The sequence below is a fragment of the Sphaerotilus sulfidivorans genome, assembly GCF_013426975.1.
In the GTDB taxonomy this organism is placed as follows: Bacteria; Pseudomonadota; Gammaproteobacteria; order Burkholderiales; family Burkholderiaceae_C; genus Sphaerotilus; species Sphaerotilus sulfidivorans.
On record NZ_JACCPY010000010.1, the window covers coordinates 1 to 55,197 of the forward strand.

Below are 55,197 nucleotides of genomic sequence, written 5' to 3' on the forward strand. Positions count from 1 at the left end.
CGACTTGCATGTGTAAGGCATACCGCCAGCGTTCAATCTGAGCCAGGATCAAACTCTTCAGTTCGATCTTGTTTTGCTCAAGGAATTGAAGTGAACTTCACTTCTCTATCCATGAGCGTTTAAGGTCGCAAGGACCCGGACCCGAAGATCCGAGACACTCGCCTCAAACGCCCACGCTTATCGGCTGTTGATTTTTAAAGAGCTTATCACTGTCTTTTGCAGCGAAGAATCGAACTTTACCGAATCTTTTTTCGTCAAGACTTTTTGTTCTTTATTTTTGAACTTGTCTTGCGAAAGGGCTGCCTGCGTCAGCGAGGGGCGAAATTTAGCACCGCCTGATGGAAAACGCAAGCACAGGATTTCAGACAGCCTGCGGGATCGCCGTCAAGGCACGCAAGCGTCCGCTCGCCCAGACCGCACGGGGATCTTCTGCCTCCAGGGCAAGGGTGGCGTGAGACGCCAAGGGGGCAATCTCCGTACGCAGGATGCGCTGCTTGATGGCGGGCAGCTGGCTGGGGTGCATGCTGAAGCTGCGCAGGCCAACAGCCAACAGCATCTCGGTGAACTCGGCGTCACCGGCCATCTCGCCGCAGATGCAGACCTCCTTGCCGGCCGCATGCGTGGTCTGGATCGTCGAAGCCACCAGACCGAGAACCGCGGGATGCCAGGGATCGTAGAGGTGGGCAACGCTCTCGTCGGCACGGTCGATCGCCAGCGTGTACTGGATGAGATCGTTGGTGCCGATCGAGATGAAGTCGAAGTGCTTCAGGAAGATCGGCAGCATCAGCGCTGCTGCGGGCACCTCGATCATCGCGCCGACAGCGACATCGCCAAAGGCCGTGCCGTCACGCCGCAGCGACTCGCGGGCACGCTCGATCATGTCGAGCGCGGCACGAATCTCGCCGGGGTGGCTGATCATCGGCACCAGCAGCCGCACCGACCCGTGCTGCGCCGCACGCAGGATGGCGCGCAGCTGCACCATGAACATGCCCGGATCGGCCAGGCTCCAGCGGATCGCCCGCAGGCCCATCGCCGGATTGAGCGAATGCTCATGGCGCAGCTCGCTCAGGCTCATCCGGTCGAGCGGCTTGTCGGCGCCGATGTCGATCGTGCGGATGGTGACCGGCAGGCCGCGCAGCGCGATGACGACATCCCGGTAGGCCTCGTACTGCTCCTGCTCGTCGGGCAGCCGCCCGCCACGGTTCATGAACAGGAACTCGCTGCGGAACAGGCCCACGCCTTCGGCACCGGCCTCGACCGCCGCGGCTGCATCCGACGGCAGCTCGATGTTGGCCAGCAGCTGGATGCGCTGCCCGTCCAGCGACACGGCGGGGCGATGGCGCAGCCGGGCCAGCCGATCGCGCTCGAGCTGTCCCTGACGCTGCCGGAAGCGGTATTCCTCGAGGATCATCGGCGACGGATCGACGATGACCAGGCCGGCGTCGCCATCGATGATGATCCAGTCGTCCTGGCGGATGATGCGGCTGGCATCGCGCGCGCCGACCACCGCAGGAATGTCCAGGCTGCGCGCGACGATCGCGGTGTGCGAGGTGCGTCCACCGACATCGGTGACGAAACCGCGAAAGACGCCGCCCTTGAACTGCATCATGTCGGCGGGAGAGATGTCGTTGGCCACCAGGACGACCGGCACATCGCCCTCGCACGACACCGGACCCAGCGCAGACCCGCCCCCCCGGCCCGAGTGCGCCGACAGCGTGCGGATCAGCCGCTCGGCGACCTGCTCGAGATCGGCCTTGCGCTCGCGCAGGTACTCGTCCTCCATCTCGTCGAACTGGCGAGACAGCATCTCGAGCTGGGCAGCCACCGCCCATTCGGCGTTGTAGTGCCGCTCCTCGATCCACTGGCGCGTCGCGCTGGCCAGCACCTCGTCGTGGAGCAGCATCAGGTGCACGTCCAGCAGCGCAACCAGTTCGGCAGGCGTGTCGCCCTGGACATCGAGCTTGAGCGCCTCGAACTCCCGGCAGACCTGATCGCGGGCCGCCTTCAGCCGGCGGATCTCGGCACCGACCTGATCCGCCTCGATGAAATAGTGGGCCACATCGACCCAGCTGGAAGCCACCAGCACCGCGCGCCCGATGGCCACGCCCCGGGAAACCGGCAATCCGAATACCTGAACGCTCATGGGGCCATGCTATCAGCGCCCCCCGCCCGCCCGCACCGGGATCGGCCCTCATCCGCAGGCCGACCCGTCATCGCGGCGTCATCGCCACGACATGCTCAGGTCACCGCACGGACCGAGCATCACGCCCATGACGAGGAGCGATCGATGAGGGAACTTCCGCTGCCCACGATGCCGCTGGCCGAGCTGCCAGCCGGCCGCCGCCGGGGACTTCTGCCGAGCCGGCCATCCACGCCGTCGCCGGCGGGCGCGGCCACTGCGGCGGCTGCGCCGGAACGGCTCAGCGTCGGCTGGGCACGGCACCAGGACGAGGTGCGCGAAGCCCAGCGGCTGCGCCATCAGGTGTTCGCGGTCGAGATGGGCGCCCGGCTGTCGCCGGTGAACGGCACGCCCGAAGGCCATGATGCCGACCTGTTCGACCCCTACTGCGAACACCTGATCGTGCGCTGCCTGGACGAGCGCTCGCCCCAGGCGGGCGAGGTCATCGGCACCTATCGGGTGCTGACGCCGCAGGCCGCGCGGCGCGTGGGCGGCTTCTACAGCGAGACCGAGTTCGACCTGACCCGGCTGCGCCCGCTGCGCGACCGCATGGCCGAACTGGGCCGCTCCTGCGTGCACGAGGACCATCGCCAGGGCGGCGTGATCCTGGGCCTGTGGGGCGCACTCGGCAGCTTCCTGGTGCGCAACGGCCTGGATTCGGTGATCGGCTGCGCGAGCATGTCGATGCGCGACGGCGGTCATGCGGCCGCCTCGCTGTGGGACCGTCTCTCGCGCACCCACCTGGCGCCGATCGAGCTGCAGGTGCGTCCACGCCTGGCGCTGCCGGTGGACGATCTGCGGCGCGACCTGCCGGTCGAGGCGCCGCCGCTGATCAAGGGCTATCTGCGCTGCGGCGCGACCGTGCTGGGCGCACCGGCCTGGGATCCGGACTTCCACACCGCCGATCTGCCGATGCTGCTGCAGCTGCGCGACCTGCCGGAAAAGTACCGCCGGCATTTTCTCGGCCACTGAACGGGCCGAGCCGCGGCTGTCAGCCGCCCTCGCCGAACTTGTCGTCGATCAGGGCGCGCAGAGCATCCATGGCTTCCTGCTCGCGCTCTCCGCTGGTCTCGATCTCGATCTCGCTGCCGACACCGGCGGCGAGCATCATCACGCCCATGATGCTCTTGGCATTGATGCGGCGACCGTTGCGGTTGCTGATGAAGACATCGCAGGGGAAGCTGCCAGCCAGCTTGGACAGCTTGGCCGAAGGCCGGGCATGCAGCCCCAGCCTATTGCTGATGGTGATGGTGGTCTTGATCATGGGCACCGGGAAGAAAAGCCTGGTTCTGCGGCCGGGTCGAGGCGATCGGAAGCACGCCCTGTGCACCGCCCTGGACCGCACGGGCGAACAGCTCGTCCAGTCGTGCTCGGCCGGCATAGTTCAGCGTGCGCCACAGCATCGGCACGTTGACGCCGGCGAGCGCGCGCACCCGATTGCCGTCGACCAGCCTCTGCGCGATGTTGGAAGGCGTCGCGCCGAAGACATCGGTCATCACCAGCACCTCGGGATCATCGTCGAGCTCATCCGGCAGCAGGCTGCGCGCCTCGGCCTCGAGCGCCTCGGGGCTCATGTCGGGCAGCACGTCGAGCACGCGCAGCTGCTGCGCCTCGTCGGGAAAGGTGTGCGCCGCGATGGCCTTCAGCGCGGAAGCCAGCGGGGCGTGGGCGATGATCAGCAGACAGGCCATGGAACGATTGCTGCATTGCAAGGGTGCGGCATCATGCCATGCACGGCCGGTTCGTCACGCGCCCTGATCAAGGCGCCGGCCGCAGCGAGCCGATGAACTCCTGGGCACGGTCGCGCCAGCGCGACACCGGCTCGCCGCGGGTGATCGCGACCACCTGCAGCACCTGCAGGCCGCGCGCGGCGATCAGCACCTCGGCCTCGACCGCACGGGCATCGGCACCGCGCCCGCTCAGCAGCAGGCGCCGGGCCTCCTGCTGCGGGGTCAGGCCGGGGCCGGTCGCCTCCTGCGCCAGGGACTCCTCGGCCTGGAGATTGGCCGCCAGCCGGCTGCGCAGATGCCTCAGCGTCTCGGACACCCGCGCCGGCTCGTCGATCTCGAAGAGGGTGACCGACCAGCCCAGGCCGCCGGCATCGCAGCTGGACATGCGTGCCGGCACGCTGCGCTCGAGCAGCCGCACCGCACGCTCGGCACGCTCGGGCCGGCAGGGAAACTGGATCACCAGGCCATCGGCCACCGCCACGTCGCGCCAGTCGAGCGCCGGCGCGCATCCGCCGCAGAGCAGGCCGGCTCCGGCCAGCAACAGGACAGCACGGCAGCGGCGCAGTCGCGACAGGCAGGACACAGGCGGGAACATGCGCCGATTGTCGGCGGCCACATGCCCGGGCCGGCACCGGCCTTTCCCGCATCAGGGCTGGAACAGCCCGAGCAGCCGCTCGAGCACGGCCAGCATCGGGCGCTGCAGCAGCGGCAGCGTCAGCAGCAGCCCGAGCAGGCCGACCGAGATCGTCACCACGAAGCCGATCGAGAAGATCTGCAGCTGCTGAGCCACCCGGGAAATCACGCCCAGCACCAGGTTGACGAACAGCAGCATGGCCACCGTGGGCAGCGCGATCCACAGCCCGTAGCGGAACAGCTCCGCCCCCCAGACCTGGGGCTGGATGCTGAGCAGCAGATCGAAGGGATGGTCGGTGACCGGGAACTGGTGGAAGCTGGCCACCACCACCTCGACCAGCAGCAGATGCCCGTTGATCACCACGAAGAGCCAGGCGGCCATGGTGTTGAACAGCCGCGCCGACACGGTGCTCTGCCCGCTGGTGGTGGGATCGAAGAAGGTCGCGAAGTTCAGGCCCATCTGCAGGCCGATGACCTCGCCGGCGAACTCGATCGCGGTGAACACCACCTTGGCCGCGAAGCCGATGGTCACGCCGATGAAGACCTGCTGGACCACCATCGCCAGCGCGGTCGGGGTGTCGAGCGGCAGCACCGGCATCGGCGGCAGCACCGGCTGGGCGCACAGCGCCGTCAGCAGGGCCAGGCCGATGCGCGCGCGCACCGGAATCACCCGCATCGACAGCACCGGCGCGGCCGCGAACAGGCCCAGAATGCGCAGCAGCGGCCACAGCAGCGGCACGATCCACTGCAGCAGCTGTGCCTCGCTGAAGCCGATCACCGCAGGCGCGCCCGGGCCGGGCCTCAGCCGACCATCGAGGGAATGGCCTGCAGCATGCGCCGCAGGTACTCGACCAGCGTGGTGATCATCCACGGCCCGGCCACCAGCAGCACCACCACCCCGGCGACGATCTTCGGCACGAAGGACAGCGTCGACTCATGCAGCTGGGTGGCGGCCTGCAGCACGCTGATCGTCAGGCCGACGGCCAGGATGACCAGCAGCATCGGAGCGGCCACCATCAGCAGGATGGTCAGCGCCTCCTGGCCGATGGTGAAGACGAGGGAGGAATCCATCAGGGCGGTCCTGGAGCAGCGCGGCGGGGCCGGTCAGGTGGCGAAGCTCGCCGCCAGCGAACCCAGCAGCAGGTTCCAGCCGTCGGCCAGCACGAAGAGCATCAGCTTGAAGGGCAGCGCCACCAGCACCGGCGACAGCATCATCATGCCCAGGCTCATCAGCACGCTGGCCACCACCATGTCGATGACCAGGAAGGGAATGAAGATCAGGAAGCCGATCTGGAAGGCCGACTTCAGCTCGCTGGTGACGAAGGCCGGCACCAGCACCCGCAGCGGCACCTGCTCGGCCTTGACCGAGGCATCGATGCGGCCGAGCTTCATGAACAGCGCCATGTCGGACTGGCGGGTCTGCTTGAGCATGAACTGGCGCATCGGCACCTCGGCGCGAGAGGCCGCCTCCTCGAAGGTGATCTGCGCGGCGGCGTAGGGCTTGTAGGCCTCGGTGTAGACCCGGTCGAGCGTCGGCCCCATGACAAAGAGCGTCAGGAACATCGACATGCCGATGATGACCTGGTTCGGCGGGGAGGACTGGGTGCCCAGCGCCTGGCGCATCAGGCTCAGCACGATGACGATGCGGGTGAAGCCGGTCATCATCATCAGCATCGCCGGCAGGAAGGACAGCGAGGTGAGGATCAGCAGTGTCTGCACCGGCACCGAGTAGGTGCTGCCGCCACTGCCCTGCCCCACCACGATCGGCAGGCCGCCCGGCGTGGCCGGCGTGTTGGCCAGCACCGGCGCGGCGGCCAGCAGCGCGGGCAGCACGGGCAGCGCCAGCCGGGTCATCCGGACCAGAAGCGGCTTCGGCGATTCAGCGCGCATGATCGTTCTCGCGGACGGGCTGCACCGGCCCGGAGCGGCGCCAGCCCTCGAGCAGGCGCCGGAAGGCCGCATCGACCGGCAGCGCATCGGCGGCAGGAGCGGCATCGGCCGGCCCGGCCGGCAGCTGGTGCAGCACCGAGACCTGCTGCGCGGTCACGCCCAGCAGCAGCCGGCAGCGTGCCTCGCCCTCGCCGACCTCGATCAGCACCAGCCGCTGCTGCGGCCCCAGCGGGGTCTGCGACAGCACCCGCATCAGCGGTGCGGCCGCCGCCCCCGACCGGAGGCCGCCCCAGCCGCTGCGGCGCAGCAGCCACAGCGCCGCGGGAATCGACAGCAGCACCAGCGCCAGCCAGAGCAGCGACATCAGCGACGGCCCCACGGCCACGCCCCCGTCAGCCACCGCGGGAGAGCCGGCGCATGCGCTCGCTCGGCGTCACGATGTCGGTCAGGCGCACGCCGAACTTCTCGTTGACGACCACCACCTCGCCCTGGGCGATCAGGTAGCCGTTGACCAGCACATCCATCGGCTCGCCGGCGACGGTGTCGAGCTCGACCACCGAGCCCTGCGCCAGATGCAGGATGTTCTTGATCGGAATGCGGGTGCGGCCCAGCTCGACGGTGAGCTGCACCGGGATGTCGAGGATCAGGTTCAGATCCTTGCCCCCGGCCATGCCGGCGGCGCCGCCACCGCGCGGACCGCTGTCGAAGTCGGCGAACGGTGCCGGCGTGCCGTAGGCACCCGGATCGGACGGTTTTTCCTCGAGCGCGGCCGCCCACTCGGCGGCCATCGCGTCCTGTTCTGACAGGTCAGTGAGGTCGACCGAGGGATTTTCAGGCATTTTGATCTCCTATCCAGCTGACCTGCTGGTTGGTCAGCACACGCTCGATACGGATGGCGTAGTGGCCGCCGGAGGTGCCGTAGCCCGCCTCCAGCACCGGCACGCCGTCGACATGGGCCTTGATGGTCTTGCCCAGATCGAGCTCGATGAAGTCGCCGACCTTCATCGCCAGCAGCTGCTCGACGGTGGCGGGCGCCTTGGCCAGCTCGGCGACCAGCTCGACCTCGGCCGACTGGATCTGGTCGGACAGCAGGCTGATCCAGCGCTTGTCGGCGCCGGGCGCCTCGCCCTGGTTGTTGCTGCGCAGCACATCGCGGATCGGCTCGACGTTGGCGTAGGGAATGCACACCCGCACCGAGCCCACCGACTCGCCGATCTCGATGGTGAACACCGTGGACACCACCACATCGCCGGCGGCGGCGATGTTGACGAACTGCGGCTGCATCTCCGAGCGCTGGTAGGTCAGCTCCAGAGGATAGATGCCCTGCCAGGCCTTGTTGTATTCGCGCAGCAGGATCTCGACCATGCGCATGATGACGCGCTGCTCGGTGCCGGAGAACTCGCGGCCCTCGATGCGCGCCGGGAACTTGCCCACGCCGCCGAACAGCGCATCGATGAAGGCGAAGATCAGCGTGGGGTCGCAGACGAACAGCGCCGAGCCGCGCAGCGGCCGCATCGAGACGACATTGAAGTTCGTCGGCACCATCGTCTCGCGCAGGAAGGCGCTGTACTTCTGCACCTTCACCTCGCCGACCGAGATCTCCAGATTGCGCTGGGCGAACTCGGTCAGCGCCGGCATGACGTTGCGGGAGAAGCGCTCGTTGATCACCTCGAGCATCGGCATGCGTCCGCGGACGATGCGATCCTCGCTGGCAAGGTTGTACTCGCGCACCGACCCCTTGGGCGGACGCACGCCCTCGGTCTCGGCGACGGGAACATCACCGGTCATACCCTGCAGGAGGGCGTCGACCTCATCCTGGGACAGGTTCTGCTGGCTCATGGGGTGCTCGCTGCGAAACCGGGCGCCGAGCCACGCTCACTGGACGATGAAGCTGGAGAAATGGACCTGCTGGACGGGGTTGTAGACCGGCGCACGCTTGCGCTTCTTCTTGCCGTCGTCCTCGCTCTCGTCGTCGATGTTGATGCCCATCGGGCGCACCACCTCGCGGGCGATCTCGGCGGCGAGCTGCTCCTTGCCCTCGCGGCCCTGCAGCTCGGCGGCGGTCTTGTGCGACAGGATCATCAGCACCGCGTTGCGGATCGCCGGCATGTAGGGCTTCATCTCCTCGGCGAACTTCGGGTCGTCGATCTCGAGGGTCACGCCGATCTGCGCATAGCGGTCGGCATCGCGGTCGGCCAGGTTGACGACGAACGGGTCCAGCGGCATGTAGGCCGGCGGCAGCTTCGGGTCGCGCTTGGCCGGCTTGGGCTTGGCGGCGGCCTGGGCTTCCTCGCCACCTTCCTCGGCCGCGGCAGCCTCGGCCTCGGCAGCCTTCTTCTTCCAGATCATGAAGCCGGCACCGCCGCCGCCCAGCAGCAGGACCACGACCACGCCGATGATGATGAAGAGCTTCTTGGAATTCTTCTTGGGAGCGGGTTGTTCCGCGCTCGCTGCCGCAGCCGACATGTCCTTCTCCTGCTAGTTGAGCCCCCGCACGAGGGGCATCCGGATAGGGACGATTATTTGAAAACGGGGCGGATGGCGAAGATCGGAAAAGCGCAGCAAAACCGGCGATTGATCCGACCCGCCCCGAAGGCTCATGCGAACAGATCGAGGCCGCCGGCGCGTGTCGGCGAGCGGCGCACCGGTGCGGGCTCGACCGGATCCGCAGGTCGCGCCCGCCCTTCGGGCAGGTCGACGACAAAGCCGCTGCCCTGGCGGGACGCGGCCTGCTGGCCGCCGGCATCACGCGCCCGGCCCTCCTGGAAGGCGCCCGAGCCGCCGGATCCGCCCGAACCGCCGGCCAGCGAATCGGAGCTGGCGCCCGACGAGGCCACCGGCGCAGTCTCGCCCACCGAGCTGCTGCCCAGCGACAGTCCGTCCTCGCCCAGCGCCGCCGCCAGTGCCGGCAGCGACTGTTCGAGCTGCTGACGGGTGGCCGCCTGGGTGGCGGCGAAGTCGACCGAAGCCACCGACCCCTCGATGGCGATGCGCACCGACACCGGCCCCATCTCGACCGGATTCAGGTGCAGCGTGACCTCGCGCAGCCCGTGGCGCGACAGGCTGGCGTGCTGTGCGACATGCGCCACCATCTCGTCGGCGAAATCAGGATGGCCGAAAGGCGTCTCGACACGCGACTCGGCCACGACCGCCGGAGCCGCCGACGCCGCGCCCTGGGCCGGCACCGTCGCCTGGGCCTGCGCCAGCGCGCCCGCCCAGCCCTCGGCCGATCCGGCAGGCTCGAGGCGCGCGGCCAGCTCGGTCCGGTCGTTCGGCGCGGTGGCGCCTGCACGCAGGGCCTCCAGGCCGGCGCCGGGGCTCGAGCCGATCGGCATGCGGTTGTCGGTCGCACTGGCCGCACTGCCCTTGGGCGTGGCTCGGGCCAGGTCTGCCACCGCCGGCATGGGCGATCCGGCAGCGACCACGGCGGCGGTGGCGGCCTGGGTCTCCGCGGCACTTCCGGCCGAAGCCCGAGACACGCCCATCTGTGCGGCCGCCTGCAGCCGCAGCGAGGCCTGCAGGGCACGATCGGCCGCAAGAGCAGCTTCGGAGGACAGCCTGTCGGATGAAAGAATCGGGCGATCGCCGCGCGTCTGCGGCCCGTCCACCGTGCGAGCGGAACGACCGGACTGCCGCGAGAAAGCCGCTTCACCCCAGGCCGCCAGGGCTGGACGGGCTTCGGAGGCGGCAACCGCGCCGGCTGCTGCGGCGCGGGCGGCCTCCGCGACAGGCGCGCTGTCCTGCACACGCCGCTCCGGCGCGCTGCCGGCCGGCGGCAAGGCCTCGCTGAAATCCGTGACAGGAGCGGCTCCGGGCATGGAGGCCTCATGGACGGCGGTCGCGCCCGGCATCGCACCGGCCCCGCGCTGCAGACGAGCCGGTTCACTGGTGGCCACCGGCGAGAACACCGGATCAGCAGATTCCACAGTCGTCGTCTGCGGCGGAGCCATCTCGGACACCGGCTGCGGCATGGAGCCCGGTGCGGGCACCACAGCCGGATCCGGCATCATCGGCAACTGCAGATCGGGCGCGGGCGGCAGCAGTCCGTGCTCCATCCGCCAAGGCGCGTCGGCCTCGTCGGCGACCGGCTCCGGCTCGGCGGCGACGTCGCCCGACGTCTCGATCCCGGCCTCCCCCCCTGAAGACGCCAGCAGCGCGGCAAGCCGATCAGCCGAGAGCCCTTCAGCGCCGGAGCCGGCATCCGCCAGCGTCGCGCGTGCAGAAGCCGTCTCGCGCCCGGCAGCGGCATTCATGCGCAGCCGCAGCAGCGCACTCAGGCTCAGCCCCCCCAGCGAAGTGCCGCCGCCCTCGCCTGCCGCCAGCGGCGATCGGTCCGCGGCTTCGGGATCTCCAGGCACTGCGGTCGGCGCCGTGGCGGCACCGGTCATCGACGATGACAGCAGACCGGCGAAGGTCGTGCCTGCGCCCGAGCCCCCCTCGGCAGAGGATGCGGCCCCCGATGGGGCTCCACCACGACCGGCACGGGCCGGCAGCGGGGACAGATTGAGCAGGGATGGATCCATCGCGTCATCCGCCGTGGCCGGCGGCCTCCTGAAGTCGGTTCCAGGCCATGCGCGAGGCGCGCTCGTCGATCTGGCGCTGCTCCTGGCGGTCCTGGTGGTGGCGGACCGCATCGGTGCGGCGCTTGATCAGCTTGTTGATCGCGGCGACCCGGCGTTCGGCCTCCAGCGTCTCGGACTGGCGATGCGTCAGCACCTGCCGGGCCCGGTCGACCTGGGCGGACTGCATCGACACCGCCTGGTGCAGCCGGTCGGTGAAGGCGTGGTGGCACTGCACCAGCGGCATGGTGACCGACTGGCGCATCGCGCTGCTCCAGCGCGACTGGTGATCGCGGCTGTAGGTGGAGAGCTGTTCATGCTGGCGCAGCGCCGCGTCCAGCGCCGCATCGGCGCGACGCTGCTGGGCCAGCGCGGCATCGCGCTGGCGTTCGGCATGTTCGAGCAGGGTGACGAGGGACTGGGTCATCGATGGACTTCGGTCGGGGTTCAGACGCGGGTGATCTGGCGCAGCATCGCGACGCTGTCGCGCAGCTGCGCCCGGGCATGGGTGTCCTGCTGCAGCAGCGCCATCATCGCGGGCTGCGACTTGACGGCGGCATCGAGCTCGGCATCGTGGCCCGGCACATAGGCGCCGAGCTGGATCAGGTCGCGCGCCTTGCTGAGCTTGGACAGCAGCTTGCGCATCTGCCGCGCCGCGGCGATGTGCTCGCGCGGCACGACGTTGTTCATCACCCGCGAGATCGAGCGCTCGATGTCGATGGCCGGATAGTGGCCCGACTCGGCCAGCTCGCGCGACAGCACGATGTGGCCGTCGAGAATGCCGCGCGCGGCGTCGGCGATCGGATCCTGCTGGTCGTCGCCCTCGCTCAGCACGGTGTAGAAGGCGGTGATCGAGCCCTGGCCGGGGCGGCCGTTGCCGCTGCGCTCGACCAGCTGCGGCAGCTTGGCGAAGCAGCTCGGCGGGTAGCCCTTGGTGGCCGGCGGCTCGCCGATGGCCAGCGCGATCTCGCGCTGCGCCATCGCGTAGCGGGTCAGCGAGTCCATCAGCAGCAGCACGTCCAGGCCCTGGTCGCGGAAATGCTCGGCCACCGCGGTGGCATAGGCCGCGCCCTGCAGCCGGCTCAGCGGCGGCGCGTCCGCCGGCGCGGCCACCACCACCGAGCGCGCCCGGCCGTCCTCGCCCAGGATGTCCTCGATGAATTCCTTGACCTCGCGGCCGCGCTCGCCGATCAGGCCGACGACGATGACGTCGGCCGCGGTGTAGCGCGCCATCATGCCCAGCAGCACCGACTTGCCCACGCCGGTGCCGGCGAACAGGCCGATGCGCTGGCCCTTGCCGACGGTCAGCATCGCGTTGATCGAGCGCACGCCGGTGTCAAGCGGCGTGCGCACCGGATCGCGGTCCATCGCGTTGATCGGCCGGCGCACCAGCGGCATCGGCTGCACGCCCGTCAGCGGCCCGCCGCCGTCCATCGGCCGCCCGCCCGCGTCGACCACCCGGCCGAGCAGGCCGTTGCCGATCGGCAGATGGCAGGAGCGGTCCTCGGTGCGGCGCCACATGTGGCGGCTCTCGCCCAGCTCGAGCGCAGGCACCGGCACCTCCATCGGCACCACCCGCGCGCCGCTGGCCAGACCGTGGATCTCGCCGGCCGGCATCAGGAAGGCGCGGTCGCCGGTGAAGCCCACCACCTCGGCCTGCACCGGCGGCTGGCCCGGCATCAGCACCTCGCACAGCGAGCCCACCGGCACGCGAATGCCGACCACCTCGAGCACCAGACCGGTCACCCGCACCAGCGTGCCCTGCACCAGCAGCGGCGCATCCAGGCTGGCGCGCTCGTGCATTTCCTCGAGGAATCGCACCCAGCGTCCGGGAATCTCGCCGGGTGCCGGACGGGCGCCATCGCGCATCGCCGTCATGAATGCGCTCCGTCACTCGAGGGATCGGCCAGCGACAGCGGACCGAGTGCGGCCATCGCACGCGCCCAGCGGGTGGCCACCCGCGCGTCGACCGTGCCCAGGTCGGACTCGACCAGGCAGCCGCCGCGCTCGATGTTCGGATCGGCCACCAGCCGGGCATGGCGGGTGCTGAACAGATCGCCGCAGCCCTGCTCCACCGCCACCAGATCGGACGGATTGAGCCGCACGCGGATGTGGCGCGCCGACAGCAGCACCTCGCCCAGCGCCTCCTGGGTGACACGCACCACCGCTGCGGCCGGCGTCTGCAGCTCGGTGCGCAGCACCTGGCGAGCCACCTGCAGCGCGATGCCGGCCACCCGGCGCGCGATCGCCTGGTCGAGCCCGTCGAGCTGGCGCTGGAACTGCTCCAGCGCCGCGGCGATCGGCGCGCCGACCTCGGCCTCATGCTGCTGGCGATAGTCCTCGAGCGCGTTCAGGCCCTCCTCGCGGCCGATCCGCAGCCCCTCGTCGCGACCGAGCGCACGACCCTTCTCGAACGCCTCCTCGGCCAGATGGCGCGCCCGGGCCTGCTCGGCCTGGCGCGTCTCCTGGACCGCACGCAGCACCTCGGGCGGCGGCGCCGGCGGCTCGGCCGGCGGCGTCGGCTCGCCGCTGCGGCGGGCACGGGTCGCGGCCGGCACATCGAGCCGCCCCGGACTCCAGCGCACCACGTCGCCGAGTTCCTCGCGCGGAATGAAGCGGGTGAGCGAAGGCGGCACCGCCGCCGGAAGCGCCTGCAGGTCGATCGGCGCGAAGCCGGGATCGCGCGCCTGGCGCTGCACCCGCTCGGCGAAGGACTCAGAGGAACTGGCCATCGCTGCCTCCGCCCAGCATCAGCTGACCTTCGTCCGACAGGCGCCGGGCGATCTGCAGGATCTCCTTCTGCTCGGCCTCGACCTCGGCGACCCGCACCGGGCCGCGCGAGGCCAGATCCTCGCGCAGCATCTCGGCGGCGCGGCTGGACATGTTGCGGAAGATCTTCTCGCGCAGATCGTCGGTGGCGCCCTTGAGCGCGACCAGCAGCGACTCGCTCTGCACTTCCTTGAGCAGCGCCTGGATGCCGCGGTCGTCCACGCGCATCAGGTCGTCGAAGGTGAACATGCTGTCGGTGATCTTCTGCGCCAGCTCGGAGTCGGTCTCGCGGATGTAGTCCAGCACCGAGGCCTCGATCGCGGTGCCCAGCAGGTTGAGCACCTCGGCCGCGCTCTTGACGCCGCCCATGTTGGCCTTGCGCATGCGATCGCCGCCGGCCAGCACCTTCGACAGCACGTCGCTGAGCTCCTTGAGCGCCGCCGGCTGCACGCCGTCGAGCGTGGCCAGGCGGATCATCACCTCGTTGCGGTGCCCCTCGGGGAAGCGGCGCAGCACCTCGCTGACCTGCTCCGGCTCGAGGTGGACCAGGATGACCGCGACGATCTGCGGATGCTCGCGGCGCAGCAGATCGGCCACCGCGGCCGGATCCATCCACTTGAGGTTGTCGATGCCCGGTGCGTCATTGACCCGCACGATGCGGTCGATCAGCAGATTGGCCTTGTCGTCGCCCAGCGCGCGGCGCATCACCCGGCGCACATACTCGTCGGTGTCGAGCTCGAGCAGGCCGGCGTCATGCACCTGCTCCTCGAAGCGCAGCAGCACCCGCTCGTAGCGGTCGCGCTGGATCGTCTTGGTGCGGGCCATCTTCTCGCCGAGCTTCTGCGCCTCCTTGGGCGTGAGGTGGCGGAAGACCTCTGCGGCCTCCTCCTCGCCCATCGAGATCAGCAGGATCGCCGCGTCCTCGAGTCCCTGGTCATCCATGGATCGACATCCTCGTGTTCATCATTCGGCTTCGGTGCCATTGACCCAGCCGCGCAGGATGCGCGCCACTGCGGCCGGATTCTTGCGGGTCAGGTCGCGCACCTCGTTGAGGCGGCGATCCGACGGGCTGAGTTCCTCCGGTGCGGCCAGGGCCGGCGTCGTGCCTGCGGCGCCACCGGTGCCGGCGTCGGTCAGCGCCGGCAGCTCCTCGACATCGTCGACCACCGCATCGAGGCGGTTCTTCTCGCGCTCGAGCTCCTCGGCCTTGCGCATGTCGCGCAGCACCGGCCGGATCACGCCGAACACCACCGCCAGGCCGAGCGCCACCAGCGCCAGCGGCACCGCCAGCGTGCGCACCATCTCGAGCAGCTGCGGCTGCTTCCACAGCGGCAGCTCCGAGGTGTCGACCTCGACCGGCCGGAACGGCGCGTTGACCACCTTCACCGTGTCGCCGCGCTCCTTGACGAAGCCGACGCTCTCCTGGACCAGCGCGGTCAGCTTGTCGAGTTCCTCCTGCGACAGCGGCTGCGAGGTCGGCTGACCCTTCTTGTCGGTGCCGGCCCGGTGGTTCACCACCACCGCCACCGCCAGGCGCTTGACCGTGCCCGTGGCGGCGCGCACCACCCTCACCGTCTTGTCGACCTCGAAATTGGTCACCGCATCACGCCGGCCGCTGGAAGTGACCGCTCCGGCAGCGCCCCCCATCGGCTGCATGGTCTGGGCGGTGCCATTGACCGGTGCGCTGGCACCGGCCACCGGCTGGTTCGAGGCCGCACCGGGCACCCCCCCGACCATCTGGCCGCTGCCGGCACCGCCGATGTTCTCCGAGGTCTGCGAGCTGCGCACCGCCGCGGGCTGGCCGCCCTGGTTCGGCCGGAATTCCTCGGTGGTCGACTCGGTCTGCGAGAAATCGATGTCGGCCGACACCTGGGCGCGCAGGTTGTCGCGCCCGATCACCGGCTCGAGAATGTCGAGAATGCGCTTCACATAGGCCTGCTCGACCCGGCTGACATGCTGCACCTGGGTGGCGTCGAGCATGTTGGTCACGCCGCTGCCGTCCTGAGCCTCCGACAGCAGCGCGCCGGTCTGGTCGAGCACGCTGACCGCCCGCGGGCTCATCTCCGGCACGCTGGCCGACACCAGATGCACGATGCCGGCGATCTGGGCCCGGTCGAGCGTCTGCCCCGGATACAGCGTCAGCAGCACCGAGGCGCTGGGCTTCTGCTGGTCGCGGAAGAAGCCGTTCTGGTTCGGGATGGCCAGATGGACACGCGCGGCCTCGACCGCCGACAGCGCGGTGATCGAGCGCACCAGCTCGCCCTCGAGGCCGCGCTGGAAGTTGAGCCGCTCCTGGAACTGCGTCGTGCCGAAGCGGGCGCCATCCATCAGCTCGAAGCCGACCGCCGAGCCCTTGGGCAGCCCGGCCTGGGCCAGCTTCAGCCGCACGTCATGCACCTGGTCGGCCGGCACCAGCACCGCGCCGCCGCCTTCGCTGAAGCGGTAGGGCACATTCATCTTCGACAGCTGCGCGACGATCGCGCCACCGTCCTTGTCGGAGAGGTTCGAGAACAGCACCCGGTACTCGGGACGGCTGCTCCAGAGAACCGAGGCGACGATCAGGGCCAGCATCGCCGCGACGCCGCCGGCCAGCATCGCCTTGCGGCGCGGGGGCAAGGCTCCAAAGCGCTCCGTCAGCCGGGTCGGCCCGACCGCGAGGGTCGACGACTGGGGCGCAGTCAGTGTGGTCGGGCTGCTGGAGAGGTCCATGTCCATGTGTCAGTGGTCGCATGCCAGGACGGTCATGCCTGAACTGGATTATTCGGAGACCTGAGCCTCACGATGGTCCGAACAGCTTCGCGAACCCCGGGTTCTTCATACCATGTCGGCAGGAGCCGGCGCGTAGGATGCCCAAGCTGTGGAGGTACACCTCATGGACGTCAGACTCAAGCCCTTCGACTTCTCCCAGGCCCTGGCCCGCACCGGTGCGCTGACCGATGCGGCAGGCGCGACGAATGCCGCCCGCCGCACCGCAGGCAGCGAACGCCGCGAGGACTTCTCAGACGTGTTCAGCCATGCGCTGAAATCCGTCAGCGCCGCACAGAACGAGGCCGGCCGACTGCAGCGCGAGGTCTCGCTCGACAGCTCGACCGTCTCGATCGAGGAGACGATGATCGCGATGCAGCGCTCCAACATCGGCTTCCAGATGGCGCTGCAGGTGCGCAACCGCGTGGTGCAGGCCTACAGCGAAGTGATGAGCATGCAGGTCTGAGCGCAGCCGCCATCCAGAAGCGATGCAAAAGGCCCTGGCAGCCGCCAAGCTGCCAGGGCCTTCTTCATGAAGCGTCCGGATCAGTCCAGTCCGGGTCAGAGCGTCAGCAGGCGCGAGCGGCGCTGGGTCTGGTCGATGTAGCGCTGCAGCTCACGCTCGGTCACCAGATCGAGTCCGGCCAGCTCGCAGCCGATGCGCCAGTAGGCGCCGCCGATCGCCTCGACACGCGACACATGCGAGATCACCAGGCCGGTGTTGATGCGGGTGCCGGCATCGAGCTCGAGCAGCACGTTGGGCAGGCGCTGCCCGCGCTGGAACAGATCCAGCGGCTCGGCCAGCATCAGCGCCACGCCGGTGTAGCTCAGGTCGATGATGCGCAGCTCGAGCTGGCGACCGGCCAGCTCCGGATGCGCCATGCAGGCCTGGGCCCGGCCGCGTCCGATCGGCTGCACCCGGAAACTGCTGCGGCGCTGGAAGCGGAAGACCTCGCGCGGATAGGAGGCATTGAGCACGCTGCCGACGCGGCCGTTCACCAGCACCAGATCATCGACATCGAACTGGATCTTCACATTGTCCAGATAGGCGGTGGCGGTGAGATCGCCCGCACAGACCAGCCGCTGGACCGCCTCGGCCTTGGGATCGACGGAGAACACCAGCACCTGGTGCTCGCTGTCCTCGGCCCACAGCGAGGTGGAATAGGTCGGCAGGTCGGCCCCGCCCAGCGACACCGGAATGTCGTTCTGCACCATCTGCCGCAGCAGCGCACGAATCTCCACCTGCGAGCGCACCCGCAGATCGGCACTGGCCGCCGGCATCGCGCAATCGCGCCTTCGGATCGAACCGTCTCGTGACATCGCGCCTCCCTGCGCTCAGTGCAGCACGTTGTGCCCGGGATGAACGAGCATGCTGTCGAGATCCTCCAGCCACGGCTCGGCCAGGATGCGGATCTCGGCGTCGTTGCGCAGGATGCGCTGCATGATCCGGGACTTGACCTGGACCTCGTCGCAGGCCAGCCGGTTCTGGTGATCGGCCGCATGCTTGAGCTGGGAGATCAGCACGGCGCAGGCCCCTTCGAGCTTGACGACCCGATCCCAGTTGCCGACGCGGGCCGCCTCCAGCATGTCGGCGCTGGCCTGCTCGATGGCTTCGTAGTACTGCAGCAGCGGGCTCTTGCGGACCGGATCCGGCATCGGGTGTCGGGCAGTGGCGGCTTTGGACATGGTGGACCTATGGGAACACGTGGTGCGGCGGACGCAGCGAGCGTCCGGGTCAGGCCCTCGCCCCGCGTGCCACCTGCGGACCGATCTCGACCCAGGCCTCGCGGATCGGCCGGATCAGCCGGTCCGCTTCCTCGAGGATCGAGACGTCGTTGCGCAGGTTGGCCAGCGTCAGGCGCGAAATCACGTAGCTGTAGAGCGCGTGAAGGTTGTGGGCCACGTCGCCACCGGCCTCCAGGTCGAGGGCGGCCCGCAGGCCCTCGTCGAGGATGCGCACCGCCCTGCCGATCTGCTGGCATTTCACTTCGATCAGCTTCGCCTGCATGGCCAGCCGCGCTCGTCCGACGGATTCCAGGAAACCATCGAACAGCATCAGCACAAGCTGATGCGGCGAGGCCGCTTCCACCTCGGTCTCGAGACCGACCTGGGCGTACATGCGGGCGAACTGCTGCGCGCGACCGAAGGGAGATGACACCATGGCAGGAGAGAATGCGCTGTGATACATGGCTGGGTTCTTCTCGGGAACTGGGGCGATGGCGAACAGTTGTCACTGGCTTATCGTCGCGCCCGCGCCCCGACTTGAAGCATTGGCAGGGGTGGATTCAGGACAGTTCTGCGGCCAGCGGGGCCGCAGGCAGGCCGGCGTCCTGGCGCTCGACCATGCGCAGCAGCAGCCGCTCCAGGTCGCGCGCGAAGCGCCGGCCATCGAACAGAGGGGACGCGGTGCGAGCCTGCTCGAGCCGCAGGCGAAGTGCCGCGCAGGCCCCGGGCTCGGTCGCCAGCCGGATCGCCTCGGCGATGTAGCGGTCGATGTCGTCGCAGGCCAGCTCGGACAGGCCCAGCGTGCCCAGCAGGCTGCCAGCGACCCGGGAAGCAAAGCTGCGGCCCGTCAACGCCAGCACCGGCACGCCGGCCCACAGGGCATCGCTGGCGGTGGTGTGGCCGCCGCAAGGGTAGGTATCCAGGCACAGATCAGCCAGCGGCAGGCGGGCGCGGTGCAGATCGGCACGCAGGAAGGGCGCGAAGACCAGCCGCGCCGGGTCCAGACCGCGAGCCTGCGCCTCGGCGCGCAGACGCTGACGGGCCGGCTCGTGCTCGACCAGCAGCCACAGCACCGAGCCCGGCACCGCCTGAAGGATCCGGCACCAGGCCTCGAAGACCTCCGGCACGATCTTGTAGGGCATGTTGAAGCTGGCGAACACGAAGCTCGCCTCGGCCGGCAGTCCGCACTGCGCGCGGGTCGGCGGCTCGGGCCGGCTTCGCGTGCTGTCGTTGGGCTGGTAGCAGTGCGGCATCTGGGCGATCCGCTCGGTGAAGTCAGGCTGGGCCTCCAGCGGCGTCACCACCGGATCGCCGATGAAATAGTCGATGAACGGCGCGCCCGTGGTGCCCGGATAGCCCAGCCAGGACACCTGCACCGGCGCCGGCCGGTGGGCCATCACGTCCATGCGTGCACCCAGCGTGTAGCCCTTCATCTCGATCAGCACGCCGATGCGGTCGTCGCGGATGCGCCGCGCCAGATCGCCCGAGGTCAGATCGGCCGTCTCGCACCAGGCGGTCGCGGCGGCACGGATGCGCGCGCGCAAGGCAGAGCCGTCGTCCGGACCGCCCGAGTACAGCCACAGCTCGAAGCGCTCCCGGTCGATCGCCTCGAGGCATTCGGCGACCAGGATGGCGGTGGCATGGTTGTGGAAATCGCTCGACACCAGGCCGATGCGCACCCGGCCCTGCGGGCGCGGCACCTTCATTTCCGCCCGACGCGGCACCGCCGCCATGCGGCCGGTCTGCTGGCGGCAGGTCAGGCGCGAGGCCCAGTGCAGCACCTCGGGGTCGTCGGTAAGCGTGATCAGCGGAAAGCCGTTGACGACCCCCGGCAGGGTCTGGCCCTCGGTGGCCTCGACACGCTGGATGCACTGAGCAAGGCGATCGAAGTCCTCGGCCAGACCGGCCCAGTCGCAGGCCCAGGAACTGGCATGGGCCGCTCCCACCGCCGCACCGAGATCCCGCGGCTCGTCATCGAGCAGCATGCGATGGCACAGCGCCGCCTCGGCATGGCTGCCGTGCTTCATGAAGCCATGCGCCATGCCGAGCAGGGCCTGCCGGCGGATCGACCGGTCCGGACCGGCCAGCGCCAGCGCCATCGAGCAGGCCTTGACCGTGCCCTCGAAGTCGAACAGCTTGATGCGGGCCTTGGCCAGCGCCAGATGCCAGCGGGCATCCCGGGGCGCCGCCGGGTCCAGGGCCTCGAGCACCTGGATCACTTCGGCATGGCGGTGGCGCTCGAGCAGCAGGTCGGCCAGCAGCTGGCAGACACCGGCACTGGCCGGGTCCAGACGGAACGCCCGCTCCAGGTGCCGGATGCTGTCATCGATCTGGCCCAGCGCATGCTGGCACTGGGCCAGGCGCGCCCAGTGGACGGCCGATTCCGGTGCAAGACGGGTGGCAGCGAGAAACTGGTCGCGCGCCGCCTTGAGCTGACCGCGCGACTGGAGATCCTGCCCGCGGCGGGAAGCGGCGGCACCCGGATCACGTCGCGCCGCGACGGGTCGCGCCTGCTGCGGTGCGGCCGGGCGCTCCTCGACGGATGGAAGGCTCATGACTCAGACCCCTGGAAGTCGACTGGATCGACCGAGTCTGCATGGCCTTCAGCATGAACATCGCCGGATAAGCCGCCCTGTCGACGCCAGTTCAGTGCGACCCCGGGTCCATCCCGGGTCAGTAGTAGTAAGCGCGGTTCAGCAAGCTCAGGTTCGACACCGCCGAACTCAGCGAGCCGATCTTCGACATCTGGGTGTCGAGCGACTGGTACTGCTTGTTCAGCCGCGCCTCGATGCCGGTCATGCGCAGTTCCAGCGCCTCCTGCTTGGTCTGGTTGCGCTTGAGTTCGCTGCGCAGGCCGTCGGTGCGCGTCTGCAAGGCACCGTCGGTACCCAGCACGCTGTCGGCGTACTTGCGGAAGCGCTTCATCACGCCGGTCAGCGCGGTGGTGCTGCTGTCGCCGCCGTTGAGCAGCTCCTTGACCTGGGTCGGATTTTCCAGCGCAGCATCCAGCTTGGAGGACTTCAGCTCGAGCTTGCCGGAAGCATTGATCGAGACACCGATGTCGGACAGGCGCTTGAGATCGCCGCTGCCGGAGCCCGAGAAGGCCTCGAACACCATCTGGCGCATCTGGCTCTGGATACCGACGGCGGTGCGGTCCGCCTGCAGCTTGCCGGCGCTCTTGGTGGCCGCGTCGTACTTGGTCTCGCTCTTGATCGTGTCGGACAGGCTGTTGAAGGCAGAGATGAAGTCATTGAGCTTGGTCTTGAGCTCGGAATGGTCCGAGGCGACCGTCAGCTCGACCGGCGAGCCGCTGGTCTTGCCGAGCTTGATCGACAGCCCCTCGATCGCATTGTCGATCGTGTTGGAGGCCGAGCTGATCGACAGGCCGTTGATCAGCACCTGCGCATTGCCGGCCACCTGGTTGCGCGACATCGGCGAGGTCGTGGTGGCATCGTAGGCCAGAGCGGACAGGCCAGTGGCCGCGTTGCCATCGTCGCTGGTCTCGGTGGCGGTGATGCGGAAGGCGTTTTCCTCGCCCGTCTTGGTCGAGCGCAGCGTCAGCCGCGAGCCCGAGGAGTCGGTCACGATGCCTGCGGTCACGCCGGCGTTGGCCTTGTTGATCTTGTCGCGGATCGCGCTCAGCGAGGTCTCGCCGTCGGCGATGTCGATGGTGACCGGCGTGGCGCCGGACTTGGCGCTGAAGCCGGTCGGCGGCGAGCCGCCCGCCCAGCTGCCAAGCTCGATCGTCAGCGAGCCTGCCGACAGCGTGGCGCTGCTGCTGGCGAACACGGCACTGCTGAGCGTCTGCGTCGTCGCCAGAGCGTTGACCTGCAGCGAATGCGAGCCGGCAGCGCCGTTCTTGCCGCTCAGCGAGGTCACGGTCGCCACCGAGGCATCGGAGACCGTGGTGCTGGTCTGCCCCCACAGCGAGGTCGAGTTGAAGGCGGCCGCCTTGTCCCGGAGCGACGACAGGCCGCTCTGGATCTTGCCGAACGACGAGATCTTCGCGTTGATCGAGGTCTCGGCGCTCTGCATGGTCTTGAGCGGCTGACGCTCGATCGCCATCAGCTGACTGATGATGGAGGACACATCGAGACCACTGCCCAGACCGGACGCTGTGAGAGAAGCCATGAAAACCACTCCTGGAAGCTCGCGCGGAGCTCAAGCACGAACGCGCAGAACGGCCAGGCCGGTCTGCGCGCGAGAAGGAATCGACAGGAGCAGCCCGGGCTTTCAGCCCGGACCGCCTGCGGATCCGGAGCCGACCGGATCAGCGCAGCAGCGACAGGACCTGCTGCGGCTGCTGGTTGGCCTGGGCCAGCATCGTGTTGCCCGCCTGCGAGAGCACCTGGGCCCGCGACAGGTTCGCCGACTCGACCGCGAAGTCCGCATCCGTGATGCGACCCCGTGCGGCGGTGATGTTCTCCTGGCTGGTCGCCAGGTTGGCCACCACGCTCTCGAAGCGGTTCTGCACCGAGCCCAGGTTCGAACGGGCCGAAGTCACCTCGTCGATCGCGGCATCCAGGTTCGAGATGGTCGCCAGGGAGGCATCGACGGTGGAGATCGAGGCGGCCGCGCCGGTGATGGCTGCCGACATGCCCGTGCCCGCCGTCATGTCACGCAGCGCGACGGTGATGCGGTCGGTGGAATCGGTGTCGGCACCGATCTGGAAGGCCATGTCGGTGGCCGCCGAGTTCAGCAGGCTCTTGCCGTTGAACTTGGTGCCTTCGAGCACGCGGCTGACTTCGGTGGCCAGCGCGGTGTATTCCTCGTTCAGGTTGGCACGGTCGCTGGTGTCGTTGGTCGAGTTGGCCGACTGGACAGCCAGTTCACGCATGCGCTGCAGGGACTCGCCGACCTTGCCCAGGGAACCTTCAGCCGTCTGGGCCAGGGAAATCGCATCGTTGGCGTTGCGCGAGGCGACGGTCATGCCGCGAACCTGCGAGGTCATGCGCTCAGCAATCGCCAGACCGGCCGAATCGTCCTTGGCCGAGTTGATCCGCAGGCCGGTCGACAGACGCTTCATCGAGGTCGAGAGCGAACCGTCGGTCGATTGCAGAGCGCGCTGGGCGCCCAGCGAGGCCATGTTGGTGTTGATGGTGGTAGGCATAGCTACTCCAGTGATGTCTGATGCTGATGAGCTTGGTGCCGCTCCCGGCACCTGATCGATCCGAGCTGCATGGTCGTCTGGATCGTGCCCTTGTTTTCGTCGCTGCCCGACGGGACTTGAGGATGAACTGAACGATTTTTTCGAACCAGTTCGTCTTTTGCGGATCCCGCCAGCACCGATCGGCACAAGGCAGACGGTTGTCGGCACGTTGCCTGGCCTTCTTGAGCGAACAAGGACACCAATTGGTACCGTTTTGAGCCCGCAAAAGTGAAATCCTTGGTGTTAGAAATGAAGAAAACACCCAGGTCCTCGCCGACCTCGACCTGAATCGACATCGACTCACTTGACGCCGCTGCCGGCGACAAGCGCTCACGCTCCGGAGACTTCCTCATGATCAACCTCGTCGTCGCCTGCCTGGGGCAGGACATCCGCTGGATCGACGAGCTGCCCGCCTCCTGCGGGATCAGGCTTCACGCGCCACTGCATGCCGATGCCACCGCCGGCCTGCACCGGCCGGTCCAGCGCGTGTCGGCCGAAGCTGACACCAGCGCGGCGGAGATGCATCTGCGCCACCTGCTGACCCTGCCGGGCGGCGCACCACGCGATCTGACCGTGTTCTGCGACGGCCAGCCCTTCGACGCGGCACCGGCCCTGCTTGATCTGATCGACAGCGAGGACGCATGGAGCGACGTTCAGCCCCTGGGCGCGCCCCTGGCGCTGCGCGATCTGCCGGAAGCCGAACTGGCGCAGCATCCCGGCCAGCGCGACTGGATGGGCGGACTGCCGGTGGAGCCGCAGCATTTCTGCCCCCGCAGCCTGTCGACGCTGGGCGGGCGCGACGCGGAAGCACAGTGGCTCGCCCGCCAGTACCGTCGCCTTCATGGGCTGGACCGGGGCACGCATCTGCTGGGCCATTTTCTCGACCTCTGCGGCCTGGGCGAGCTGGCGAGGGCCGCTCGCCGCAGCGATCTGGGTCGCCGGGCCCCGGGCGGCATTCTCGCGGTGCGGCAGACGGTGCTGGAGGCCACGGTGCGGCAGCACCGCCAGGCGCTGGACCATGTGCTCGAGCGGGTGCTGCCCGGGCAGCCCGTCCATGCGCGCCTGTGGGAACACGTCTGGCTGCATCTGTTCGGTCTGCCCTTCGTCACGCTGGAGGCCTTGCCGCGCCCGCCGGCCCCACCCGCCCCGGCCCGACTCGATGCCGCGATGGCTCGCGCGATGGCCTCGATCGACGCCACGCTGGCGCGCGCCACTGGCGGCAGGCCCAGCACCGCCACGCCGGCATCCTTTCACCTGCCCGCCCGGGCGATCGCAGCCCGTGCGCCAGCGGCACCGATGGACGAGGCCATGCGGGCTTTCGGTCGAGGCGATTTCGAACAGGCCGCCCGTCAGGCGCGCCAGGAGCTGATGCGGGCGCCAGACCAGGAGCACAGCCGTTTCATGCTGGCCATGTCGCTGGCTGCCCAGGGACGCAGCGACGAGGCCCTGGACCAGTTCGAGCGTCTGCTGGGCCGGAGCGAGCAGGACATGCTGTCCTCGCGACCCGCGCCGCAGGCCACGCCCGCACCCTCCGCACAGAGCAACGCCGGATCGCCCGCGGAAGACCGGCATTCCTCACGCTTTTCCGGCTGACATGCGCAAATCGCGGATCGGGAGAGAAGCAGTTTCCAGGCTTCGCCGATGGCAATGAAAATCCACGAAATTTCACACTCGGAGCCATTTCGGGATATGCCGGCGCCCGAAATGTCCGACGCAGGATGACAGCCTGTAAGAAGTTGCCTGACACGCTAACGGAATCAGGGTGACGCGAGGCACGGAAGAGGGATGATGTTCCCGCCCAGTTCGGCTCTTCAGAATCCGCTCCATCGACACACCGCCCCGCAGCACAGCAGCCGCCGGGCAACCCCGACAGACACACCGCCAGGAGCAAGCCATGAATTCCGACCAGATCCTCGCCGAGATCCGCGAAGCCAACCTGTCGTACCTGATGCTGGCCCAGAGCCTGATCCGCGCCGACCGCGAGCAGGCCCTGTTCCGCCTGGGCGTCTCCGAGGAGACCGCCGCGCTGCTGGAGGCCCTGTCGCCGGCCCAGATGCTGAAGATCGCCGCCTGCAACACGCTGCTGTGCCGCATGCGTGCCGACGACGATCTGGTCTGGGGCCTGCTGACCAACCACGGCAAGAGCGCCGCCAACGAGGGCGTGTCGCGCCTGCACGCCAGCATCCTGATGGCCGGCCGCCACCGCGAAGCCGCCTGATTCCGGATCCGGACCCGCGACGCGAGGGGAACACGACCATGAAGACCAAGAGCATCCTCACCGAAGCCCGCCAGATCGAGCGCGCCGTCACGCTGATCAAGCTCGGCGCCCGCCTGCAGGTGCTCGAGTCGGAGACCGATCTGTCGTACGAGCGGCTGCTGCGCCTGTACAAGGAAGTCGCCGGCAAGTCGCCGAGCAAGGGCCAGCTGCCCTTCTCGACCGACTGGTTCATGACCTGGCAGCCCAACATCCACGCGTCGCTGTTCCTGAACACCCACGAATACCTGAACAAGGTGGCCGAGCTCGAGGAGATCGACACGGTCATCAAGGCCTACCAGCTCTATCTCGAGCAGACGCAGGCGCAGAACCTCGAACCGCTGCTGTCGATCACCCGGGCCTGGCGGCTGGTGAAGTTCGTCGACAACGGCATGCTGACGATGACGAAGTGCTCCAAGTGCGCGGGCAGCTTCGTCACCCATCCGCACGAGATCGCCAAGCACTTCGTCTGCGGCCTGTGCAACCCGCCGGCACGCGCCGGCAAGGGCAAGGCCAGCGGATCGCTGCAGCTGCACTGATCGATCCGCCCCACTGATCCCTGATTCTTGTCTCCTCCCTTGCACCTCGAGCGGTGCAGTTCGGGGCCCGGTCATGCCGGGCCCTTTTTTCTTGTCTTCCGGCTCGCCCCCGAAATGAACAGAAGCGCAGAAAAAGCTCAGGTCATGGCCGGATGAGCCGACAGGCGCGCGTGATCCACTCGTTGCGTTGAGGCGTCCCGGCGGACGCCATCCGAGCGGAGTGAGAACATGACGGCCACCATCTACATCTCGGGGCGGAACTGCGCCCGCTACGTGACGCGCAGCCTGCTGAGCCTGACGCGCCAGACCTGGCAGGACTTCCATGTGGTGTTCGTCGACGACGCCTCGACGGACGACACGGCCGCACAGGCCCGCGAGGTGCTGTCCCGCCATTTCGCCGGCCGCCATCGGCTGGTGGTCAACCCAGCGCCACAGGGCAAGGCCGCCAACGCCTTCGAGCTGCTCGGCCGCGACGGCAGCGAATTCACCGCGATCCTGGACGCCGACGACGAGCTGATCCACGAAGGCGCGCTGGCCCAGATGGCCGACGCCTATGCCCGTGGCTACGACATCGTCTGGACGCAGTATGTGACCGACGACGGTCGCCGCGGCGGCAACGGGCCGCTCGATCCGACCCGGGCACCGCGCGGCCAGCGCTGGCTGACCAGCCATTTCTTCAGCTTCCGCACCGAGCTGTTCGCGCAGGTCCCCGCCGCGCTGCTGCAGGACGACGAGGGCCGCTGGCTGCAGTGCGCCTGCGACTTCGCGATCGCCTTCCCGCTGCTCGACCAGACCCGCCGCTACCTGCATCTGCCGATCGAGGCCTACCGCTACACCGCCAGCAATCCGCAGTCGCACCACAACCAGGCCGGACCGTCGCAGGCATTGAGCTCGCCGGCCCAGCAGGCCAGCGCGAAGCTGGTGCTGTCGCGGCCGGCCCTGCCCTGCACCCGGCCGCTGGAGACGCATCCGGACAGCCTGATCCAGCTGACGCAGCGGCTGCAGGCCGCGCAGACTGCTCGCGCCGAGCAGATCGCCCGCAGCACCGAGCAGCGCCTGGCGCGGATGCCGTTCCGGACCCTGGCACTGCAGCGGCTGGTCCAGCAGGAAAAGGTGCCTGCGGCCTGGCTTGGAGATGCGGGCGGCTGGGCGCTCGATGCGGAGTTCCTCTCGCACATGATCGATGTGCTCGATCGCCATCCGCAGCCCCGGGTGCTCGAGTTCGGCTCCGGCCGCGGCTCGAAGATCCTGGCCACGCTGATCGCCAGCCGAGGCGGCAGCCTGCACTCGATCGAGCACGATGCGGTCTGGGCCGAGCGCACCGGCCAGGACTTCGAGCGCCACGGCCTGGCGGCGCACGCCCGGGTGCTGCACTGCCCGCTGATCGAGGTGAGCTTCTTCGAGCAGCCCGGCCGCTTCTACGACCTGTCGGGCCTGGACCCTGAACTGCGCTTCGACGTGGTGATCATCGACGGCCCGCCAGCCCAGACCTGCAAGCTCGCGCGCCTGCCCAGCCTGGCGGCGATCGCGCCCCAGCTCGCGCCGACCGGCTTCCATATCCTGCTCGACGACTACGAGCGGCCGGAGGAGCAGCAGATCGTCGAGATCTGGAAGAAGATCGTGCCCGACCTGCACTACGAGCGCCTCGACTTCGACAAGTCGGTCTGCCAGATCACCTCCTGACCCTCCAGAGCCGGGAGTCCGCCGAGGCGAACAGGCTGCGCCCGGACGTGAACAAGCTCGCAATCGTGGGCAGACTTTTTCCGGTTCCCTCAAGTCGAGAAGGCCGGGACCGAAACAGCTTGCAGCGGTACGGTCGTGAGCGAGCTCCGGACCGCTTCTCCCTGTGATCGTTTGCCAGTCTCCCTCGGTGTCAGAACACCGTTTGCACGGACCCGAGCCTCGCGCCCGGGTCCGTTTTTCTTGGGTCGCCAGATCGGCATGGGCGAAAAAACCGCCGGATAGATCAGCCTCCATCGCGGAGCGGACAGACGACCCCCCCCCTAGTCTCCAAGGCTGCCGAGGATGGCGTCCGCCTCGTTCCCGGCCCGCCCGGAGTGCCTGACCATGTCCGCCCTGCCCGACCTGTCCCGCCGCCAGAAACGCCGACTCGCCCGCCATCCGGAGCGCCACGGCCGCGCCCCTGAAGCTCGATCATCTGCGCGCCCCCGCCGCACCCTGCCCTGGCCCCTGCCCGCCCTGCTGGCCTGGGCGCTGGCCTGGAGCCTGTGGATCACCGCAACGTCGAACGGCCTGCCGGCGGCGGCCGGCTTCGTGCTGGCCACGCTGTCGGCCGGGCTGTTCGCGATCGGCGCGCGCACCCGGTGGCGGCTGCTGATGACGCTGGGCGGCTTCCCGCTGTCGCTGGCACTGTCCGGGCTGGCCCAGGGCGTGGCCGCCGCCCTGTGGCTGCTGCCGCTGGCGCTGCTGGCTGCGGCCTACCCGCTGCGCGCCTGGCGCGATGCACCGCTCTTTCCGACCGAAGCCAATGCGCTCGAAGGGCTGGAGACGCTGGTGCCGCTGCCCCCGATGGCGCGAGTGCTCGATGCCGGCTGCGGCCTGGGCCACGGCCTGCAGGCGCTGCAGAAGGTCTGGCCGGATGCCCGGATGGAAGGCATCGAATGGAGCTGGCCGATCCGGCTCGCCGCTGGCCTGCGCTGCCCGTGGGCCCGCATCCGCCAGGGCGACATGTGGGCCACCTCCTGGGCCGAGCATGATCTGGTCTACCTTTTCCAGCGCCCCGAGAGCATGAATCGCGCCGCCGAGAAGGCGCTGGCCGAGATGCGCCCGGGCAGCTGGCTGGTCAGCCTGGAGTTCGACGTGCCGGGCATGCGCCCGCACGCGCGCCTGCAGAACGAGGGCCACCGGCCGGTCTGGATCTACGCGATCCGCTGACCGGCCCACCCGATCGCTTCAAACCGCACGATCCCGGATTCATCCCGCATGTCGATGCTCCTGACCGACGACACTCCGGTGCGCTCGCCCCGCCCCCCGATCGAGATGAGGTGGACCGATCCGGCCGACCGCCTGCGCCGACCGGCCGATGGCCGCTGGCTCGCGGTGCTGCCACCGGCTCGGCAGGTGCTGGCGGTCGGCGAGGAAGCCGCGCTGCTGGCCCCGTGGCATCGGCAGCAGCATGCCCAGGCCCGCTGGCAGGCCATGCCGCTGCCGGTGGGCGGCGAGGCGCTCGCACCGGCCCTGCCACCGGCCGGATCGATCGACCTGCTGCTGCTGTCGCCGGGCTTCTTCGCGTTGACCGATGCCGACCGCTGGCTGGCGCGACTGGGCGAGTGCTGCGCACCCGGCGCCCGACTGAGCCTGGCGCTGGACAACGGCTGCACGCTCGAGCGCATGGCGCGGCTGCTGGAAGCCGGGACGGCCGCCGCCGGCGATCCTCAGCATGATCCGGCACGCGCCCATGCGCCGGCCACCGTCTACAAGCTGCTGCTCGATGCCGGCTGGCTGCCGCATCTGGCCGCGCACGAGCCGGTCGAGACCGCCGATCCGGCCTTCGCGCAGGGCGTGCGCCAGCTCGCCAGCCTGCTCGGCCTGGGCGAGGGCTGCGTCGACGAGGTGCACCGGATGCGCCGGCTGCATGTGCTGGCCCGCCGCGACGATGACGGCCGGGCGGCCGCAGCGCTGCCGCCACGCACGAGCGCGCCCTTCGCCGTCGTCGTGCCCACCACCGACGAGGCACAGCTGCGCGCCAACGTGCTGGCCTCGCCAGGACTGCGCGAGGTCAACGCCCGCATCGCGGTGTGCCGCGGCGCCGCCAGCCCCGGCGACGCGATCGTGCAGGCCGAGGCGGTCTGCGAGGCCGAGTGGCTGCTGCTGTGCCACCAGGACGTCTATTTCCCGCCCGGTTTCGGCCAGCGGCTTGCGGCCGAACTCGAGGCCATTCCCGCGCACGAGCGGCCGCGTACGCTGCTGGGCTTCATCGGCGTCGGCGTCGATGCGCAGGGGCAGCGGCTGATGCGCGCCGGCCAGGTCATCGACCGGCTGATCCACATGGACCATCCCGGCTCGGGCGTGGCGCTGTCCTTCGACGAGGTCGCCATCGTCGTCTCGCGCGGCTCGATCCACCGCATCGCGCCGGAAATGGGCTGGCATCTGTGGGCCACCGACCTGTGCCTGACGGCGATCTCGCAGCACCGGGTCATGCCGCGGCTGCTGTCGCTGCCGCTGTTCCACAACTCGCGCACCGGCTGGGGCCTGCCCGAGGCCTTCGTCGATTCGGCCGAGCGGCTGATCGCCCGCCATCCGGCCTTCGCGCCGATCCACACGCTGTGCGCGACGCTGACGCCGGAGTTCGTCGCGAGCCGGCGGGCAGTGCACCGCTGATGGACCGCGCGAGCCGCGCTTTTGCCGATCTTGCCTGGCTCAAGTGACCCGAATCCGCACCGATATGCAAATCATGCCTGCGATCCGCGCAACGCCCGAGGCGTGCTGCGCCGGAACGCTGAGCCTCCACTGAGGAGTCAGGATCCATGTTCGTCATCGTCGGGTGGCTCGTCGCCATCGGTTGCATCTTCGGCGTGTACATCGTGCACGGCGGCAACATCCAGGTCATCCTGAAGGCCCTGCCCTTCGAGATGATCACCATCTTCGGCGGCGCGCTGGGCGCCTTCGTCGCGAACAACCAGCCCAAGGTGCTCAAGGCCACCGGCAAGGGCCTGGGCGCCTGCTTCAAGCCCTCCAAGCACTCCAAGGCCCGCGCGATGGAGCTGCTGGCCATGCTCTTCGAGATCCTGCAGAAGACCCGCAAGGAAGGCCTGATGTCGATCGAGAAGGACATCGAGGATCCGCACAGCTCGGCGCTGTTCCAGAAGTTCCCGGTGGTGGGCAACGACCACCATGTGACCGAGTTCGTCTGCGACTACCTGCGCATGATGGTCTCGGGCAACCTCAATGCCCACGAGATCGAGTCGCTGATGGACACCGAGCTGGAGACCCATCACCACGAGGCCCACGCGGCCGCAGCCGCCATCGCCCGACTGGCCGGCGCCCTGCCCGCCTTCGGCATCGTCGCGGCGGTGCTGGGCGTGGTCAACACCATGGGCTCGGTCGGCCAGCCGCCGGCGGTGCTGGGCGGCATGATCGGCTCGGCGCTGGTGGGCACCTTCCTGGGCATTCTGCTGGCCTACGGCTTCGCCGAGCCGCTGGCCGGCCTGCTCGAGCAGAAGATCGACGAGGACGGCAAGGAGCTGCAGACCATCAAGACGGTGCTGCTGGCCTCGATGCAGGGCTATGCGCCGCAGATCGCCATCGAGTTCGGCCGCAAGGTGCTGTACTCGACCGAGCGCCCGACCTTCACCGAGCTCGAGCAGCACGTGAAGAAGAAGTGACGCGGGAAGCGATCGCGAGCATGAGCACGGGAGCACGCCATGGCCGGTGACGCCAAGAAACTGCAGCCGATCATCGTCAAGAAGGTCAAGAAGGGCGGCCACGGCGCCCACGGCGGCGCCTGGAAGATCGCCTATGCCGACTTCGTGACCGCGATGATGGCCTTCTTCCTGCTGATGTGGCTGCTCGGCTCCACCACCGAGGGCGACAAGAAGGGCCTGCAGGACTACTTCCAGTCGCCGCTGAAGATCTCGCTGCTGGGCGGCGGCTCCGGCGCGGGCGACGCCTCCTCGGTCGTCAAGGGCGGAGGCACCGACCTGACGCACACCCACGGCCAGGTCCGCAAGGGCGACATCGAGGCCGAGAAGAAGACCTTCAACCTGCAGGCGCTCAAGGCCACCCAGGCCCAGGCCGAGCAGGAGCGGCTGCATACACTCAAGCAGCGCATGCAGAACGTCATCGACGCCTCGCCGCAGCTGCGCTCGCTGAAGTCGCAGGTGCGCCTGGACATGACCCGCGACGGCCTGCGCATCCAGATCGTCGACGACCAGAAGCGGCCGATGTTCGACAGCGGCTCCGACATGGTCAAGCCCTACATGCGCGATGTGCTGCAGGCCATCGGCAGCGTGCTCAGCGAGGTGCCCAACCGGCTGACGCTGGAAGGTCACACCGACGCCAAGCCCTTCTCCGCCGGCGTGGCCGGCTACAGCAACTGGGAACTGTCGAGCGACCGCGCCAACGCGTCGCGGCGGGAGCTGGTCGCCGGCGGGCTGGACAACGACCGGATCCTGCGGGTGCAGGGCCTGGCCTCGAGCATTCCGTTCAACAAGCAGGATCCCCTCGACCCGGTGAACCGACGCATCAGCCTGATCGTGATGACTCGCGATGCCGAGGAGCGCTTCTTCTCGTCGACCGATGCCGCGCAGCCCGCAGAGGAAGGCGCAGCGCCGGATTCCGCTTCCTCAAGTCCGGCCTCGGCCGGTCGATAAACCCCACGCGGCCACCCTCCAGCACAAGGATCTGTCATGCCTTCCTACTCCGACCTCCGCTATCTTGTCGTCGATGACTTCTCCACGATGCGCCGCATCGTGCGCGGCCTGATCAAAGAGATGGGCGGCCAGTTCATCGAGGAAGCCGAGGATGGCGTCAACGCGCTGCAGGTGCTGCGCGCCAACAAGATCGACTTCGTCGTCAGCGACATCAACATGCCCAACATGGACGGCTTCGAGCTGCTCACGCAGATCAAGCAGGATCCGGCGCTGTGCCACATTCCGGTGCTGATGGTGACGGCCGAGGCGCGCAAGGAAGACATCGTGCGCGCCGCCCAGATCGGTGCGGCCGGCTACATCGTCAAGCCCTTCACCAAGGCGACCCTGGAAGAGAAGCTGTCGAAGATCATCCAGCGCATGACCGTGACGGCCTGAGCCCGGGAGCACGCCATGACACAGAACGTGCCCATGGTCGCCGCATCGCCCCAGGTGATCCAGCAGATCGGCGAGCTGACCCGGATGCTGCACGACACCATCGAGCAGCTCGGCGTGGTGAACGTGGGCGTGATGCCGGAGCTGCAGGCAGCCACCAGCGCGCTGCCGGACGCCCGCAGCCGGCTCAACTACATCGCCAACAAGACCTCGGACGCCGCCAACCGGGTGCTGAACTCGGTCGACGATGCCAAGGTCGAGCATCAGCAGCTGATGTCGGAATCGCGCCGGATCGTCGAGGCCATCGACGCGGACGCCGGCATCGACGCCGGTGTGCGTGAGCTGGTGCACCGCCACATCGGCAATCTGAACGCCTCGTGCGACCGGATCGACGAGCATCTGACCAACATCATGATGGCCCAGGACTTCCATGACCTGACCGGCCAGATCATCAAGAAGGTCGTGCGCGTCACCAACGAGCTCGAGGCCAACCTGGTCAAGCTGCTGATCGACCTGCATCCGGAGCATGTCGAGCAGGCAGTCGCCGAAGTGGCCGCCGCCGCGCCCTGCCCGGCTGCGCAGGCCGCGTCGGCCGTGCCCGCAGCCCCCGCCAAGCCCAGCGAGCTCGAGGGCCCGGTGGTCGACGGCACCCGCACCGACGTGGTCACCGACCAGAACGAGGTCGACGACCTGCTGGCCCGCATGGGCTTCTGAACACCGCCGGTCGCCGAGGCGACAGGATCCCGCCGAGGCCGTGATGCCCGGGCCCTACACTGGCCCGCCTGTCACGGCCTCGCCGTCTTTCCGGAGTTCCCTCGCCATGTCCGACCTGAATGCCCTGTTCCTGCAAGCCGTCGCCGACTCGAAGCAGCTGCCCGAGCGGCCCGACAACATGACGCTGCTGAAGATCTACGCGCTCTACAAGCAGGCCACCGAGGGCGATGCTTCGGGCGACCGCCCCGGCATGACCGACTTCGTCGGCCGCGCCAAGTGGGACGCCTGGAAGGCACTGGCCGGCACCGCCGGAGTGCAGGCGCAGCAGCAGTACATCGACCTCATCGAGTCGCTGAAGGACTGAGCGCGGCCAGCACCGCGTCGCGCTCGGCCTTCGGGCGCGCGGCCAGATCCTTCACCGCGGCATGGAAGCGCGGCCAGTCGCGGCCCTCGCGCTCGAACAGCGCCTCGAAGGCCGGCACCTGCTGGTTGTAGGCGGCCATCACGCCAAGTTTCGCGTTGCTGACGTTCTCGAACCAGGCATCGTAGGCCCGGTCGCCGCCCCACTGCCCGTCGCGCCAGCGTGCGTACTCGTCCCGCAGCGCGGCGATCAGCTCGGCCTTGCGCCGACGCTTGTCGTCGTCGGATGCGGTGCTCCGGTAGAGCGCATCGAGCCGCTCGCGTGCAGCCATCGTCATCGCGCGGAACTCGGCGCGGCGGCGGTCGGCCCGTTCGGTCTCGGCGATCAGATCGGCGCGGCCGCGCTGCTGCAGCCACTGGCGGCTGCCCAGCCGCTCGACCGCGGTGGCATAGGACTCGTTGAAGGGGGTGTCGTCGGCCGCGTAGGCGACCTGGTGCGCCAGTTCATGAAAGACCAGCCGAGCCAGTTCCACCTCGCCGTGGCGCAGGAAGGTGTTGAGCAGCGGATCGGCGAACCAGTCGCCCGGCAGCTTGCCCAGCGTCGAATAGGCCGGCACGCCATAGACATTGACCTCCCAGCCCCGGGCCCGCAGCGCGGCGGCCAGCGTCTCGGCCTCGGCCCGGTCGAAATAGCCGCGGTAGCCGACACAGCCCAGCACCGGAAAGCACCAGGTCTTGAGCGTGAGCGACAGCTCCGGCGCCGCCACCACGTTCCACACCGCTGCCGGCCGGCCGAGGTCGGCGTAGCGGCGGTAGCTGGCGTTGTCGGGCAGCGCCAGCGCGCGGCTGGCGTAGTCGCGGATCTCGCGGCCCAGCTCGAGCCGGCGGCGCAGGTCGGGCGCCAGCGCCGGATCGGCCAGCACCGCGTCGACCGGTCGCGCCGCCGCCAGCATGCCGAGGTGCCCGCGCACCGACTGCCAGAAGTAGCCCGGCCGCCAGGCCGAGTCGACATCGTCGGCGGCGGTGGTCGCGCAGCCCGCCAGCACCAGGCCTGCGGCGGCCAGCGCCATCGCGCGCAGCCCTGTCAGCGGCCTCACGCCGCCGCCTCCACCTCGACCAGCACATCGTAGAAGCACGGCGCCTGGCCGATGTCGGTGAGCTTCTGGTGCGTGAGCTCGTTGACATTGGTGCCGCGCACGCCGAGCTTGCGCCACCAGATGCCCAGCCCGTTGACCACGCCGGGCCGCGCGCGGGTGCTCACGCGCGCGGTGCAGTGGTAGCTGCCGCGATCGTTGAAGACGCGTACCGGCGCGCCATCGGCCAGCCCGCGCGCCGCAGCATCGTCCGGGTGGATCTCGACGATCGGCTCGGCTTCGATGTCGCGCAGGCTCTTCACGTTCACGAAGGTCGAGTTGAGGAAGTTGCGTGCCGGCGGCGAGATCATCGCCAGCGGATAGCGCGCCGCCAGTTCCGGCGCCGACGCGACCGACTCCCACGGCGGCACGAAGTCCGGCAGGCCCCAGCCGGGCACGTCGATGCGCACCCGCCCGTCAGGCGTCGGAAAGCCCCCGTCGGCGAACGGCGCATCGGGAATCGGCAGGCTGATCCAGCCAGGCGAGGCCTTCAGCGCCTCGAAAGTCACCGCGCCGCGCAGCGTCTGCGCGGCCAGCGTCTCGTCGCTGTCGCGGAAGCACGGCTCGTCGAAGCCCATCGCGGCGGCCAGGCGGCGGAAGATCTCGGTGTTGGGCAGCGCCTGGCCGAGCGGCGAAATCGCCGGCTCGTTCAGCAGCACGTCGGTGTGGCCGTAGCTGGTGTGCAGGTCGAGGTGCTCGAGCTGGGTCGTCGCCGGCAGCACCCAATCGGCGTGGTCGGCGGTGTCGGTCAGGAAATGCTCGAGCACGACGGTGAACAGATCCTCCCGCGCAAAGCCGCGCGCCACCTTCGGCGACTCCGGCGCCACCGCGACCGGGTTGCTGTTGTAGACGATCACCGCTTCGACCTTCGGGCCGAAGTCGGGCGAGGCCTCGCGCAGCAGGTCGTCGCCGATGGTGCTCATGTTGAGCGTGCGCGGCACGCGGCCGGCGAGCAGGTCCGGGCGCTGGCGCGCCGCGTCGTCGCGCACCGACGCGAACCAGCCCGAACTCGACAGCAGCAGGCCGCCGGCGCGGTGCCGCCACGCCCCCGTCAGGCAGGGCAGCAGCGCGATCAGCCGCGCCGCATTGCCGCCGCCGCGGGTGCGCTGCATGCCGTAGTTCAGCCGGATCGCCGCCGGCTGGGTCGTGCCCAGATCGCGCGCCAGCGCGCGGATCGCGTCGGCGTCCAGGCCGCAGACCTCGGCCGCACGCTCCGGCGTCCAGGCCTGCACCCGCTCGCGCAGGGCCACCCAGCCGGCCGCATCCACATGCCGGGCGATGTAGTTATGGTCGAGCCAGTCGTTCGCCACCAGTTCGTGCATCAGCGCCAGCGCCAGCGCCCCGTCGGTGCCGGGGCGCAGTTGCAGATGCACATGGCACTTGTCGGCCGTCTCGGTGCGGCGCGGGTCGATGCAGACCAGCCGGGCGCCGTTGCGCTTGGCCTGCTGCACGAAGGTCCAGAAATGCAGGTTCGACGCGATCGAATGGCTGCCCCAGATGACGATCAGCCGGCTCTCGGCGAAATGCCGCACCAGCATGCCGACCTTGCCGCCATAGGTCGCCGCCAGCGCGTCGCCGCCGGCCGAGGCGCAGATGGTGCGCTCGAGCTGCGAGGCGCCCAGGCGGTTGAAGAAGCGCGCCGCCATGCTCTCGCCCTGCAGCAGGCCCATCGTGCCGGCGTAGCTGTAGGGCAGGATGGCCTCCGGGTCGCGCGCGGCGATCGTCTTCAGCCGTCCGGCGATGTCGGCCAGCGCCTCGTCCCAGCTCGCCGGCTCGAAGCGGCCCGCGCCCTTCGGGCCCACGCGGCGCAGCGGCGTCAGCACCCGCTCGGGGTGGTAGGTCCGCTCGGCGTAGCGGGAGACCTTGGTGCAGAGCGCGCCATGCGTCGTCACATGTTCGGCGCGGCCCTGGATGCGCACGACCCGCCCGGAGGCGTCGTCCACGCTGACCTGCATCGCGCAGGTGTCGGGGCAGTCATGGGGGCAGGCGGCGCGGACGGTGCGCAGCGAGTCGCTGACGGGGGCGCGGGTGGGGATGCTCATGGGACGGGATGATTCCAGAAATCCACAGCTCAAGCAGGTAGTTCCCCCGGCCATGTCCCGATGAATACGCCTTCAGGCCGCCGCCCCTTGTCGACTGGGAAAAGACATCGCGGAGGGCTGTTGACAAGCGACTACGCTCGGCCCTTTTTCAGGAGTCCTTCGATGATGACCGCGTGTGAAGTACTGATAAATGGTGCTTGGATCGCTTGCGCATTTGCCGTTTCCCCCAGACATCCGATTCCCTGGTCGGGGCCAAACGGAACGCCGAGTTCGCAACCTCCGGAGCACACGATCGAGCTGCGCGGACTCAATACCGATTTGGCAAAGGCACTGACAGGCCAGTGCCGCATCAGGAGCGACCAAGGCGAGGGAGTCTGCTTCGACTTTCAACCTAGATCGAATGGCATTGCAGCCAAGGTCGAGTGGGACGAATGACGCTCGGTCTGCGCTTTGAGCCGCAAGCGCCCTGACCTTTCACACGGTCATCGCCCATGCACGCATGGGCGACCATACCGCTAAGATGGCCCGACCCGAAGCCGCCATCCCGCCGCCATGAACGCCCCCGATCTCGCCCCCATCGTCGCGATCCGACGCGACATCCACGCCCACCCGGAACTCTGCTTCGAGGAGGTGCGCACCGCCGACGTCATCGCGCGCACGCTCGAGGGCTGGGGCATCGAGGTGCACCGCGGGCTCGGGCGCACCGGCGTGGTCGGCACCATTCGCGGCAGCGCGCCGGGCGGCTCGAACCGCGCCATCGGCCTGCGCGCCGACATGGATGCGCTGCCGATGACCGAGCACAACACCTTCGCGCACGCCAGCCGCATTCCGGGCCGCATGCATGCCTGCGGCCACGACGGCCATGTGGCGATGCTGCTGGCCGCCGCGCAGGAACTGGCCGCGCACCGCGAGCGCTTCTCCGGCACCGTCCACTGCATCTTCCAGCCCGCCGAGGAAGGCGGCGGCGGCGCGCGCGAGATGATGAAGGACGGCCTGTTCGAGCGCTTCCCCATGGACGCGATCTTCGGCATGCACAACTGGCCGGGCCTGGCCGCCGGCGACTTCGCGATCTGCAGCGGCCCGATCATGGCCTCGAGCAACGAGTTCCTGATCCGCATCACCGGCAAGGGCTCGCACGCCGCGCTGCCGCACAACGGCATCGACCCGGTGCCGGTGGCCTGCCAGATGGTGCAGGCCTTCCAGACCATCGTCACCCGCAACAAGAAGCCGATCGATGCGGCCGTCATCTCGGTGACGATGATCCATGCCGGCGAGGCCACCAACGTCGTGCCTGATTCCTGCGAGATCCAGGGCACGGTGCGCACCTTCACGCTGGAGGTGCTCGACCTGATCGAGCGGCGCATGGACGAGATCGCGCGCCACACCGCGGCGGCCTTCGGCGCCAGCGTGGTGTTCGAGTTCCAGCGCAACTACCCGCCCACGATCAACCACCGCACCGAAGCCGAGTTCGCCCGCGCGGTCATGCGCGAGGTGGCCGGCGCCGAGCATGTGCATGAATTCGAGCCGACGATGGGCGCGGAGGACTTCAGCTTCTTCCTGCAGGCCCAGGCCGGCGCCTATTTCATGATCGGCAACGGCGACGGCACGCACCGCGAGCACGGCCACGGCCTGGGTCCGTGCAACCTGCACAACCCGACCTACGACTTCAACGACCAGCTGATCCCGAAGGGCGCCGCCTTCTGGGTGCGGCTGGCCGAGCGCTGGCTGGCGCAGCCGGCGGCCTGAACCCCGCGGCGCGAACGGGCGGCGGTGTGCATGTCCGTTTCGCGTCGCATCCGGTCCGTCGGCGACCGGACGGCGTGCGGGCTGCAGGCGACGATGGCGGCCATCCCGAACCGCTTCTGAAGGAGCCCGCGATGTCCCTTGCCGACCTGCCCTGCCCCGCCGCCCTGCTGCTGATCGACGTGCAGGAATCCTTCCGCGCCCGCGCCTACTGGAACGAGGCCGAGGCGCAGCCCTTTCTCGCGGCCGTCAACCGGCTGGTGCAGGGCTGCGCCGAGCGCAGCATTCCGATCGTGCGCGTGCTGCACGGCGACGGGCCGGACACGCCCGACAACCCCTTCTCGGCGTCGAGCGGTCGGGTGCGCCCGCTGGAAGGCCTGGCGGACTTCGACGCGGCGCTGAGCTTCGTGAAGGCACGCCACAGCGCGCTGGTCGGCACGCCGCTGGCGGTGTGGCTGCACCGGCACGGCATCCGCCACCTGATCGTCGCCGGCATCCGCACCGAGCAGTGCTGCGAGACCACCACCCGCCACGCCAGCGACGAGGGCTGGACGGTCGACTACGTCACCGAGGCGACGCTCACCTTCGACATGACGACGCCCGCGGGCGAGCGCCTGAGCGCCGCGCAGATCCGCGAGCGCACCGAGACCGTGCTGGCCGGGCGCTTCGCGACGATCCGCCGGGTCGAGGAGCTGGTCGGCGCATGAGACGGCCGTGATCGACGTCGTCTTCCTCGTCCTGCCCGACACGCTGCTGCTCGATCTGGCCGGGCCCGCGGAGGCCTTCCGGCTCGCCAACCAGGCGCTGCGCCGGCGAGGACAGGCGCCGGCCTTCCGGATGCGCCATATCGGCCCGCGGCCGCAGACCGCCTCATCGGTCGGGCTGATGCTCGGCGGGCTGGAGCCGCTGCCCGCCGGCTTCGACCCGGCGCAGCCGACCTGGCTGGTGCTGCTGGGCCGGCCGGGCGAGGTGGACGAGGTGGTCGGCCCGACGCCGGACTGGCTGGCCGGCCGGCAGGCGACGACGCACCACGAGCTGCTCGACGGGCTGCGCCGGCTCGCGCCCGCAGCGAAGGTGCAGGCCAACCGGGTCTTCGTCGACGACGGCGCGGTGCTGACCAGCGCCGGCATCACTGCCGGCATCGATCTGGCGCTGCATCTGGTGCGCCGGCACTGCAGCGAGGACATCGCCGCAACGGTGGCGCAGGTGATGGTGGTGTTCGCGCGGCGCGGGCCGCAGGCGCCGCAGGACTCCGGCCTGCTGGCGCACCGCGATCATCTGCACCCGGCGCTGCACCGGCTGCAGGACGCGGTCGCCGCCGCGCCGGCCGAGGACTGGAACGCCGCGCGCATGGCGGCAATCGCCCATGTCACGCCGCGCCACCTGGCGCAGCTGTTCCGCGAGCACACGTCCTTGAGCGCCCGCGGCTGGCTGGAGCAGGTGCGCGCGACGCTGGCCGCGCAGGCGCTGCGTCAGGGCCGCGACGAACGCGAGGCGGTGGCACTGGCCGGCTTCTCGAGCCCGCGCCAGATGCGCCAGGCGCTGGCGCGCCAGCGCGCCTGACGCCCGCCCCGGATCAGCGCATCAGCCCAGCAGCCGGTCCAGCAGCGCTGCGGTCGAGCCGTCCAGCCCGGCCGTGTCGCCGGTGGCGAAGCGCGGCAGCAGCTGGCTGCACAGCGCCTTGCCCAGCTCCACGCCCCACTGGTCGAAGCTGTTGATGCGCCACAGCGCGCCGCTGGTGAAGACGCGGTGCTCGTAGAGCGCGATCAGCGCGCCCAGCGCCGCCGGCGTGAGCTGGTCCAGCACCAGCGTCGTGCTCGGCCGGTTGCCGGGGAAGGTGCGGTGGCGCGCGACCGTAGTCGCGTCCAGCGCCTTCGAGGCGGTCGGCGCGGATTCGCCCATCGCCTCGTCGGTCGACTTGCCCAGCATCAGCGCCTGGCTCTGCGCCAGGCAGTTGGCCAGCAGCTTGTGGTGCTGGTCGGCCAGGCCGGCGCGCACGCCCTCGGGCAGCTCGGCGATGCCCTCGGCGCGGTAGCACGGCGTCTTCACCGCGACGAACTCCACCGGGATCACGTCGGTGCCCTGGTGCAGCATCTGGAAATAGGCGTGCTGGCCGTTGGTGCCGGCCTCGCCCCAGACCACCGGCGAGGTGCCGAAGGGCAGCAGCTCGCCGTCGAGGTCGACGCTCTTGCCGTTGGACTCCATCTCCAGCTGCTGCAGATAGGCCGGCAGCCGGCGCAGGCCCTGGTGATAGGGCGCGACCGAGCGGCTGGTGAAGCCCAGGAAGTTGCGGTACCAGACATCGAGCAGGCCGAGCTGGATCGGCAGGTTCTCTTCCAGCGGCGCCTCGGCGAAGTGGCGGTCCATCGCATGCGCGCCGGCCAGCAGCGCGCGGAAGTTCTCCGCGCCGACCGCCAGCGCGATCGGCAGGCCGATGGCGCTCCACAGCGAATAGCGCCCGCCGACCCAGTCCCAGAAGCCGAAGGTGGTCGTGATGCCGAACTTCGCCGCCGCCGCCACGTTGGTGGTGGTCGCGGCGAAGTGCTTGGCGATCGCCGCCTCGCCGCCCTCGCCGTAGCCGGCCAGGAACCAGGCGCGGGCCACCGCCGCGTTGGCCATCGTCTCCTGCGTCGTGAAGGTCTTGGACGCGACGATGACCAGCGTCTCGCGCGGGTCGAGTCGGCGCAGCACCGGCGCGATGTCGTGGCCGTCGACGTTGGAGACAAAGTGCAGCGTCAGCGCCGGGCTGGTGTAGGCGTCCAGCGCCGGCACCACCATCTGCGGCCCCAGATCGGAGCCGCCGATGCCGATGTTGACCACATGGCGTATGCCGCTCGCGGCGGTGTCGCGCACCTGCTCGACATAGGCGAGCATGCGGTCGAGCACCTCATGCACCTCGTCGCCGAAGGGCGCCGCACCGCGCGGGGCGCGCAGCGCGGTGTGCAGCACCGCACGGCCTTCCGTGTGGTTGATCGGCTCGCCGGCGAGCATCGCGTCGCGGCGCTGCTCGATCCGGCACTCGCGCGCCAGCGCCAGCAGCAGCGTGCGGGTGTCGGCGTCCCACAGGTTCTTCGACAGGTCGGCGAAGACCTCCGGCGCCTGCAGCGAGAAGGCCCCGGCGCGGCCCGCGTCGGCCGCGAAGGCCTGGCGCAGGTCGAGGGCGCGGCCGGCGCCGGCATGGTGGTCGGCCAGGCGGGCCCAGGCCTCGGTGCGGTCGCAGCGCGGTGCGGTGCTCATCGTGCGTGCTCCCGGCTCAGGCGGCCTGCAGGTCGAGGATCATGCGGTCGAGCTTGCCCGCATCGACCGCGAAGGCGCGGATGCCCTCGGCGAGCTTCTCGGTGGCCATCGCGTCCTCGTTCAGGGCCCAGCGGAAGGCAGCCTCGTCGAAATGCACCTCGTCGATCGCGGCGTCCTTGGCGGCTGCGGCATCGAGCGAGCGCGCCACCGGGGCGTCGGCGCCCTGCAGCTGCGCCAGCAGGTCCGGGCTGATGGTCAGCAGGTCGCAGCCCGACAGCGCGTTGATCTGGCCGATGTTGCGGAAGCTCGCGCCCATCACCTCGGTGGCGATGCCGAACTTCTTGTAGTAGGTGTAGATCTGGCTGACCGACTTCACGCCGGGGTCGTTGGCGCCGGCCATCGCGGCCTCGTCCCACTGGGCGCCGGCGGACTTCTTGTACCAGTCGTAGATGCGGCCGACGAAGGGGCTGATCAGCTGGATGCCGGCGTCGCCGCAGGCCACCGCCTGGCAGAAGGCGAACAGCAGCGTCAGGTTGCAGCGGATGCCTTCCTTCTCGAGCTGGCGCGCCGCCTCGATGCCTTCCCAGGTGGAGGCGATCTTGATCAGCACCCGCTCGCGCGGGATGCCCGCGGCCTCGTACAGCGCGATCAGGCGGTGCGCACGCGCGACGGTCGCGGCGGTGTCGAAGCTCAGGCGCGCGTCGACCTCGGTCGAGACGCGGCCCGGCACCACCTTCAGGATCTCCAGCCCGAAGCGCACCAGCACCTCGTCGACGATCTCGTCGAGCGCGCGGCCGCGGTGCGCCGCCACCGTCTCGGCCAGCAGCGGCGCGTACTCGGGCTGCTGCACCGCCTTCAGGATCAGCGACGGATTGGTCGTCGCATCCTGCGGCGCGAACTGGGCGAGCTGCTTGAAGTTGCCGGTGTCGGCGACGACGGTGGTGAACTGCTTGAGCTGATCGAGCTGATTCATGGCGTGGGCGTGCTGAAGGACACGAGATGGTGTGAGAAGCGCCGCATCGTGGCGACACTGCAGGCCGACATTAGAACCCGAGTCGGCAGCCGCATCGGCCACCGCCGGGAACAAGCCGGTTACCGGATCGTGCTGCGCTGCACGATCCGCACGGCAGCGGCCCGCAGCCCGGGCCGGATTGACCGCCCGAAGAAACTGATGCATCATGATTCATGAAACCGGGTTACATCCGGTCCTTTCTCGGTCCCTTTTCCCTTCCGGCCCGGCCCTCGACGACGCACCGCGGCCCCAACTTCCCGAGGCATGTCCATGTCCTTCGATCTCGTCTTCTTCGGTGGCACCGGCGACCTGACCTGGCGCAAGCTGATGCCCGCGCTGTTCCAGGCCTTCCGCCACGGCAAGCTGCCCGCCGGCGGCCGCATCCTGGCGGTGGCGCGCGACCAGCGCACCGACGAGGAATACCGCGCCTTCATCAAGGAGCGCTTCCACGAGGTCGACAGCTCCAAGCGCCCGAGCGACGAGGAGTTCGCCCGCTTCGCCGAGCTGCTGCACTACCGCCGCATGGACCTGTCCAAGCCGGAGGACTACGCCGGCCTGAAGGACTGGCTGGACGCACGCGGCGCCGACACCGTGGTGCTGTATCTGGCCACCAGCCCGCACCTGTTCCCGGCGATCTGCGAGCAGCTCGGCGCCGCCGGCCTGAACGCGCCGCACATCCGCGTCGTGCTGGAGAAGCCTCTGGGCCATGACCTGGCCAGCGCGCAGGAGATCAACCGCGTGGTGCGCTCGGTCTTCCGCGAGGAGCAGGCCTTCCGCATCGACCACTACCTCGGCAAGCCGAGCGTGCAGAACCTGATGGCGCTGCGCTTCGGCAATGCGCTGTTCGAGCCGCTGTGGCGCCGCGAGAGCATCGCCAACATCCAGATCACGCTGTCGGAATCGATCGGCGTGGGCACGCGCGGCGACTTCTACGACCGCACCGGCGCGCTGCGCGACATGATCCAGAACCATGCGCTGCAGCTCCTGACAATGATCGCGATGGAGCCGCCCTCGACCAGCGACGCCGACGCGATCCGCGACGAGAAGCTCAAGGTGCTGAAGTCGCTCAAGCCCTTCACGCCGGAGTCGGTCGCGCGCGACGTGGTGCGCGGCCAGTACCGCGCCGGCAGCGTCGGCGGCCAGGCGGTGCCGGGCTACCAGCAGGAAGTGAAGGTGCCGGCGGGCAGCCACTGCGAGACCTTCGTCGCGCTGCGCACCGAGGTGCAGAACTGGCGCTGGGCCGGCGTGCCCTTCTACCTGCGCACCGGCAAGCGGCTGGCCGCGCGCGATGCGCAGATCGTCGTGAACTTCCGCCCGGTGCCGCACCCGATCTTCCCCGGCGCGCAGCGCGCCAACAAGCTGGTGATCAAGCTGCAGCCGGAGGACGGCCTGGAACTGCACCTGCTCGCGGCCAAGGGCAGCGGCACCTCGGAGTCGCTGGCACCGGTCTCGCTGGACCTGGACTTCGACAAGGCCTTCCCGACAGAGCGCGTCGGCGCCTACGAGCGCCTGCTGCTCGACGCGATCGCCGGCCGGCTGAACCTGTTCGTGCGCAGCGACGAGCAGGAGCAGGCCTGGCGCTGGGTCGAGCCGATCCTCGACGCCTGGGAGCGCGAGCGTGTCAGCGGCGGCGAGGGGCCGCGCGGTTATGCTGCCGGCAGCTGGGGCCCCGCCGCGGCCAGCGCGCTGGTCGCCCGCGACGGCTTCGCCTGGAGCGAGGAACAGTGAGTTGAACCATCCGACGTCATCTTCGTCACCGCTCGGCAGCGGCGTGAACGTGCTGCCGCCGATGCTCGACCGCATCCGCGCCTCGCTGCCGGCGCTGTCGCCGGCCGAGCAGCGCGTGGGCAAGCTGGTGCTGGCCGACGCGCGCAGCTTCGCCAGCCTGCCGGTGGCCGAGCTGGCCGAGCGTGCCCATGTCAGCAAGCCGACGGTGGTGCGCTTCTGCCGCAGCGTCGGCTACGACGGCCTGGCCGACTTCAAGCTCAAGCTGGCCGGCACGGTCAACGAGGGCGTGCCCTTCGTGCACCGCTCGGTCGACGAGGACGACAAGCCGGCCGATCTGGTCGTCAAGGTCATCGACAACGCGGTCAGCGCGCTGCTGAAGTACCGCAACGACGCCGCGGCACACGCCTTCGAGCGCGCGATCGACGCGCTGACGCAGGCCGCGCGCGACAAGCGCCGCATCGAGTTCTACGGCGTGGGCAACTCCGGCATCGTCGCGCACGACGCCGAGCACAAGTTCTTCCGCCTCGGCGTGAACGCGGTCGCCTACAACGACGCGCATGTGCAGGTCATGGCCGCGACCATGCTCGAGCCGGGCGACTGCGTGGTCATCATCTCGAACTCGGGCCGCAGCCGCGACCTGCTCGACGCGCTGGAGATCGCGCGCCGCCGGGGCGCGACCACCATCGTCATCACCGCCAGCGGCACGCCGCTGGCGCATCAGGCGCATGTGCTGCTGAGCGTCGACCATCCCGAGGACTACGACCGCTACAGCCCGATGGTCAGCCGCCTGCTTCACCTGACGGTGATCGACATCCTGACCACCGGCGTGGCGCTGCGCCTGGGGCCGGACCTGCGTCCGATGCTCCAGGACATCAAGCGCAACCTGCGCGCAAAGCGCTACACGGCGCCCTGAGCCCTTCCGGGCGGCTTCAGGCCGGCGAGGCGGCCATGCCCAGCAGCCCGGCGACCCCGTAGAGGCCGGCCAGTTCGGCCAGCCGGACCGGCACGCGCTCGATGCGCAGCGGCCGACCTGCGGCTGCAGCCCGGCGCTGCAGCTCCAGCAGCACCGCCAGCGCGCTGGAGTCGAACTGGCCGAGCGCGCCGGCATCCAGCACCAGCAGATCGTCGGCCGGTGCGGCAGCGATGCGCGAGCCCAGATCGACCGCGGCGGCGCGGGCCTCCGCCAGCGTCAGACGGGCCGGCAGTTCGAGTCGCGCGGTGGCAGCGCTCATGGCCCGGATCCTCAGCTCTTGGCCGCGGCGGCGGCCTTGTTCTTCTCCGCCAGCTTGGCGATCAGCCCGTCGATGCCGGAGGCCGAGATTTCCTGCGCGAAGCTGGCACGGTAGGTCTCGACCAGCCAGACGCCCAGCACGTTGACATCGTGGATCTTCCAGACCTCGCCCTGCTTGGCCAGGCGGTAGTCGAGCTGGATCGGATCGCCCTTGCCCTTGACCTCGGTGCGCACCGTCACTTCGGTGTCCTCGGGCCTGGCGCGCAGCGGCTTGAGCTCGACGGTCTGGTCCTTGATCTGCGACAGCGCGCCGGCATAGGTGCGCACCAGCAGGGTCTTGAACTCCTCCTGCAGGCGCTTCTGCTGCTCCGGCGTGGCCTGGCGCCAGTGGCGCCCCACCGCGGCCGAGGTCATGCGCTGGAAGTCGACATTGGGCAGGATCTTGGCATCGACCAGGGCCATGACCTTCTTCGTGTCGCCGCCCTGGATGGCCTTGTCGGCCTTGACGGTCTCGATGACCTCGCCGGACATCTGCTTGATCCAGGCGTCAGGTGCGGTCGGCGCCGGGCTCTGCGCCTGGGCGACCGAGGTGGCCAGCACCAGTGCCGCCGTGGCGATCAGCGTAGACCAGCGGGATTTCGTCAGCATGGATTTCCTTTCTTTCATGCCCCTCGACCGGGGGCATGGCATCTTCAACGGACCGCATGACATCCGGTGGACAGCAGGCGGCCTCAGGTCAGAGCGGTGCAGCGGCAGCGCGGTTCCCGCGCAATCTGTCAGTTTCCTGAAGCCCGGGACGCCGGCGGCTCGGCGGCCGCGGCAGAAGCCGGGGCTGCGGGAGTCTCGGGGGCAGGCGCGGCGACGGGCGGCAGGTCGTCCTCGTCGTCCTCCTCCGGCGGATTGCCGTCGTAGACCAGGCTGCGGCGGCGCTGCAGGTAGGCAGTGCGCACGAAGGCGTACTTGTCGAGCGCGATGTCGTCGAGCAGACCGGTGGTCGACAGCAGGCCGGCGCGGGTGCTGACCAGCCGCAGCGCGGTCATCGAGTTGCGTGTCACCGACACATTCACCAGCGACTCGGGCGTGGCCAGCATGTCGACCGGCAGGCCGACCGAGTCGCGCACCGTCGAGGGGCCCAGCAGCGGCCAGACGATGTAGGCGCCGGGCGGCACGCCCCAGCGGCCCAGGGTCTGGCCGAAGTCCTCGCCGTGGCGCTCGAAGCCGAGCTCGGTGGCGATGTCCATCACGCCCATGAAGCCGAAGACGGTGTTGGTGCCCACCCGCATCACATCGCTCAGGCTGTCGGCGACACGGCCCTGCAGCAGCAGGTTGACCGCCGACCAGGCGTCCTTCAGGTTGCCGAAGAAATTGCTCACCGCGATCTGCGCCGGCGTGGGCAGCACCGCGCGGTAGGCCTCGGCAGTCGGCTTGAGCACCGCCGTGTCGACCGCCTCGTTGAAGGCGAAGACCTTGCGGTTGAGCGGCTCGAGCGGATCGGGGCGCTGGGCGGTGGCGCAGCCGGCCAGCAGCGCTGCGGCCGTCAGCGCGCAGAGTGCGGCGCGCCTCATGGCTTCGCGGCCGGCGCGTCGCTGGCGTCGGCGGCCTTGCTGTAGAGGAACTGGCTGATCAGCGTCTCCAGCACGATCGCCGACTGGGTCTGCGTGATCGTGGCGCCAGCCACCAGGTTCTGCTCGGAGGCGCCCGGCTCGATGCCGAGGTACTGCTCGCCGAGCAGGCCGGCCGTCAGGATCTTCAGCGAGCTGTCCTTCGGGAAGGCGTAGCGCTGCTGCATCTCGATCTCGACGCGGGCCTGGTACATCTTGTCGTCGAAGCCGATCGAGGTGACGCGGCCGACCACCACGCCGGCACTCTTGACGGCCGCACCGGCCTTCAGGCCGCCGATGTTGTCGAAGCGTGCGCTGATGCGATAGGTCGGGTCGAAGGACAGCGACAGCAGGTTGCCGGCCTTCAGGGCCAGGAACAGCAGGGCCGCCGCGCCGATCACGACGAACAGGCCGACCCAGACATCGTTGCGGGATTTCTGCATGGATTCTTTTCCTTCGATCTTCGGATCGTGGACTCAGATCGAGAACATCAATGCGGTCAGGACAAAGTCCAGACCGAGCACCGCCAGCGAGGCCATCACCACGGTGCGGGTGGTCGCGCGGGCCACGCCCTCGGGCGTCGGACGGCAGGCGTAGCCCTGGCGCAGCGCGACGAAGGTGACGGTCAGACCGAAGACGATGCTCTTGATCACCCCGTTGCCGACATCCTTGAACACATCGACGCCGCCCTGCATCTGCGACCAGAAGGCGCCGGCGTCGACGCCGATCAGCAGCACGCCCACCACCCAGCCGCCGAGGATGCCCACCGCGCTGAACACCGCCGCCAGCAGAGGCATCGCGATCAGTCCGCCGACGAAGCGCGGCGCCAGCACCCGGCGCACCGGATCGACCGCCATCATCTCCATCGCCGCGAGCTGCTCGCCCGACTTCATCAGACCGATCTCGGCGGTGAGCGCGGTGCCGGCGCGGCCGGCGAACAGCAGCGCGGTCACCACCGGCCCGAGCTCGCGCACCAGCGACAGCGCCACCAGCAGGCCCAGCGCCTCGCTCGAGCCGTAGCGCTGCAGCGTGTAGTAGCCCTGCAGCCCTAGCACGAAGCCGACGAACAGGCCCGACACGCCGATGATCGCCAGCGAGTGGTTGCCCAGGAAATGGATCTGGTCCGACACCAGCCGCAGGCGCGCCAGCGCCGCCGGCACCAGCGCCAGCAGGCGCAGCAGCAGCCGCGCGGCGTCGCCGATGTCGGCCAGGCTGCCGCGCACCGCTGCGCCCAGGCGCGCAAGCAGCTCGAGCGGGCCGCTCACCGACCTGCCCCCAGGCCGAAGTCCTCGGCGATCGGCGCGGCGGCGTAGTGGAAGCGCACCGGGCCGTCCGGCGCCGCGCTGACGAACTGCCTCACCAGCGGATCGTCGCTGCGGCGCAGCGCCTCGGGCGAGCCCTGCGCGGCGATGCCGCCGTTGGCGATGAAGACGACATGGTCGGCGATCGAGAAGGTCTCGTCGACATCGTGCGAGACGACGATGCTGGTCACGCCCAGCGCGTCGTTGAGCTGGCGGATCAGCCGCGCGGCCACGCCCATCGAGATCGGATCGAGGCCGGCGAAGGGCTCGTCATACATGATCAGCTCCGGATCGAGCGCGATCGCGCGCGCCAGCGCGACCCGACGGCTCATGCCGCCGGAGATCTGGCTGGGCATCAGGTCGCGCGCGCCGCGCAGGCCCACCGCGTCGAGCTTCATCAGCACCAGGTCGCGGATCATCGGATCGGGCAGGTCGGTGTGTTCGCGCAAGGGGAAGGCGACGTTGTCGAACACCGACAGGTCGGTGAACAGCGCGCCGAACTGGAACAGCATGCCCATGCGCCGGCGCATCGCCATCAGGCCGGCGCGGTCGAGCGAGCCGATCTCGGTGCCGTCGAACAGCACCTGACCGACCGAGGCCTCGATCTGGCGGCCGATCAGGCGCAGCACCGTGGTCTTGCCGCCCCCGGAGGTGCCCATCAGCGCGACGACCGCGCCGCGCGGCACCACCAGATCGACATCGCGCAGGATGACGCGGTCGCCATAGCCGCAGGTCACCCCGCGCAGCTCGACCAGCGGCGCAGGCGTGGACAGGGAAGAAGGAGAGGATGCAGGCAAGGCGGCCAAAGGCGGCAAGAAGGACAAGGAGGAAAAGACGGAAAAGGTTCACGCCTGAAGGCGATGTCCCGATGATAGGGGAAAGCTCCGATGCGAGTTTGAAGAACAGTCGCCGGCCTGCGTCATCATGTCGACCATGATGTCGCCCATGACGCCGCCCCTTCTGCCCACGCCCTTCGACGAGCTGCGCCGCGGTCGTCTGCCCGCCACGATGGCCACCATGCTGTCGCCCTTCTCGGTCGACGAACATGAACGCCATGTGGTCGCGCTGGCCGAGGACGGCGGGCGCAGCCCGGTGCACGGCCTCGAGATCGACACGCCGCCGGGGCTGTATCGCCCGCATGCGGCCTCGAGCAGCCAGTTCATCCTGCGCACGCTGCTGCGCGAGCGCCCGCGTCTGGGCCGGCTGCTGGAGCTGGGCTGCGGCACCGGCGTGCTCGGGCTGACGCTGCTGTACCAGGGCCTGGCCGACGAGGTGCTGATGCTCGACGTGACCGACGCGGCGGTGCACGCCGCCCAGGCCAATCTGGAGCGCGCAGGCCTGGCCGCGCGGGCCCAGGTGCGCCAGGGCGACCTGTTCGCGCCGGTGGCCGGTCCGGCACCGCAGCGCTTCGACAGCGTGCTGTTCAACCTGCCGCTGATGCACGCCGACCATGGCGGCCGGCGCCATCCGGCGCTCGACGACACCGCCGGCCAGCTGGCCTGGCGCTTCTTCGAGCAGCTGCCTGCGCATCTGGCCCCCCAGGGCCGCGCTTTCTTCTCCTACGCCAACATTTCCGACCCGGCACCGCTGGAGGCGCTGGGCGAGCAGATGGCGGTCGAGCTGCTGGCGGCCGAATGGGTCGCGCGCAGCGGCTTCTGGCTGTTTGTCTACGAGGCGCGCCCCAAGCGCCCGCAATGACACAGGCCGCCCGGAGGCGGCCTGCAGCAGCACATCCGGGGCGCACGGCCCCGGCGGCATCGAGCGATGCGTGATCAGCGCGGCAGCGTGGTCGAGCCCATCAGGAACTCGTCGACCGCGCGGGCGGCCTGGCGGCCTTCGCGGATCGCCCAGACCACCAGCGACTGACCGCGGCGCATGTCGCCGGCGGCGAAGACCTTGTCGACGCTGGTCCTGTAGCCGCCGTCGATCTCGGTCGTGGCCTTGATGTTGCCGCGTGCATCCTTGGCCACGCCGAAGGAATCCAGCACCGAGGCGACCGGATTGACGAAGCCCATCGCCAGCAGCACCAGATCGGCCTTGTATTCCTTCTCGGTGCCGGGGATCTCGACCAGCTTGCCGTCCTTGAACTCGACATGCACGGTCTTCAGGCCGGTGACCTTGCCATCCTTGCCGACGAATTCCTTGGTGGAGATGGCGAACTCGCGCACGCAGCCTTCCTCGTGGCTCGAGGAGGTGCGCAGCTTCAGCGGCCAGTAGGGCCAGACCAGCGGCTTGTTCTCCTGCTCGGGCGGCTGCGGCATCACCTCGAACTGGGTGACGCTGGCGGCGCCGTGGCGGTTGGAGGTGCCCACGCAGTCGCTGCCGGTGTCGCCGCCGCCGATGACGATGACATGCTTGCCGTCGGCACGGATCGCATCCTTCACCTTGCCGCCGTGGTTGACCTTGTTCTGCTGCGGCAGCAGCTCCATCGCGAAATGGATGCCCGACAGCTCGCGGCCCGGGATCGGCAGGTCGCGCGACTGCTCGGAGCCGCCGGTCAGCAGCACCGCGTCGAACTCGGCCTTCAGGCTCTCGGCGCTGACGGTTTCCTTGGCCCAGTTGGTGACCTTGGAGCCCTTGGGCCACTCGCCGACGACGACGTTGGTGCGGAACTTGATGCCTTCGGCCTCGAGCTGCTTGACGCGGCGGTCGATGTGGCCCTTGTCGAGCTTGAAGTCGGGAATGCCGTAGCGCAGCAGGCCGCCGACCTTGTCGTTCTTCTCGAACACGGTCACCTCATGGCCGACGCGCGCCAGCTGCTGGGCCGCGGCCAGACCGGCCGGGCCGGCGCCGACGATGGCGACCTTCTTGCCGGTCTTGACCTTGGCCGGCTGCGGCGTGACCCAGCCTTCGGCCCATGCCCGGTCGATGATCGCGTGCTCGATCGACTTGATGCCGATCGCGTCGCCGTTGATGTTGGCCACGCAGGCGGCCTCGCACGGCGCCGGGCAGATGCGGCCGGTGAACTCGGGGAAGTTATTGGTGCTGTGCAGCACCGTGATCGCGTTCTGCCAGTCCTGGTGATAGACCAGGTCGTTGAAGTCCGGAATGATGTTGTTGACCGGGCAGCCGTTGTTGCAGAACGGCGTGCCGCAGTCCATGCAGCGCGCGCCCTGGACCTTCGCCTGCTCGGGCGTCAGACCGATGACGAATTCCTTGTAGCTCTTCAGGCGCTTCTCGACCGGCTCGTAACCTTCTTCGATGCGCTCGTACTCGAGGAAACCAGTGACCTTACCCATGATGCGTTCAATCTCGAAGAAGAGGTGATTACTTGGCCGGGACCGTCTGGGCCTTGCCGTCGCCCTTCACGTCGCCCTTGGCGCGCGCGATGGTGGCGTCGGCAGCCTTGGCGGCATTGATCTCGGCCAGCGCGCGCTTGTACTCGGTCGGGAAGACCTTGACGAACTTCGCGCGAGCCTCGCTCCAGTTGTCGAGGATGTCGCGGGCCCGCAGCGAGCCGGTCCAGCGGTGGTGGTCCTCGATCAGCTTCTTCAGCAGCGCCTCGTCGGTCTGGCCCTTGTGCCAGACGGCGAAGTCGACCGTCTTCTCCTGCTCGGCGGCAGGCAGCACCTTGTCCAGCGCGACCTGGGCGGTGTTGCAGCGGGTCGAGAACAGGCCGTCCTCGTCATAGACATAGGCCACGCCGCCCGACATGCCGGCCGCGAAGTTGCGGCCGGTCTTGCCCAGCACCACGGCGGTGCCGCCGGTCATGTACTCGCAGCCGTGGTCGCCGGTGCCCTCGACCACCGTGGTGGCGCCCGACAGACGCACCGCGAAGCGCTCGCCGGCCACGCCGCGGAAGAAGGCCTCGCCGCTGGTGGCGCCGAACAGCGCGGTGTTGCCGACGATGATGTTCTTCGCGGCATCGCCACGGAACTCGATCGACGGACGCACCACGATGCGGCCGCCCGACAGGCCCTTGCCGGTGTAGTCGTTGCCTTCGCCGATCAGGTAGAAGGTGATGCCGCTGGCCAGGAAGGCGCCGAAGCTCTGGCCGCCGGTGCCCTCCATCTGCACGAACACCGTCTCGTCGGGCAGACCGTCCGGATGGTGCTTGATCAGCTCGCCCGAGAGCATCGCGCCCACCGAGCGGTTGACGTTGCGCACGTCTTCCATGAACTGGGTCTTCTCGCCCTTGTCGATCGCGGCCTTGGCCTTGGCGATCAGCTTGTGGTCGAGCGCCTTCTCCAGGCCGTGGTCCTGGTGGTCCACATGGCGGCGCGGCACGTCGGCCGGCACCGGCGGCTGGAAGAAGACCTTCGAGAAGTCCAGGCCCTTGGCCTTCCAGTGCGAGATCGCCTTCTTCGTGTCGAGCAGGTCGGCGCGGCCGACCAGATCGTCGAACTTGCGGATGCCCAGCTGCGCCATGATCTGGCGGGCTTCCTCGGCGACGAAGAAGAAGTAGTTGACGACATGCTCGGGCTTGCCCGAGAACTTCTTGCGCAGCACCGGATCCTGCGTGGCCACGCCCACCGGGCAGGTGTTCAGGTGGCACTTGCGCATCATGATGCAGCCCTCGACCACCAGCGGCGCGGTCGCGAAGCCGAACTCGTCGGCGCCCAGCAGCGCGCCGATGACCACGTCGCGGCCGGTCTTCATCTGGCCGTCGGCCTGCACGCGCACACGGCCGCGCAGGCGGTTCAGCACCAGGGTCTGCTGCGTCTCGGCCAGGCCCAGCTCCCACGGCGTGCCGCAGTGCTTGATCGACGACCAGGGCGAGGCACCGGTGCCGCCGTCATGGCCGGCGATCACGATGTGATCGGCCTTGCACTTGGTCACGCCGGCAGCGATGGTGCCCACGCCCACTTCCGACACCAGCTTGACCGAGATGTCCGACTTCGGGTTGACGTTCTTCAGGTCGTGGATCAGCTGCGCCAGATCCTCGATCGAGTAAATGTCATGGTGCGGCGGCGGCGAGATCAGGCCCACGCCCGGCACCGAGTGACGCAGCTTGCCGATGTACTCGGAGACCTTGCCGCCCGGCAGCTGACCGCCCTCGCCCGGCTTGGCGCCCTGGGCCATCTTGATCTGGATCTGGTCGGCCGAGACCAGGTACTCGGTCGTGACGCCGAAGCGGCCCGACGCGACCTGCTTGATCTTCGAGCGCAGGCTGTCGCCGGCCTTCATCTCGTAGTCGGCCTCGATCTGCTTGGCACCGATCACGTCCGACACCTTGGTGCCAGCGTTGATGGGAATGCCCTTGAGCTCGTTGCGGTAGCGTGCCTGGTCCTCGCCGCCTTCGCCGGTGTTGGACTTGCCGCCGATGCGGTTCATCGCCAGCGCCAGCGTCGAGTGGGCTTCGGTGCTGATCGAGCCCAGCGACATCGCGCCGGTGGCGAAGCGCTTGACGATCTCGGCCGCCGGCTCGACCTCCTCGACCGGAATGGCCTTGGTCGGGTCCAGCTTGAACTCGAACAGGCCACGCAGCGTCAGGTGACGCTTGCTCTGGTCGTTGATGATCTGGGCGTATTCCTTGTAGGTGTCGAACTTGCCCGAGCGCGTGCTGTGCTGCAGCTTCGCGATCGCGTCCGGCGTCCACATGTGCTCCTCGCCGCGGGCACGCCAGGCGTACTCGCCGCCGGCGTCGAGCATGGTCGCCAGCACCGGATCGTCGCCGAAGGCGGCGATGTGGTTGCGGATGGCTTCCTCGGCGACCTCGAACACGCCGATGCCCTCGACCTGGGTCGGGGTGCCGCGGAAGTACTTCTGCACGAAGTCCTTCTGCAGACCGATGGCCTCGAACAGCTGCGCGCCGCAGTAGGACATGTAGGTCGACACGCCCATCTTCGACATGATCTTCGACAGACCCTTGCCGATCGCCTTGACGTAGTTGTAGATGGCCTTGTCGGCGGACAGGTTGCCCGGCAGCTCCTTGTGCATCTCGACGAGGGTTTCCATCGCCAGATACGGGTGCACCGCCTCGGCGCCGTAGCCGGCCAGCACCGCGAAGTGATGCACTTCGCGCGCCGACGCGGTCTCGACCACCAGGCCGGCGGTCGTGCGCAGGCCCTCGCGCACCAGGTGGTGGTGCACCGCGGAGAGCGCCAGCAGCGCCGGAATCGCCACCAGCTCGCTGTCCATCCAGCGGTCGGTGATGATCAGGATGTTGTGGCCCGACTTGATCGCATCGACGGCTTCAGCGCACAGCGACGCCAGCTT

General features: G+C 69.2%; 56 protein-coding genes and 1 rRNA gene (1 of these 57 only partly in view). 20 read left to right on the plus strand and 37 right to left on the minus strand.

The window, feature by feature from the left end:
- Window positions 1-64 (minus strand): 16S ribosomal RNA (locus HZU84_RS08215); the annotation flags it as partial.
- Window positions 65-361: 297 nt separating this feature from the next.
- A complete protein-coding gene (gene ptsP / locus HZU84_RS08220) occupies window positions 362-2,143 on the minus strand; it encodes a phosphoenolpyruvate--protein phosphotransferase (protein ID WP_149504351.1) in 1,782 nt (593 codons plus the stop codon).
- A 144-nt stretch (window positions 2,144-2,287) separates the two neighbouring features.
- On the opposite strand from ptsP, the gene HZU84_RS08225 reads away from it, so the two are divergent.
- A complete protein-coding gene (locus HZU84_RS08225; RefSeq protein ID WP_149504352.1) occupies window positions 2,288-3,151 on the plus strand; it encodes a GNAT family N-acetyltransferase in 864 nt (287 codons plus the stop codon).
- Between the two features lie 19 nt (window positions 3,152-3,170).
- Here the strand turns inward: HZU84_RS08225 and HZU84_RS08230 are convergent, their stop codons facing one another.
- The 16 genes from HZU84_RS08230 to fliF form a co-directional block, all read right to left on the minus strand.
- Complete coding sequence (locus HZU84_RS08230) at window positions 3,171-3,443, minus strand: HPr family phosphocarrier protein (RefSeq protein WP_149504353.1); 273 nt, start codon at window positions 3,441-3,443, stop codon at window positions 3,171-3,173.
- Window positions 3,412-3,870, minus strand: coding sequence for a PTS sugar transporter subunit IIA (locus HZU84_RS08235; RefSeq protein WP_149504354.1), 459 nt, complete (start codon window positions 3,868-3,870; stop codon window positions 3,412-3,414). Before HZU84_RS08235 ends, HZU84_RS08230 begins: the two co-directional genes overlap by 32 nt.
- A 67-nt stretch (window positions 3,871-3,937) precedes the next feature.
- The gene (locus HZU84_RS08240; protein WP_149504355.1) at window positions 3,938-4,504 is read right to left on the minus strand and encodes a hypothetical protein; all 567 of its coding nucleotides are present in this window, start codon (window positions 4,502-4,504) and stop codon (window positions 3,938-3,940) included.
- A gap of 51 nt (window positions 4,505-4,555) precedes the next feature.
- On the minus strand, window positions 4,556-5,320 hold the full coding sequence (gene fliR / locus HZU84_RS08245; RefSeq protein ID WP_149504356.1) for a flagellar biosynthetic protein FliR: 765 nt from the start codon (window positions 5,318-5,320) through the stop codon (window positions 4,556-4,558).
- A 23-nt stretch (window positions 5,321-5,343) separates the two neighbouring features.
- A complete protein-coding gene (gene fliQ, locus HZU84_RS08250; RefSeq protein ID WP_037481506.1) occupies window positions 5,344-5,613 on the minus strand; it encodes a flagellar biosynthesis protein FliQ in 270 nt (89 codons plus the stop codon).
- A gap of 33 nt (window positions 5,614-5,646) precedes the next feature.
- The gene (gene fliP, locus HZU84_RS08255; RefSeq protein WP_149505317.1) at window positions 5,647-6,396 is read right to left on the minus strand and encodes a flagellar type III secretion system pore protein FliP; all 750 of its coding nucleotides are present in this window, start codon (window positions 6,394-6,396) and stop codon (window positions 5,647-5,649) included.
- Between the two features lie 25 nt (window positions 6,397-6,421).
- The gene (gene fliO / locus HZU84_RS08260) at window positions 6,422-6,796 is read right to left on the minus strand and encodes a flagellar biosynthetic protein FliO (protein WP_149504357.1); all 375 of its coding nucleotides are present in this window, start codon (window positions 6,794-6,796) and stop codon (window positions 6,422-6,424) included.
- A 28-nt stretch (window positions 6,797-6,824) separates the two neighbouring features.
- On the minus strand, window positions 6,825-7,220 hold the full coding sequence (fliN, locus tag HZU84_RS08265) for a flagellar motor switch protein FliN (RefSeq protein WP_149505318.1): 396 nt from the start codon (window positions 7,218-7,220) through the stop codon (window positions 6,825-6,827).
- 43 nt (window positions 7,221-7,263) lie between these two features.
- Window positions 7,264-8,271, minus strand: a complete 1,008-nt coding sequence (gene fliM / locus HZU84_RS08270; protein ID WP_149504358.1) for a flagellar motor switch protein FliM — start codon at window positions 8,269-8,271, stop codon at window positions 7,264-7,266.
- 36 nt (window positions 8,272-8,307) lie between these two features.
- Window positions 8,308-8,898 (minus strand): flagellar basal body-associated FliL family protein, encoded by a 591-nt coding sequence (locus HZU84_RS08275; protein ID WP_149504359.1) that lies wholly within the window; start codon window positions 8,896-8,898, stop codon window positions 8,308-8,310.
- Window positions 8,899-9,029: 131 nt separating this feature from the next.
- Window positions 9,030-10,955, minus strand: coding sequence for a flagellar hook-length control protein FliK (locus tag HZU84_RS08280; protein WP_149504360.1), 1,926 nt, complete (start codon window positions 10,953-10,955; stop codon window positions 9,030-9,032).
- Between the two features lie 4 nt (window positions 10,956-10,959).
- Window positions 10,960-11,418, minus strand: a complete 459-nt coding sequence (locus HZU84_RS08285) for a flagellar export protein FliJ (RefSeq protein WP_037481494.1) — start codon at window positions 11,416-11,418, stop codon at window positions 10,960-10,962.
- Between the two features lie 20 nt (window positions 11,419-11,438).
- The gene (gene fliI / locus HZU84_RS08290) at window positions 11,439-12,869 is read right to left on the minus strand and encodes a flagellar protein export ATPase FliI (protein ID WP_273469964.1); all 1,431 of its coding nucleotides are present in this window, start codon (window positions 12,867-12,869) and stop codon (window positions 11,439-11,441) included.
- On the minus strand, window positions 12,866-13,723 hold the full coding sequence (locus HZU84_RS08295) for a flagellar assembly protein FliH (protein WP_149504361.1): 858 nt from the start codon (window positions 13,721-13,723) through the stop codon (window positions 12,866-12,868). The genes fliI and HZU84_RS08295 overlap by 4 nt, the downstream gene beginning before the upstream one ends.
- Window positions 13,707-14,702 (minus strand): flagellar motor switch protein FliG, encoded by a 996-nt coding sequence (gene fliG / locus HZU84_RS08300; RefSeq protein WP_149504362.1) that lies wholly within the window; start codon window positions 14,700-14,702, stop codon window positions 13,707-13,709. The genes HZU84_RS08295 and fliG overlap by 17 nt, the downstream gene beginning before the upstream one ends.
- A 21-nt stretch (window positions 14,703-14,723) precedes the next feature.
- The gene (gene fliF, locus HZU84_RS08305; RefSeq protein ID WP_149504363.1) at window positions 14,724-16,469 is read right to left on the minus strand and encodes a flagellar basal-body MS-ring/collar protein FliF; all 1,746 of its coding nucleotides are present in this window, start codon (window positions 16,467-16,469) and stop codon (window positions 14,724-14,726) included.
- A 163-nt stretch (window positions 16,470-16,632) separates the two neighbouring features.
- Here fliF and fliE point away from each other — a divergent pair, with 163 nt between their 5' ends.
- Complete coding sequence (gene fliE / locus HZU84_RS08310; protein ID WP_149504364.1) at window positions 16,633-16,971, plus strand: flagellar hook-basal body complex protein FliE; 339 nt, start codon at window positions 16,633-16,635, stop codon at window positions 16,969-16,971.
- A gap of 95 nt (window positions 16,972-17,066) precedes the next feature.
- On the opposite strand, the gene HZU84_RS08315 is transcribed toward fliE, so the two are convergent.
- The 7 genes from HZU84_RS08315 to HZU84_RS08345 form a co-directional block, all read right to left on the minus strand.
- Window positions 17,067-17,786: a flagellar brake protein gene (locus HZU84_RS08315; protein WP_180692851.1), complete on the minus strand. Its 720-nt coding sequence runs from the start codon at window positions 17,784-17,786 to the stop codon at window positions 17,067-17,069.
- A gap of 54 nt (window positions 17,787-17,840) precedes the next feature.
- Window positions 17,841-18,191, minus strand: coding sequence for a flagellar protein FliT (locus tag HZU84_RS08320; protein WP_257644557.1), 351 nt, complete (start codon window positions 18,189-18,191; stop codon window positions 17,841-17,843).
- Window positions 18,192-18,240: 49 nt separating this feature from the next.
- Window positions 18,241-18,624 carry a flagellar export chaperone FliS gene (gene fliS / locus HZU84_RS08325; RefSeq protein WP_241461955.1) on the minus strand — a complete coding sequence of 128 codons (384 nt, stop codon included), beginning with the start codon at window positions 18,622-18,624 and terminating at the stop codon, window positions 18,241-18,243.
- Window positions 18,625-18,790: 166 nt separating this feature from the next.
- Window positions 18,791-20,785, minus strand: a complete 1,995-nt coding sequence (locus HZU84_RS08330) for an O-linked N-acetylglucosamine transferase, SPINDLY family protein (protein ID WP_149504367.1) — start codon at window positions 20,783-20,785, stop codon at window positions 18,791-18,793.
- Between the two features lie 118 nt (window positions 20,786-20,903).
- Window positions 20,904-22,361, minus strand: a complete 1,458-nt coding sequence (gene fliD / locus HZU84_RS08335; protein WP_149504368.1) for a flagellar filament capping protein FliD — start codon at window positions 22,359-22,361, stop codon at window positions 20,904-20,906.
- Window positions 22,362-22,500: 139 nt separating this feature from the next.
- Window positions 22,501-23,340: a flagellin N-terminal helical domain-containing protein gene (locus tag HZU84_RS08340; protein WP_149504369.1), complete on the minus strand. Its 840-nt coding sequence runs from the start codon at window positions 23,338-23,340 to the stop codon at window positions 22,501-22,503.
- A gap of 2 nt (window positions 23,341-23,342) precedes the next feature.
- On the minus strand, window positions 23,343-23,732 hold the full coding sequence (locus tag HZU84_RS08345) for a hypothetical protein (RefSeq protein ID WP_149504370.1): 390 nt from the start codon (window positions 23,730-23,732) through the stop codon (window positions 23,343-23,345).
- Between HZU84_RS08345 and HZU84_RS08350 the strand changes: the two genes are divergently transcribed.
- The 11 genes from HZU84_RS08350 (at window position 23,731) to HZU84_RS08400 (ending at window position 34,014) form a co-directional block, all read left to right on the plus strand.
- Window positions 23,731-24,972 (plus strand): tetratricopeptide repeat protein, encoded by a 1,242-nt coding sequence (locus HZU84_RS08350; RefSeq protein WP_149504371.1) that lies wholly within the window; start codon window positions 23,731-23,733, stop codon window positions 24,970-24,972. The genes HZU84_RS08345 and HZU84_RS08350 overlap by 2 nt on opposite strands.
- Before the next feature lie 301 nt (window positions 24,973-25,273).
- Window positions 25,274-25,597, plus strand: coding sequence for a flagellar transcriptional regulator FlhD (flhD, locus tag HZU84_RS08355; protein ID WP_037481476.1), 324 nt, complete (start codon window positions 25,274-25,276; stop codon window positions 25,595-25,597).
- 38 nt (window positions 25,598-25,635) lie between these two features.
- Window positions 25,636-26,172, plus strand: coding sequence for a flagellar transcriptional regulator FlhC (gene flhC, locus HZU84_RS08360; protein WP_037481473.1), 537 nt, complete (start codon window positions 25,636-25,638; stop codon window positions 26,170-26,172).
- A gap of 228 nt (window positions 26,173-26,400) precedes the next feature.
- Entirely contained in the window at window positions 26,401-27,855 is a 1,455-nt protein-coding gene (locus tag HZU84_RS08365) for a glycosyltransferase (protein WP_149504372.1), read from the plus strand.
- 384 nt (window positions 27,856-28,239) lie between these two features.
- Window positions 28,240-29,067 carry a class I SAM-dependent methyltransferase gene (locus tag HZU84_RS08370; protein ID WP_244954311.1) on the plus strand — a complete coding sequence of 276 codons (828 nt, stop codon included), beginning with the start codon at window positions 28,240-28,242 and terminating at the stop codon, window positions 29,065-29,067.
- A gap of 48 nt (window positions 29,068-29,115) precedes the next feature.
- Window positions 29,116-30,513, plus strand: coding sequence for a hypothetical protein (locus HZU84_RS08375; RefSeq protein ID WP_149504373.1), 1,398 nt, complete (start codon window positions 29,116-29,118; stop codon window positions 30,511-30,513).
- 146 nt (window positions 30,514-30,659) lie between these two features.
- Window positions 30,660-31,517 carry a flagellar motor stator protein MotA gene (gene motA, locus HZU84_RS08380; RefSeq protein ID WP_037481061.1) on the plus strand — a complete coding sequence of 286 codons (858 nt, stop codon included), beginning with the start codon at window positions 30,660-30,662 and terminating at the stop codon, window positions 31,515-31,517.
- A gap of 39 nt (window positions 31,518-31,556) precedes the next feature.
- Window positions 31,557-32,504 carry a flagellar motor protein MotB gene (motB, locus tag HZU84_RS08385; RefSeq protein WP_149504374.1) on the plus strand — a complete coding sequence of 316 codons (948 nt, stop codon included), beginning with the start codon at window positions 31,557-31,559 and terminating at the stop codon, window positions 32,502-32,504.
- Between the two features lie 36 nt (window positions 32,505-32,540).
- Window positions 32,541-32,939, plus strand: a complete 399-nt coding sequence (gene cheY / locus HZU84_RS08390; RefSeq protein WP_037481055.1) for a chemotaxis response regulator CheY — start codon at window positions 32,541-32,543, stop codon at window positions 32,937-32,939.
- Between the two features lie 15 nt (window positions 32,940-32,954).
- The gene (locus HZU84_RS08395; protein WP_149504375.1) at window positions 32,955-33,650 is read left to right on the plus strand and encodes a protein phosphatase CheZ; all 696 of its coding nucleotides are present in this window, start codon (window positions 32,955-32,957) and stop codon (window positions 33,648-33,650) included.
- Window positions 33,651-33,756: 106 nt separating this feature from the next.
- Complete coding sequence (locus HZU84_RS08400) at window positions 33,757-34,014, plus strand: acyl-CoA-binding protein (RefSeq protein ID WP_149504376.1); 258 nt, start codon at window positions 33,757-33,759, stop codon at window positions 34,012-34,014.
- On the opposite strand, the gene HZU84_RS08405 is transcribed toward HZU84_RS08400, so the two are convergent.
- Together HZU84_RS08405 and HZU84_RS08410 are read right to left on the minus strand one after the other, a co-directional pair.
- Window positions 33,992-35,107, minus strand: a complete 1,116-nt coding sequence (locus HZU84_RS08405) for an aminopeptidase (protein WP_310734037.1) — start codon at window positions 35,105-35,107, stop codon at window positions 33,992-33,994. The genes HZU84_RS08400 and HZU84_RS08405 overlap by 23 nt on opposite strands.
- Complete coding sequence (locus HZU84_RS08410) at window positions 35,104-37,185, minus strand: molybdopterin-containing oxidoreductase family protein (protein WP_180692852.1); 2,082 nt, start codon at window positions 37,183-37,185, stop codon at window positions 35,104-35,106. Before HZU84_RS08410 ends, HZU84_RS08405 begins: the two co-directional genes overlap by 4 nt.
- 552 nt (window positions 37,186-37,737) lie before the next feature.
- On the opposite strand from HZU84_RS08410, the gene HZU84_RS08415 reads away from it, so the two are divergent.
- The 3 genes from HZU84_RS08415 to HZU84_RS08425 all read left to right on the plus strand — a co-directional run bounded on the left by HZU84_RS08415 (window position 37,738) and on the right by HZU84_RS08425 (window position 40,491).
- A complete protein-coding gene (locus tag HZU84_RS08415) occupies window positions 37,738-38,931 on the plus strand; it encodes a M20 aminoacylase family protein (RefSeq protein ID WP_149504378.1) in 1,194 nt (397 codons plus the stop codon).
- Between the two features lie 131 nt (window positions 38,932-39,062).
- A complete protein-coding gene (locus HZU84_RS08420) occupies window positions 39,063-39,635 on the plus strand; it encodes a cysteine hydrolase family protein (protein ID WP_149504379.1) in 573 nt (190 codons plus the stop codon).
- Between the two features lie 7 nt (window positions 39,636-39,642).
- Entirely contained in the window at window positions 39,643-40,491 is an 849-nt protein-coding gene (locus HZU84_RS08425; RefSeq protein ID WP_149504380.1) for a GlxA family transcriptional regulator, read from the plus strand.
- 21 nt (window positions 40,492-40,512) lie between these two features.
- On the opposite strand, the gene pgi is transcribed toward HZU84_RS08425, so the two are convergent.
- Entirely contained in the window at window positions 40,513-42,165 is a 1,653-nt protein-coding gene (gene pgi, locus HZU84_RS08430; RefSeq protein WP_149504381.1) for a glucose-6-phosphate isomerase, read from the minus strand.
- A 16-nt stretch (window positions 42,166-42,181) separates the two neighbouring features.
- On the minus strand, window positions 42,182-43,138 hold the full coding sequence (gene tal / locus HZU84_RS08435) for a transaldolase (RefSeq protein WP_149504382.1): 957 nt from the start codon (window positions 43,136-43,138) through the stop codon (window positions 42,182-42,184).
- A 3-nt stretch (window positions 43,139-43,141) separates the two neighbouring features.
- Between tal and HZU84_RS08440 the strand changes: the two genes are divergently transcribed.
- The 3 genes from HZU84_RS08440 to HZU84_RS08450 all read left to right on the plus strand — a co-directional run bounded on the left by HZU84_RS08440 (window position 43,142) and on the right by HZU84_RS08450 (window position 45,818).
- Window positions 43,142-43,354, plus strand: coding sequence for a hypothetical protein (locus tag HZU84_RS08440; RefSeq protein WP_149504383.1), 213 nt, complete (start codon window positions 43,142-43,144; stop codon window positions 43,352-43,354).
- A 93-nt stretch (window positions 43,355-43,447) separates the two neighbouring features.
- Window positions 43,448-44,905, plus strand: coding sequence for a glucose-6-phosphate dehydrogenase (zwf, locus tag HZU84_RS08445; protein WP_149504384.1), 1,458 nt, complete (start codon window positions 43,448-43,450; stop codon window positions 44,903-44,905).
- 61 nt (window positions 44,906-44,966) lie between these two features.
- Entirely contained in the window at window positions 44,967-45,818 is an 852-nt protein-coding gene (locus HZU84_RS08450) for an SIS domain-containing protein (RefSeq protein ID WP_149505322.1), read from the plus strand.
- Between the two features lie 16 nt (window positions 45,819-45,834).
- On the opposite strand, the gene HZU84_RS08455 is transcribed toward HZU84_RS08450, so the two are convergent.
- The 6 genes from HZU84_RS08455 to HZU84_RS08480 form a co-directional block, all read right to left on the minus strand.
- The gene (locus HZU84_RS08455; RefSeq protein ID WP_149504385.1) at window positions 45,835-46,137 is read right to left on the minus strand and encodes an STAS domain-containing protein; all 303 of its coding nucleotides are present in this window, start codon (window positions 46,135-46,137) and stop codon (window positions 45,835-45,837) included.
- Window positions 46,138-46,148: 11 nt separating this feature from the next.
- Complete coding sequence (locus tag HZU84_RS08460; protein WP_149504386.1) at window positions 46,149-46,784, minus strand: MlaC/ttg2D family ABC transporter substrate-binding protein; 636 nt, start codon at window positions 46,782-46,784, stop codon at window positions 46,149-46,151.
- 128 nt (window positions 46,785-46,912) lie between these two features.
- Window positions 46,913-47,701, minus strand: coding sequence for an MlaA family lipoprotein (locus HZU84_RS08465; protein WP_149504387.1), 789 nt, complete (start codon window positions 47,699-47,701; stop codon window positions 46,913-46,915).
- On the minus strand, window positions 47,698-48,180 hold the full coding sequence (mlaD, locus tag HZU84_RS08470; RefSeq protein WP_149504388.1) for an outer membrane lipid asymmetry maintenance protein MlaD: 483 nt from the start codon (window positions 48,178-48,180) through the stop codon (window positions 47,698-47,700). Before mlaD ends, HZU84_RS08465 begins: the two co-directional genes overlap by 4 nt.
- Window positions 48,181-48,213: 33 nt before the next feature.
- On the minus strand, window positions 48,214-49,002 hold the full coding sequence (mlaE, locus tag HZU84_RS08475) for a lipid asymmetry maintenance ABC transporter permease subunit MlaE (RefSeq protein WP_149504389.1): 789 nt from the start codon (window positions 49,000-49,002) through the stop codon (window positions 48,214-48,216).
- Window positions 48,999-49,811: an ABC transporter ATP-binding protein gene (locus tag HZU84_RS08480; RefSeq protein WP_149505323.1), complete on the minus strand. Its 813-nt coding sequence runs from the start codon at window positions 49,809-49,811 to the stop codon at window positions 48,999-49,001. Before HZU84_RS08480 ends, mlaE begins: the two co-directional genes overlap by 4 nt.
- A 172-nt stretch (window positions 49,812-49,983) precedes the next feature.
- On the opposite strand from HZU84_RS08480, the gene HZU84_RS08485 reads away from it, so the two are divergent.
- Window positions 49,984-50,736 carry a methyltransferase gene (locus HZU84_RS08485; RefSeq protein WP_180692853.1) on the plus strand — a complete coding sequence of 251 codons (753 nt, stop codon included), beginning with the start codon at window positions 49,984-49,986 and terminating at the stop codon, window positions 50,734-50,736.
- Between the two features lie 74 nt (window positions 50,737-50,810).
- On the opposite strand, the gene HZU84_RS08490 is transcribed toward HZU84_RS08485, so the two are convergent.
- Together HZU84_RS08490 and HZU84_RS08495 are read right to left on the minus strand one after the other, a co-directional pair.
- A complete protein-coding gene (locus tag HZU84_RS08490; RefSeq protein ID WP_149504391.1) occupies window positions 50,811-52,277 on the minus strand; it encodes a glutamate synthase subunit beta in 1,467 nt (488 codons plus the stop codon).
- Window positions 52,278-52,305: 28 nt separating this feature from the next.
- Window positions 52,306-55,197, minus strand: partial view of a glutamate synthase-related protein gene (locus HZU84_RS08495; RefSeq protein WP_149504392.1) — the 3' portion only. It continues 1,866 nt past the right edge of the window; only the last 2,892 of its 4,758 coding nucleotides appear in the window; its start codon lies beyond the right edge, outside the window; it ends in the stop codon at window positions 52,306-52,308.

Excerpts from the sequence above, each read along its gene's own strand:
- ptsP (WP_149504351.1), bottom strand. The coding sequence starts at position 2,143 with ATGAGCGTTCAGGTATTCGGATTGCCGGTTTCCCGGGGCGTGGCCATC.
- HZU84_RS08395 (WP_149504375.1), top strand. The coding sequence starts at position 32,955 with ATGACACAGAACGTGCCCATGGTCGCCGCATCGCCCCAGGTGATCCAG.
- HZU84_RS08315 (WP_180692851.1), bottom strand. The coding sequence starts at position 17,786 with ATGCCGGCGGCCAGTGCCGATCTGCGGGTGCGCTCGCAGGTGGAGATT.
- HZU84_RS08235 (WP_149504354.1), bottom strand. The coding sequence starts at position 3,870 with ATGGCCTGTCTGCTGATCATCGCCCACGCCCCGCTGGCTTCCGCGCTG.
- HZU84_RS08415 (WP_149504378.1), top strand. The coding sequence starts at position 37,738 with ATGAACGCCCCCGATCTCGCCCCCATCGTCGCGATCCGACGCGACATC.
- HZU84_RS08410 (WP_180692852.1), bottom strand. The coding sequence starts at position 37,185 with ATGAGCATCCCCACCCGCGCCCCCGTCAGCGACTCGCTGCGCACCGTC.
- fliE (WP_149504364.1), top strand. The coding sequence starts at position 16,633 with ATGGACGTCAGACTCAAGCCCTTCGACTTCTCCCAGGCCCTGGCCCGC.
- HZU84_RS08330 (WP_149504367.1), bottom strand. The coding sequence starts at position 20,785 with ATGAGCCTTCCATCCGTCGAGGAGCGCCCGGCCGCACCGCAGCAGGCG.
- cheY (WP_037481055.1), top strand. The coding sequence starts at position 32,541 with ATGCCTTCCTACTCCGACCTCCGCTATCTTGTCGTCGATGACTTCTCC.
- motB (WP_149504374.1), top strand. The coding sequence starts at position 31,557 with ATGGCCGGTGACGCCAAGAAACTGCAGCCGATCATCGTCAAGAAGGTC.
- HZU84_RS08345 (WP_149504370.1), bottom strand. The coding sequence starts at position 23,732 with ATGAGGAAGTCTCCGGAGCGTGAGCGCTTGTCGCCGGCAGCGGCGTCA.
- fliO (WP_149504357.1), bottom strand. The coding sequence starts at position 6,796 with ATGTCGCTGCTCTGGCTGGCGCTGGTGCTGCTGTCGATTCCCGCGGCG.
- HZU84_RS08275 (WP_149504359.1), bottom strand. The coding sequence starts at position 8,898 with ATGTCGGCTGCGGCAGCGAGCGCGGAACAACCCGCTCCCAAGAAGAAT.
- flhD (WP_037481476.1), top strand. The coding sequence starts at position 25,274 with ATGAATTCCGACCAGATCCTCGCCGAGATCCGCGAAGCCAACCTGTCG.
- fliP (WP_149505317.1), bottom strand. The coding sequence starts at position 6,396 with ATGACCCGGCTGGCGCTGCCCGTGCTGCCCGCGCTGCTGGCCGCCGCG.
- HZU84_RS08375 (WP_149504373.1), top strand. The coding sequence starts at position 29,116 with ATGTCGATGCTCCTGACCGACGACACTCCGGTGCGCTCGCCCCGCCCC.
- HZU84_RS08340 (WP_149504369.1), bottom strand. The coding sequence starts at position 23,340 with ATGCCTACCACCATCAACACCAACATGGCCTCGCTGGGCGCCCAGCGC.
- fliS (WP_241461955.1), bottom strand. The coding sequence starts at position 18,624 with ATGTACGCCCAGGTCGGTCTCGAGACCGAGGTGGAAGCGGCCTCGCCG.
- HZU84_RS08240 (WP_149504355.1), bottom strand. The coding sequence starts at position 4,504 with ATGTTCCCGCCTGTGTCCTGCCTGTCGCGACTGCGCCGCTGCCGTGCT.
- fliG (WP_149504362.1), bottom strand. The coding sequence starts at position 14,702 with ATGGATGACCAGGGACTCGAGGACGCGGCGATCCTGCTGATCTCGATG.
- fliM (WP_149504358.1), bottom strand. The coding sequence starts at position 8,271 with ATGAGCCAGCAGAACCTGTCCCAGGATGAGGTCGACGCCCTCCTGCAG.
- HZU84_RS08450 (WP_149505322.1), top strand. The coding sequence starts at position 44,967 with ATGCTCGACCGCATCCGCGCCTCGCTGCCGGCGCTGTCGCCGGCCGAG.
- flhC (WP_037481473.1), top strand. The coding sequence starts at position 25,636 with ATGAAGACCAAGAGCATCCTCACCGAAGCCCGCCAGATCGAGCGCGCC.
- mlaD (WP_149504388.1), bottom strand. The coding sequence starts at position 48,180 with ATGCAGAAATCCCGCAACGATGTCTGGGTCGGCCTGTTCGTCGTGATC.
- HZU84_RS08320 (WP_257644557.1), bottom strand. The coding sequence starts at position 18,191 with ATGTCCAAAGCCGCCACTGCCCGACACCCGATGCCGGATCCGGTCCGC.
- zwf (WP_149504384.1), top strand. The coding sequence starts at position 43,448 with ATGTCCTTCGATCTCGTCTTCTTCGGTGGCACCGGCGACCTGACCTGG.
- HZU84_RS08400 (WP_149504376.1), top strand. The coding sequence starts at position 33,757 with ATGTCCGACCTGAATGCCCTGTTCCTGCAAGCCGTCGCCGACTCGAAG.
- motA (WP_037481061.1), top strand. The coding sequence starts at position 30,660 with ATGTTCGTCATCGTCGGGTGGCTCGTCGCCATCGGTTGCATCTTCGGC.
- HZU84_RS08225 (WP_149504352.1), top strand. The coding sequence starts at position 2,288 with ATGAGGGAACTTCCGCTGCCCACGATGCCGCTGGCCGAGCTGCCAGCC.
- HZU84_RS08230 (WP_149504353.1), bottom strand. The coding sequence starts at position 3,443 with ATGATCAAGACCACCATCACCATCAGCAATAGGCTGGGGCTGCATGCC.
- HZU84_RS08465 (WP_149504387.1), bottom strand. The coding sequence starts at position 47,701 with ATGAGGCGCGCCGCACTCTGCGCGCTGACGGCCGCAGCGCTGCTGGCC.
- HZU84_RS08365 (WP_149504372.1), top strand. The coding sequence starts at position 26,401 with ATGACGGCCACCATCTACATCTCGGGGCGGAACTGCGCCCGCTACGTG.
- pgi (WP_149504381.1), bottom strand. The coding sequence starts at position 42,165 with ATGAGCACCGCACCGCGCTGCGACCGCACCGAGGCCTGGGCCCGCCTG.
- fliD (WP_149504368.1), bottom strand. The coding sequence starts at position 22,361 with ATGGCTTCTCTCACAGCGTCCGGTCTGGGCAGTGGTCTCGATGTGTCC.
- HZU84_RS08295 (WP_149504361.1), bottom strand. The coding sequence starts at position 13,723 with ATGGCCAGTTCCTCTGAGTCCTTCGCCGAGCGGGTGCAGCGCCAGGCG.
- HZU84_RS08370 (WP_244954311.1), top strand. The coding sequence starts at position 28,240 with ATGTCCGCCCTGCCCGACCTGTCCCGCCGCCAGAAACGCCGACTCGCC.
- HZU84_RS08420 (WP_149504379.1), top strand. The coding sequence starts at position 39,063 with ATGTCCCTTGCCGACCTGCCCTGCCCCGCCGCCCTGCTGCTGATCGAC.
- fliF (WP_149504363.1), bottom strand. The coding sequence starts at position 16,469 with ATGGACCTCTCCAGCAGCCCGACCACACTGACTGCGCCCCAGTCGTCG.
- HZU84_RS08285 (WP_037481494.1), bottom strand. The coding sequence starts at position 11,418 with ATGACCCAGTCCCTCGTCACCCTGCTCGAACATGCCGAACGCCAGCGC.
- HZU84_RS08485 (WP_180692853.1), top strand. The coding sequence starts at position 49,984 with ATGACGCCGCCCCTTCTGCCCACGCCCTTCGACGAGCTGCGCCGCGGT.
- fliQ (WP_037481506.1), bottom strand. The coding sequence starts at position 5,613 with ATGGATTCCTCCCTCGTCTTCACCATCGGCCAGGAGGCGCTGACCATC.
- tal (WP_149504382.1), bottom strand. The coding sequence starts at position 43,138 with ATGAATCAGCTCGATCAGCTCAAGCAGTTCACCACCGTCGTCGCCGAC.
- HZU84_RS08455 (WP_149504385.1), bottom strand. The coding sequence starts at position 46,137 with ATGAGCGCTGCCACCGCGCGACTCGAACTGCCGGCCCGTCTGACGCTG.
- HZU84_RS08350 (WP_149504371.1), top strand. The coding sequence starts at position 23,731 with ATGATCAACCTCGTCGTCGCCTGCCTGGGGCAGGACATCCGCTGGATC.
- fliI (WP_273469964.1), bottom strand. The coding sequence starts at position 12,869 with ATGACGGCGATGCGCGATGGCGCCCGTCCGGCACCCGGCGAGATTCCC.
- fliN (WP_149505318.1), bottom strand. The coding sequence starts at position 7,220 with ATGGCCGCCGAGTGGGCGGCCGCGCTCGAGGAAAAACCGTCCGATCCG.
- HZU84_RS08460 (WP_149504386.1), bottom strand. The coding sequence starts at position 46,784 with ATGCTGACGAAATCCCGCTGGTCTACGCTGATCGCCACGGCGGCACTG.
- HZU84_RS08280 (WP_149504360.1), bottom strand. The coding sequence starts at position 10,955 with ATGGATCCATCCCTGCTCAATCTGTCCCCGCTGCCGGCCCGTGCCGGT.
- HZU84_RS08490 (WP_149504391.1), bottom strand. The coding sequence starts at position 52,277 with ATGGGTAAGGTCACTGGTTTCCTCGAGTACGAGCGCATCGAAGAAGGT.